At 33.7% G+C, this 57,671-nt stretch carries 59 protein-coding genes; 39 read left to right on the forward strand and 20 right to left on the reverse strand.

The window, feature by feature from the left end; genetic code table 11:
- Positions 1-261 precede the first annotated feature (261 nt).
- From metG to SOM12_RS11405, 10 genes are all read left to right on the forward strand, one after another.
- The gene (gene metG, locus SOM12_RS11360; RefSeq protein ID WP_320493495.1) at positions 262-2,397 is read left to right on the forward strand and encodes a methionine--tRNA ligase; all 2,136 of its coding nucleotides are present in this window, start codon (positions 262-264) and stop codon (positions 2,395-2,397) included.
- 240 nt (positions 2,398-2,637) lie between these two features.
- On the forward strand, positions 2,638-2,913 hold the full coding sequence (locus SOM12_RS11365; protein WP_320493496.1) for a hypothetical protein: 276 nt from the start codon (positions 2,638-2,640) through the stop codon (positions 2,911-2,913).
- A gap of 115 nt (positions 2,914-3,028) precedes the next feature.
- Entirely contained in the window at positions 3,029-3,913 is an 885-nt protein-coding gene (locus SOM12_RS11370; RefSeq protein ID WP_320493497.1) for a DMT family transporter, read from the forward strand.
- A gap of 189 nt (positions 3,914-4,102) precedes the next feature.
- Entirely contained in the window at positions 4,103-4,810 is a 708-nt protein-coding gene (locus SOM12_RS11375) for an HAD family hydrolase (RefSeq protein ID WP_095930280.1), read from the forward strand.
- Positions 4,810-5,439 (forward strand): chloramphenicol acetyltransferase, encoded by a 630-nt coding sequence (locus SOM12_RS11380; RefSeq protein ID WP_320493498.1) that lies wholly within the window; start codon positions 4,810-4,812, stop codon positions 5,437-5,439. Before SOM12_RS11375 ends, SOM12_RS11380 begins: the two co-directional genes overlap by 1 nt.
- Before the next feature lie 33 nt (positions 5,440-5,472).
- Complete coding sequence (locus tag SOM12_RS11385; protein ID WP_320493499.1) at positions 5,473-6,867, forward strand: hypothetical protein; 1,395 nt, start codon at positions 5,473-5,475, stop codon at positions 6,865-6,867.
- A 157-nt stretch (positions 6,868-7,024) separates the two neighbouring features.
- Entirely contained in the window at positions 7,025-8,161 is a 1,137-nt protein-coding gene (locus SOM12_RS11390; RefSeq protein ID WP_320493500.1) for an OmpA family protein, read from the forward strand.
- A 186-nt stretch (positions 8,162-8,347) separates the two neighbouring features.
- On the forward strand, positions 8,348-8,866 hold the full coding sequence (locus SOM12_RS11395; RefSeq protein WP_095930276.1) for a ferritin: 519 nt from the start codon (positions 8,348-8,350) through the stop codon (positions 8,864-8,866).
- 82 nt (positions 8,867-8,948) lie between these two features.
- Positions 8,949-9,134: a hypothetical protein gene (locus tag SOM12_RS11400; protein ID WP_029271150.1), complete on the forward strand. Its 186-nt coding sequence runs from the start codon at positions 8,949-8,951 to the stop codon at positions 9,132-9,134.
- Between the two features lie 83 nt (positions 9,135-9,217).
- Complete coding sequence (locus SOM12_RS11405) at positions 9,218-9,910, forward strand: DUF2461 domain-containing protein (protein ID WP_320493501.1); 693 nt, start codon at positions 9,218-9,220, stop codon at positions 9,908-9,910.
- Positions 9,911-9,981: 71 nt separating this feature from the next.
- Here SOM12_RS11405 and SOM12_RS11410 read toward each other — a convergent pair whose 3' ends face one another.
- Positions 9,982-10,314 carry a single-stranded DNA-binding protein gene (locus SOM12_RS11410; RefSeq protein ID WP_095930275.1) on the reverse strand — a complete coding sequence of 111 codons (333 nt, stop codon included), beginning with the start codon at positions 10,312-10,314 and terminating at the stop codon, positions 9,982-9,984.
- 177 nt (positions 10,315-10,491) lie between these two features.
- Here SOM12_RS11410 and SOM12_RS11415 point away from each other — a divergent pair, with 177 nt between their 5' ends.
- The 4 genes from SOM12_RS11415 to SOM12_RS11430 are packed head-to-tail and all read left to right on the forward strand — an operon-like array spanning position 10,492 to position 15,673.
- A complete protein-coding gene (locus SOM12_RS11415; RefSeq protein ID WP_320493502.1) occupies positions 10,492-12,021 on the forward strand; it encodes a bifunctional GNAT family N-acetyltransferase/carbon-nitrogen hydrolase family protein in 1,530 nt (509 codons plus the stop codon).
- Complete coding sequence (locus tag SOM12_RS11420; RefSeq protein ID WP_057115356.1) at positions 12,018-12,365, forward strand: hypothetical protein; 348 nt, start codon at positions 12,018-12,020, stop codon at positions 12,363-12,365. The genes SOM12_RS11415 and SOM12_RS11420 overlap by 4 nt, the downstream gene beginning before the upstream one ends.
- Before the next feature lie 15 nt (positions 12,366-12,380).
- A complete protein-coding gene (locus SOM12_RS11425) occupies positions 12,381-14,774 on the forward strand; it encodes a M28 family peptidase (protein WP_320493503.1) in 2,394 nt (797 codons plus the stop codon).
- A 29-nt stretch (positions 14,775-14,803) separates the two neighbouring features.
- Entirely contained in the window at positions 14,804-15,673 is an 870-nt protein-coding gene (locus SOM12_RS11430; RefSeq protein ID WP_320493504.1) for a tetratricopeptide repeat protein, read from the forward strand.
- Positions 15,674-15,727: 54 nt separating this feature from the next.
- Here the strand turns inward: SOM12_RS11430 and SOM12_RS11435 are convergent, their stop codons facing one another.
- Positions 15,728-16,123: a rhodanese-like domain-containing protein gene (locus SOM12_RS11435; protein WP_320493505.1), complete on the reverse strand. Its 396-nt coding sequence runs from the start codon at positions 16,121-16,123 to the stop codon at positions 15,728-15,730.
- 147 nt (positions 16,124-16,270) lie between these two features.
- Here SOM12_RS11435 and SOM12_RS11440 point away from each other — a divergent pair, with 147 nt between their 5' ends.
- The 10 genes from SOM12_RS11440 to SOM12_RS11485 all read left to right on the forward strand — a co-directional run bounded on the left by SOM12_RS11440 (position 16,271) and on the right by SOM12_RS11485 (position 26,224).
- Positions 16,271-17,173, forward strand: a complete 903-nt coding sequence (locus SOM12_RS11440; RefSeq protein WP_320493506.1) for a LysR family transcriptional regulator — start codon at positions 16,271-16,273, stop codon at positions 17,171-17,173.
- Positions 17,158-17,607, forward strand: a complete 450-nt coding sequence (locus SOM12_RS11445; protein WP_095930268.1) for a GNAT family N-acetyltransferase — start codon at positions 17,158-17,160, stop codon at positions 17,605-17,607. The genes SOM12_RS11440 and SOM12_RS11445 overlap by 16 nt, the downstream gene beginning before the upstream one ends.
- Before the next feature lie 107 nt (positions 17,608-17,714).
- A complete protein-coding gene (locus SOM12_RS11450) occupies positions 17,715-18,530 on the forward strand; it encodes an SDR family oxidoreductase (RefSeq protein WP_320493507.1) in 816 nt (271 codons plus the stop codon).
- Positions 18,531-18,660: 130 nt separating this feature from the next.
- Complete coding sequence (locus SOM12_RS11455) at positions 18,661-19,236, forward strand: hypothetical protein (RefSeq protein WP_320493508.1); 576 nt, start codon at positions 18,661-18,663, stop codon at positions 19,234-19,236.
- Between the two features lie 185 nt (positions 19,237-19,421).
- Positions 19,422-19,898 (forward strand): methylated-DNA--[protein]-cysteine S-methyltransferase, encoded by a 477-nt coding sequence (locus SOM12_RS11460; protein ID WP_320493509.1) that lies wholly within the window; start codon positions 19,422-19,424, stop codon positions 19,896-19,898.
- Between the two features lie 86 nt (positions 19,899-19,984).
- The gene (locus tag SOM12_RS11465; RefSeq protein ID WP_320493510.1) at positions 19,985-20,698 is read left to right on the forward strand and encodes a 3'-5' exonuclease; all 714 of its coding nucleotides are present in this window, start codon (positions 19,985-19,987) and stop codon (positions 20,696-20,698) included.
- A gap of 96 nt (positions 20,699-20,794) precedes the next feature.
- The gene (locus SOM12_RS11470; protein WP_320493511.1) at positions 20,795-21,865 is read left to right on the forward strand and encodes a winged helix DNA-binding domain-containing protein; all 1,071 of its coding nucleotides are present in this window, start codon (positions 20,795-20,797) and stop codon (positions 21,863-21,865) included.
- Positions 21,866-22,139: 274 nt separating this feature from the next.
- The gene (locus SOM12_RS11475) at positions 22,140-23,579 is read left to right on the forward strand and encodes a nucleoside recognition domain-containing protein (protein ID WP_320493512.1); all 1,440 of its coding nucleotides are present in this window, start codon (positions 22,140-22,142) and stop codon (positions 23,577-23,579) included.
- Positions 23,580-23,796: 217 nt separating this feature from the next.
- Entirely contained in the window at positions 23,797-24,543 is a 747-nt protein-coding gene (locus SOM12_RS11480) for a hypothetical protein (protein ID WP_095930261.1), read from the forward strand.
- Positions 24,544-24,619: 76 nt separating this feature from the next.
- Entirely contained in the window at positions 24,620-26,224 is a 1,605-nt protein-coding gene (locus SOM12_RS11485) for a fumarate hydratase (protein ID WP_095930260.1), read from the forward strand.
- Positions 26,225-26,352: 128 nt separating this feature from the next.
- Here SOM12_RS11485 and SOM12_RS11490 read toward each other — a convergent pair whose 3' ends face one another.
- Entirely contained in the window at positions 26,353-26,853 is a 501-nt protein-coding gene (locus tag SOM12_RS11490) for a PAS domain-containing protein (protein WP_095930259.1), read from the reverse strand.
- Between the two features lie 103 nt (positions 26,854-26,956).
- Positions 26,957-28,039, reverse strand: a complete 1,083-nt coding sequence (dinB, locus tag SOM12_RS11495; RefSeq protein WP_320493513.1) for a DNA polymerase IV — start codon at positions 28,037-28,039, stop codon at positions 26,957-26,959.
- Positions 28,040-28,179: 140 nt separating this feature from the next.
- On the opposite strand from dinB, the gene SOM12_RS11500 reads away from it, so the two are divergent.
- Both SOM12_RS11500 and SOM12_RS11505 read left to right on the forward strand, forming a co-directional pair.
- Positions 28,180-28,914: a metallophosphoesterase family protein gene (locus SOM12_RS11500; RefSeq protein WP_095930257.1), complete on the forward strand. Its 735-nt coding sequence runs from the start codon at positions 28,180-28,182 to the stop codon at positions 28,912-28,914.
- A gap of 49 nt (positions 28,915-28,963) precedes the next feature.
- Positions 28,964-29,491: a DUF6646 family protein gene (locus SOM12_RS11505; protein ID WP_250834747.1), complete on the forward strand. Its 528-nt coding sequence runs from the start codon at positions 28,964-28,966 to the stop codon at positions 29,489-29,491.
- Positions 29,492-29,568: 77 nt separating this feature from the next.
- Here SOM12_RS11505 and SOM12_RS11510 read toward each other — a convergent pair whose 3' ends face one another.
- From SOM12_RS11510 to SOM12_RS11540, 7 genes are all read right to left on the reverse strand, one after another.
- Complete coding sequence (locus SOM12_RS11510) at positions 29,569-32,352, reverse strand: M4 family metallopeptidase (protein ID WP_320493514.1); 2,784 nt, start codon at positions 32,350-32,352, stop codon at positions 29,569-29,571.
- Between the two features lie 369 nt (positions 32,353-32,721).
- Positions 32,722-33,381, reverse strand: coding sequence for a CoA transferase subunit B (locus SOM12_RS11515; protein ID WP_320493515.1), 660 nt, complete (start codon positions 33,379-33,381; stop codon positions 32,722-32,724).
- A gap of 99 nt (positions 33,382-33,480) precedes the next feature.
- Positions 33,481-34,362, reverse strand: a complete 882-nt coding sequence (gene bla / locus SOM12_RS11520) for a class A beta-lactamase, subclass A2 (protein ID WP_095930253.1) — start codon at positions 34,360-34,362, stop codon at positions 33,481-33,483.
- 98 nt (positions 34,363-34,460) lie between these two features.
- The gene (locus tag SOM12_RS11525) at positions 34,461-35,162 is read right to left on the reverse strand and encodes a CoA transferase subunit A (protein WP_320493516.1); all 702 of its coding nucleotides are present in this window, start codon (positions 35,160-35,162) and stop codon (positions 34,461-34,463) included.
- A 165-nt stretch (positions 35,163-35,327) separates the two neighbouring features.
- On the reverse strand, positions 35,328-37,634 hold the full coding sequence (locus tag SOM12_RS11530; protein WP_320493517.1) for a penicillin-binding protein 1A: 2,307 nt from the start codon (positions 37,632-37,634) through the stop codon (positions 35,328-35,330).
- Positions 37,635-37,644: 10 nt separating this feature from the next.
- On the reverse strand, positions 37,645-38,124 hold the full coding sequence (locus SOM12_RS11535; protein ID WP_095930250.1) for a gliding motility lipoprotein GldH: 480 nt from the start codon (positions 38,122-38,124) through the stop codon (positions 37,645-37,647).
- Positions 38,108-39,496 (reverse strand): regulatory iron-sulfur-containing complex subunit RicT, encoded by a 1,389-nt coding sequence (locus SOM12_RS11540; protein WP_320493518.1) that lies wholly within the window; start codon positions 39,494-39,496, stop codon positions 38,108-38,110. Before SOM12_RS11540 ends, SOM12_RS11535 begins: the two co-directional genes overlap by 17 nt.
- A 431-nt stretch (positions 39,497-39,927) precedes the next feature.
- On the opposite strand from SOM12_RS11540, the gene SOM12_RS11545 reads away from it, so the two are divergent.
- From SOM12_RS11545 to SOM12_RS24145, 7 genes are all read left to right on the forward strand, one after another.
- Positions 39,928-41,109 carry an ankyrin repeat domain-containing protein gene (locus SOM12_RS11545; RefSeq protein ID WP_320493519.1) on the forward strand — a complete coding sequence of 394 codons (1,182 nt, stop codon included), beginning with the start codon at positions 39,928-39,930 and terminating at the stop codon, positions 41,107-41,109.
- 24 nt (positions 41,110-41,133) lie between these two features.
- Positions 41,134-42,480, forward strand: a complete 1,347-nt coding sequence (locus SOM12_RS11550; protein WP_320493520.1) for an ankyrin repeat domain-containing protein — start codon at positions 41,134-41,136, stop codon at positions 42,478-42,480.
- 19 nt (positions 42,481-42,499) lie between these two features.
- Positions 42,500-43,042 carry a hypothetical protein gene (locus SOM12_RS11555; protein WP_095930245.1) on the forward strand — a complete coding sequence of 181 codons (543 nt, stop codon included), beginning with the start codon at positions 42,500-42,502 and terminating at the stop codon, positions 43,040-43,042.
- A gap of 43 nt (positions 43,043-43,085) precedes the next feature.
- Complete coding sequence (locus SOM12_RS11560; RefSeq protein ID WP_320493521.1) at positions 43,086-44,150, forward strand: ankyrin repeat domain-containing protein; 1,065 nt, start codon at positions 43,086-43,088, stop codon at positions 44,148-44,150.
- 60 nt (positions 44,151-44,210) lie between these two features.
- Positions 44,211-44,963, forward strand: coding sequence for a hypothetical protein (locus SOM12_RS11565; protein WP_320493522.1), 753 nt, complete (start codon positions 44,211-44,213; stop codon positions 44,961-44,963).
- 27 nt (positions 44,964-44,990) lie between these two features.
- Positions 44,991-46,034, forward strand: a complete 1,044-nt coding sequence (locus SOM12_RS11570; protein ID WP_320493523.1) for an XAC2610-related protein — start codon at positions 44,991-44,993, stop codon at positions 46,032-46,034.
- Positions 46,035-46,106: 72 nt separating this feature from the next.
- Positions 46,107-47,473, forward strand: a protein-coding gene (locus SOM12_RS24145; RefSeq protein WP_414655674.1) for an IS3 family transposase whose coding sequence is annotated in 2 segments (ribosomal slippage) — positions 46,107-46,575 and positions 46,575-47,473 — 1,368 coding nt in all. Because the reading frame shifts where the segments join, the coding sequence is not laid out codon by codon here.
- Positions 47,474-47,657: 184 nt separating this feature from the next.
- Here SOM12_RS24145 and SOM12_RS11585 read toward each other — a convergent pair.
- Positions 47,658-47,885: a hypothetical protein gene (locus SOM12_RS11585; RefSeq protein ID WP_095931209.1), complete on the reverse strand. Its 228-nt coding sequence runs from the start codon at positions 47,883-47,885 to the stop codon at positions 47,658-47,660.
- A gap of 154 nt (positions 47,886-48,039) precedes the next feature.
- On the opposite strand from SOM12_RS11585, the gene SOM12_RS11590 reads away from it, so the two are divergent.
- The gene (locus tag SOM12_RS11590) at positions 48,040-48,597 is read left to right on the forward strand and encodes a hypothetical protein (RefSeq protein WP_095931210.1); all 558 of its coding nucleotides are present in this window, start codon (positions 48,040-48,042) and stop codon (positions 48,595-48,597) included.
- A gap of 45 nt (positions 48,598-48,642) precedes the next feature.
- Here the strand turns inward: SOM12_RS11590 and SOM12_RS11595 are convergent, their stop codons facing one another.
- Genes SOM12_RS11595 through SOM12_RS11605 form a run of 3 tightly spaced genes read right to left on the reverse strand, consistent with a single transcriptional unit; the run spans position 48,643 to position 50,070 of the window.
- Complete coding sequence (locus SOM12_RS11595) at positions 48,643-49,323, reverse strand: DUF2268 domain-containing putative Zn-dependent protease (RefSeq protein ID WP_320493525.1); 681 nt, start codon at positions 49,321-49,323, stop codon at positions 48,643-48,645.
- Positions 49,317-49,571: a hypothetical protein gene (locus SOM12_RS11600; protein ID WP_320493526.1), complete on the reverse strand. Its 255-nt coding sequence runs from the start codon at positions 49,569-49,571 to the stop codon at positions 49,317-49,319. Before SOM12_RS11600 ends, SOM12_RS11595 begins: the two co-directional genes overlap by 7 nt.
- Positions 49,572-49,590: 19 nt before the next feature.
- Positions 49,591-50,070, reverse strand: a complete 480-nt coding sequence (locus tag SOM12_RS11605) for a hypothetical protein (protein ID WP_095931212.1) — start codon at positions 50,068-50,070, stop codon at positions 49,591-49,593.
- Positions 50,071-50,214: 144 nt separating this feature from the next.
- Between SOM12_RS11605 and SOM12_RS11610 the strand changes: the two genes are divergently transcribed.
- Positions 50,215-50,796, forward strand: a complete 582-nt coding sequence (locus SOM12_RS11610) for an HD domain-containing protein (RefSeq protein ID WP_320493527.1) — start codon at positions 50,215-50,217, stop codon at positions 50,794-50,796.
- 21 nt (positions 50,797-50,817) lie between these two features.
- Here SOM12_RS11610 and SOM12_RS11615 read toward each other — a convergent pair whose 3' ends face one another.
- From SOM12_RS11615 to SOM12_RS11635, 5 genes are all read right to left on the reverse strand, one after another.
- Positions 50,818-51,849 carry an alginate O-acetyltransferase AlgX-related protein gene (locus SOM12_RS11615; RefSeq protein ID WP_320493528.1) on the reverse strand — a complete coding sequence of 344 codons (1,032 nt, stop codon included), beginning with the start codon at positions 51,847-51,849 and terminating at the stop codon, positions 50,818-50,820.
- A 4-nt stretch (positions 51,850-51,853) separates the two neighbouring features.
- Positions 51,854-53,290, reverse strand: a complete 1,437-nt coding sequence (locus SOM12_RS11620) for an MBOAT family O-acyltransferase (protein WP_320493529.1) — start codon at positions 53,288-53,290, stop codon at positions 51,854-51,856.
- A gap of 93 nt (positions 53,291-53,383) precedes the next feature.
- Positions 53,384-53,920, reverse strand: coding sequence for an endonuclease V (locus SOM12_RS11625; RefSeq protein ID WP_320493530.1), 537 nt, complete (start codon positions 53,918-53,920; stop codon positions 53,384-53,386).
- A gap of 15 nt (positions 53,921-53,935) precedes the next feature.
- Positions 53,936-54,508, reverse strand: coding sequence for a hypothetical protein (locus SOM12_RS11630; RefSeq protein WP_320493531.1), 573 nt, complete (start codon positions 54,506-54,508; stop codon positions 53,936-53,938).
- Positions 54,509-54,522: 14 nt separating this feature from the next.
- A complete protein-coding gene (locus SOM12_RS11635) occupies positions 54,523-55,044 on the reverse strand; it encodes a hypothetical protein (protein WP_320493532.1) in 522 nt (173 codons plus the stop codon).
- A 216-nt stretch (positions 55,045-55,260) separates the two neighbouring features.
- On the opposite strand from SOM12_RS11635, the gene SOM12_RS11640 reads away from it, so the two are divergent.
- The 4 genes from SOM12_RS11640 to SOM12_RS11655 all read left to right on the forward strand — a co-directional run bounded on the left by SOM12_RS11640 (position 55,261) and on the right by SOM12_RS11655 (position 57,653).
- The gene (locus SOM12_RS11640) at positions 55,261-56,103 is read left to right on the forward strand and encodes a chromate resistance protein ChrB domain-containing protein (protein ID WP_320493533.1); all 843 of its coding nucleotides are present in this window, start codon (positions 55,261-55,263) and stop codon (positions 56,101-56,103) included.
- 83 nt (positions 56,104-56,186) lie between these two features.
- Entirely contained in the window at positions 56,187-56,684 is a 498-nt protein-coding gene (locus tag SOM12_RS11645; RefSeq protein ID WP_320493534.1) for a hypothetical protein, read from the forward strand.
- A gap of 75 nt (positions 56,685-56,759) precedes the next feature.
- Positions 56,760-57,155: a VOC family protein gene (locus SOM12_RS11650; RefSeq protein ID WP_320493535.1), complete on the forward strand. Its 396-nt coding sequence runs from the start codon at positions 56,760-56,762 to the stop codon at positions 57,153-57,155.
- A 39-nt stretch (positions 57,156-57,194) separates the two neighbouring features.
- Positions 57,195-57,653 (forward strand): GNAT family N-acetyltransferase, encoded by a 459-nt coding sequence (locus SOM12_RS11655; RefSeq protein ID WP_320493536.1) that lies wholly within the window; start codon positions 57,195-57,197, stop codon positions 57,651-57,653.
- Positions 57,654-57,671: the final 18 nt, after the last annotated feature.

Below are 57,671 nucleotides of genomic sequence, written 5' to 3' on the forward strand. Positions count from 1 at the left end.
GTGAGAAACAAAATAATCCATAGAGTTTTTGCAGTAATAAAAAACCAAACCTTTTATGAAAAAGATTTGGTTTTATCATAGAAATCGAAATGACAAACAATACTAACAATTTTGGCTTAAAAAAACTTTGCATCTCCGCGACTTTGCGAGAACTAAATTCAAAAAATCTCTGCGATTCTCTGCGCTTTTTCTTTGCGAATCTCTGTCTAATATTAAAATCTCAAATCTATTGCTTATTTTTGCACTCAATAAAATTGAATTATGATACAAGATCCAAAGAGATATACGATCACGGCGGCATTGCCTTACACCAACGGACCTATTCATATTGGTCACTTGGCGGGAGTTTATGTGCCTGCAGATATATATTCGAGATATTTAAGATTGCAAGGAAAAGATGTAGCATTTATTTGCGGAAGCGATGAACATGGAGTTGCAATCTCTATGAAAGCCAAAAAAGAAGGAATTACACCACAGCAAGTTATTGATAAATATGACGGGATTATCCGCAAATCGTTTGAAGATTTCGGGATTTCATTCAACAACTATTCAAGAACTTCGGCAAAAATTCATCATGATACGGCTTCGGAATTCTTTAGAACATTGTATGATAAAGGCGATTTTATTGAAGAAGTTACAGAACAATTATACGATGCAAAAGCAAATCAGTTTTTAGCAGATCGTTTTGTTGTGGGAACTTGTCCAAAATGTGGTAATGATGGAGCTTACGGAGATCAGTGTGAAAATTGCGGATCTACTTTAAACGCTACGGATTTAATTAATCCAAAATCGACCATTACTGGAGAAACTCCAATTCTTAAAGAAACAAAACACTGGTTTTTACCTTTAGACAGATATTCTGATTTTCTAACAGAATGGATTTTAGTCGGACATAAAAACGATTGGAAAACGAATGTTTACGGACAAGTAAAATCTTGGATCGACGCAGGATTAGAGCCTCGCGCCGTAACACGTGATTTAGATTGGGGAATTGATGTTCCTGTTGAAGGTGCCGAAGGCAAAAAATTATATGTTTGGTTTGATGCGCCAATTGGATACATTTCTTCTACAAAAGAATGGGCAGCGCGCGAAGGAAAAGATTGGCAACCGTATTGGAAAGATGAAGAAACGAAATTGGTTCACTTTATCGGAAAAGACAATATTGTTTTCCATTGTATCATTTTCCCAGCGATGTTAAAAGCTGAAGGAAGTTATATTTTACCAGACAATGTTCCTGCAAATGAGTTTTTGAATTTGGAAGGAAACAAACTTTCGACTTCTAAAAACTGGGCCGTTTGGTTGCACGAATATTTAGAAGAGTTTCCAGATAAGCAAGATGTTTTGCGTTACGCTTTAACATCAAACGCTCCTGAAACAAAAGATAACGACTTTACTTGGAAAGATTTCCAAGCTAGAAATAACAATGAATTAGTTGCCGTTTTCGGAAACTTCGTGAATCGTGTTGTAGTTTTAACTAATAAATACTACGATGGCGTTATTCCAACTCCAAACGAATTCTCAGAAGTTGATGAACAAACTTTAAACGAATTAAAAGCATATCCAGCTGTAATTGCAAGTTCGGTGGAACGTTACAGATTCCGTGAAGCTTTAGGCGAATTAATGAATGTGGCGCGTTTAGGAAATAAATACCTTGCAGACGAAGAGCCTTGGAAAGTAATGAAAGACAATCCAGAGCGTGTAAAAACTCAAATGTATGTGGCATTGCAAATTGCTGCTGCTTTAAGCGTTTTAGCTGAACCGTTTTTACCTTTTACTGCTGCGAAACTTTCTAAAATCTTGAATTTGGCTGACCTTAAAGAGCATTTTGCAGGTTTCAGTAAATTCTTAAAAGAGAAAGATCGCGATGCAAAAGACATCTTTATTGAGAAAACTTTAGGTTGGAATGACATTTCTGAAAATTCAGATTTAATTCCAGCAGGACATAAAATTGGCGAGGCAGAATTGCTTTTTGCTAAAATTGAAGACGAAGAAATACAAAAACAAGTAGATAAATTGGAAGCGACAAAAACCGCAAATATTGCTGAAAACAAACAAGCAGAACCACAAAAAGATTTAATTCAGTTTGATGATTTTGCGAAAATGGATATTCGTATCGGAACTATTTTGGAGGCTGAAAAAATGCCAAAAGCAAACAAACTTCTGGTTCTTAAAGTTGATACCGGAATCGATATTCGTACGATTGTTTCAGGAATTGCGGAGAGTTTTTCGCCAGAAGAAATCATCGGAAAACGTGTTTCTGTATTAGCAAACTTAGCGCCAAGAGCTTTACGCGGAGTTGAAAGTCAAGGAATGATCTTGATGACAACAAATGCAGAAGGAAAACTGGTTTTTGTAAATCCAGATGCTGATGCGCCGAACGGAGCTACGGTAAACTAAAAGTTCTTTTTAAGAATCGAAATATAAAACATGAGAAATTTCTCATGTTTTTTACTTTTATATAAGTTTATAATTGTAAGTTTGTTCTGCAAAAATACCAGAAGTAATTCTGAACTTTATTAAAAGTTAAAAATAAGCGAACCCTCGCCATGATGTCCCTATGGAAACTCGGGAAATCTATCCTTCTGGGTATTTTTGCACATCTAAAGCGAGGGTTTCGTGCGTCTAATATTTTCGATTATGCAAAGAGAAAATCAAAAACCGACACATCAAGATGTAATGCCATCGATGGCAAAATTCCTTTCAGACCTTTGGTTTGAAGGAGATTTTAGAGAACAGCCCAATTATCTGTCTGAAATTTTCAAGCGAATTCTTGAAACAGAATTGGGAGATGACAAAGAGCTAAGATCAAAAATGATGGAATGCATCAAAACCAGTGAAATGCTTGCCGAAACACTCGAACCGTTTTCGGATAAACAAATTCAGAAAGCTTGCAGTAAATTTTTAGCTGCTTAAAACAACAAAAAAGCGTGAATCAATTATTAATTTTAATCGATTCGCGCTTTTTCCTTTCAAAATACTCGCTTTCTAAGTTATCTTTGAAAAATAATACAAGAATAAAATACATCTAATGAAACTCACAAAACCAAGATTAGCCCTAATCTGCGGTATACTCTGCATATCTATTTTCCCGATATTGGTAAAATTACGTTTAACACCAGGATTAATTTCGGCTTTTTACCGAATGTTTTTTGCTGTGGTTCTGTTACTGCCTTATGTACTTTTTAGCGGAAACTTTAAACTTCCAAAACTAAAATTTGTACTTTTAGCAATACTTTGCGGTGTTTTATTTTCGTCTGATGTTGCCGTTTGGAATATCGCTATTCAGGAATCAAGCGCGACTCAGGCTTCACTTTTAACCAATTTATCTCCAGTTTGGGTTGGGGTTGGTTCTTTCTTTTTTCTGAAAGCAAAACCTGCAACAAATTTCTGGATCGGAACATTGGTCGCTTTATTCGGAATGGTCACTTTGGTCGGTTTTGAATTTTTTATCGATTTAAACTTCGATAAAGCATTTCTATTTGCCGTTTTATCTGGCATTCTATATTCCATTTACCTTTTGGTAAGCAAAAATGTCCTTTCAGAGGTCGATGTTCTTTCGTTTATGACGATTAGTTTAATGGCTTCAAGTATTTATTTGGGAATTTTATGTTATTCATTAAACGAACCTTTCACAGGATTCACAGATATGGGCTGGTTTGTTTTGGTTTTGCAAGCCGTAATTTGTCAATTGTGTGCTTGGCTTTCGATTAGTTATGCCACACAACACATGCGCGCGACAAGAGTTTCGTTAAGTTTATTGAGTCAAGCTGTAATTACCTCAATTTTAGCTTGGTTGTTTTTAGAAGAACAAATAACTTTACAGATGGTTTTGGGTGGAATCATTCTGCTTTTCGGAATCCGAATTACGTTTTACGATAAAACGATTTCTTTGAAAGGGCTTTTTTCTAAGTAAAGAACAGCTCACAGATTTCCACAGATTTAAAGAATTAACACAGATTATTAATTAATTTTAAAAAAATATCAAGCTCCCGATAGCCATCGGAATGGCAGATTAAGCAAATAAAAAATCATTTTAATCTTAATAATCCGTGGCAAAAAAACTTGAAACCTGAAACAAACAGAACTTGAAACAAAAAACATTATGTTACATAAAACTAAAATACCAAACTTAAAAGTAATCGCATTTGATGCCGATGATACTTTGTTTGTAAACGAACCTTATTTCGAGGAAACCGAACATAAATTTTGCGCTTTGATGGAAGATTACCTTTCACATCAAGGCATTTCGCAGGAATTATTCAAAATAGAAATTGCCAATCTGCCTTTGTATGGATATGGAATCAAAGGATACATTCTTTCGATGATTGAAGCTGCGATGAATATTTCTAACAATACCATTCCGATTGAAGTCATTGAAAAAATCATTCAATACGGAAAAGAATTACTGGAAAAACCAATCGAATTGCTAGACGGAATTGAAGAAACTCTTGAAGCTTTAAAAGGAAAATATAAATTGGTCGTTGCTACAAAAGGCGATCTAAAAGATCAGCACAGCAAATTGCATCGTTCTGGTTTGGGGCATTATTTTCATCATATCGAAGTAATGTCAGACAAACAAGAAATCGATTATCAGAAACTTTTAGGCCGTTTAGATATTGAGCCACACGAATTTTTGATGATTGGTAATTCATTAAAATCAGATGTTCTTCCTGTTTTAGGAATTGGCGGTTATGCTGTTCATATTCCATTTCATACTACTTGGGAACACGAAAAAATTAATCATACTATAGAACACGAGCATTTTAGTTCATTTGAAACTATTGCAGAAGTGGTTCCGAATTTATTATAATGAAAACACTTTTAGACCTAGAAAATTGGAATAGAAAAGAGCATTTTGCCCATTTCAAACAAATGGAAGAACCCTTTTTTGGAGTCACCGTAGAAATTGACTGCACCAAAGCGTATCAAACCGCAAAAAGTATAAACGCTTCTTTTTTCATTTTCTATTTGCATAAAACTTTGGCTGCAGTAAACGCCATTGATAATTTTAAATATCGAATTTCAGAAGACAAAATATACATTAACAATCAAATTGATGCATCGGCAACAATTGGTCGTGAAGATGGCACGTTCGGATTTTCTTTAATTGAATATCATCCTGATTTTAAAACATTCGAACAAATTGCATTAACCGAAATCGAGCGAATTCAAAACACAAACGGACTTTTTACCAGATCTTTTGATGATGATAATCTGATTCATTTTTCGGCAATTCCGTGGTTGAATTTTAGTTCGATAACTCATGCACGCAGTTTTACGTATCCAGACAGCTGTCCAAAAATTTCGTTTGGTAAAATGATGGTTTCCGAAACTGGAAAAAGAACTATGTCGATGGCCGTTTATGTTCATCATGGTTTAATGGACGGAATGCACGTTGGTCAGTTTGTAGATCTTTTTCAAGAGCTTATGAATCAGTAAAATAATCGGAATGATTTTTGCGCCCAAAAACATATGAAACGAATTTTTCTTTTTTTGTTTTTTATCTCTAGTTCTGTTTTGTTAAGTCAAACAGTACTAACTTCTTATGCAATAGATTTAAAAAACCAAATTGGCCAATCTGAAATTATGATTGGTGAAAATACCATTACTCATGATGTTTTTCTTTTTGCTGCCAGTGCAGATAGCCTTTCGATATTAAAGTACAATAGTGCTTTATTTCTTAGAGATAAATTTGTTACAAATCGTCAGTATACTCAAAACAGATCTTTAATGGGTTACAGTTTTAGCGAAGATGGAAATCCTACTTTATATTGGTTTTCGAAAGAAGACAAATCAATTATTTTAATTAAATATTATCTGGAAAACAAAACCTCTAGAGCATTAAAATTTCAGATTCCGCTTGAAGAGAATTCGCTAATAACAAATTATCAGAGAGACAACAACTTCTATTTGTTGATGAAAGATCGAACAAAAGAGGCTTTGATTGCTTTTATTTTTAAAAACGGAATGGCCGAACAAAAGTTTTTAGATTTTAGCGCTTTCAAATTTATAGATCAGAAAAACCAGCCTAAAACATTTCATCAAATTTTGTTTGAAAATCCAATAGAACTGATGGGATCTGGCGAATACAATCCGTTGTATAAGGTTACTGCCAAAAGTAAAATTTATACCCTTCCTAATCGCTTGATTCTAACTTTAGATCAAAACTTTAGAAAAACGCAATTGTTTGATATTGATTTAGAAAACCTAGAAATAAAAGAAAAGACATTTTTAAAACCGGTTGGAGATAAAAACCCAAAAACGTCTAATTCTTATTATCACGAGAATAAATTATATCAAATTAATTTTAATGCCGATGAGCTTTTGCTTGACATCAAAGATTATGGATCTGGTGAATCGATAAAGTCTTTTGCGGTTTCAAAAAAAGACACCATTCGTTTTAGTAATTCCCCATTACTATTGCAAATTGAAGATCGTGAGCCCAGAAAATTAAAGAATACAGCGAAATTTTTAAAAGCTTTATCTTCCCTTGATGCTGGAGTTTCGGTTTATAAAAACGAGAAAAATCTCTTTATCACACTAGGAGGAAGCGGAAGAGATTTCAATGCGGTATCTATTAATGGTTTTAATTTTAGCGATCCTTTTGGAGATTTTCCTTCAAACAATTATTACAATGTTGAGACCAATTATTCTGTTTTTTTTGAAAGTATATGGACCAAAAAACTAGAACCAACACAAGAAACACACGAGCCTTTTGCTACCGATAAAATCTTCTACTTTTTAGATTCTCATCGAGAAGCAGTTCTTCCTAATTCTGTTAAACTAAGTAATTACACCATTTTAACTTATTATGACATTGTTGCGAAACAGCTTGTTCTTCGCAAATTTACTGACGGATTTAATTAAACCCATTCGTTGATAAAACCTATTTGCTTTTATTTTCCTTATTTTTTATCACTTAGATTTTTGCCAATTACCCTATTTTAATACTTTTTTGGCTTTTAGAGAAAGTTTTTACTTACAATTTGTTGTTGTTTTGGACAATATTTAAAATTAAGAAACAATGAAAAAAATTGTAATGACTCTTGCATTTGCCCTGGCTTTAACAGGAGTACATGCGCAAACAGAAAACAATAGCAGCTATAATAAGTGGTCTGTAGAACTAGCTGGCGGACTAACTAAACCTCAACGCTCATTTTCAGCAGGTTACTCAACAAGTACTCCAAGTCCTTGGGTTGGCGAAGTAGGGGTTCGTTATATGTTCAACAACAAATTTGGTTTAAAGGCCGATTTTGGATACAACAGTTTTACTTCAAAAAGCAACTCTATCGATTTTGATTCAAAAAACTACAGAGTAGATTTACAGGCTGTTGCTAACTTAGGTCGTATCATGAATTTTGAAACATGGACAAACACTGTTGGTTTATTAGGACATGCTGGTTTTGGTTATGGTCAATTAAGAAGTGATAACTTTAAAGGAGCAGATGAAGTGGGTAACTTTATTGCCGGTGTAACTGGACAAATAAAATTATCAAACAGAGTTGCTTTAACTGGTGATTTCTCTACTATTTTGAATGCATCACAAGATCATACCTTTGATGGAGCTTATGTAGCTCAAAACAGAGGTTTCTCAGGTTTGATTTTTAATGGTACAATTGGTTTAAATGTGTACTTAGGAAAAAATGCAAAACATGCAGACTGGACTGTAACTTCAAGCGAAGGTAACAATGTGGATATTTCTGGTTTAGAAAGCAAAGTAGCAAATCTTGAAGCACAAATCAAGAAAATACCTGCTCAAAAAGAAGTAGTTGTTGAAAAACAAATAAACACTCCTCAGGCAACTGATAACGAATTAATCAGAAGAATGATTAATGACAAATATTACAGTGTTTATTTTGATTTCAATAAAACAACTCCAATCGAGAACTCAACAGCTGCGATTGACGTTGTGTTAAATTACTTAAGAAAAAACCCTTCTGCATCTCTAGACCTTGTTGGTTATGCTGATCAAGTTGGAAAAGCTGAGTATAATGAAAAATTATCTTATACTAGAGCTACTAACGTAAAAACAATTTTCGAAAAAGCTGGAATTGCTTCTTCTCGTTTAAATGTTGTTGCAAATGGTGCAGATACATCAATTCAAAAAGATTCTGACGAAGCTAGAAGATTAGCTAGACGAGTTACTTTTATTGTAAAATAATTTCTTTTTAATACTTGATTCGAAAGTCCTTAAGATTTTTTCTTAGGGGCTTTTTTTATGCTACACAACTAAAGCCTATCTTCTTACTATTATTCTACTTACAGTTAATCAAAGAGTCTAATGTTTTCGAGCTTTAGAAAAATGAAATGAATAATTTTGCTTAATTTTACAAAAAAGACACTTATTATGTTAGCAAAAAATATTGAATCAGCTTTAAACAAGCAAATCCGCATAGAAGCAGAATCTTCGCAAACTTATCTTTCTATGGCTTGTTGGGCTGAAGTACAAGGATTAGAGGGAATCGCTCAATTTATGTACACACAGTCAGATGAAGAGCGCGCACATATGCTTAAACTAGTTAAGTATGTAAACGAACGCGGAGGACACGCTCAGGTAACAGATCTTAAAGCGCCAAAAACAACTTATACTACTTTCAAAGAGATGTTTGAGGAGCTTTACAATCACGAACTTTTTGTTTCGCAATCTATCAACGAATTAGTGCACATTACTTTTGAAGAAAGAGATTATGCTACGCACAATTTCTTGCAATGGTACGTTTCTGAACAAATTGAAGAGGAAGCTACAGCTAAATCGATCTTAGATAAAATCAACTTAATTGGTGATGATAAAGGTGGACTTTATTTGTTTGATCGTGATATTCAGCAATTAACAGTTACGAGTTCAATCGCTATCAATCCTAAATAAAAAAGTTAAAGTTTATTTAGAACATTTAAAAATAACTTTTTTAGTTTATATTTGTCTCTGTTTTTAAAATTCAGAGGAAAAAGTGAGCAAGAAAGAAAAAGACAAGGACAAAAAAAAGGATAAAAAGAAAAAGAAAAACAAAGATATCCTTGATAAAATTAAGAAGATTGAAAACTGTAAATCTTCTTGTTGCGAGAAATATAAAAAGAGCGAAAAGAAACGCTGCTCACGCTGTCCTATGTTTGACTTATTCAAAAAAACTGCTTAATGCAATATAGAAAAACCCATCAGATTTCTCTGGTGGGTTTTTTAGTTTTAAATTGCAGTCACTTTCGATTTTTAAATTCAATTATGGAAAACACTGTTACAATTCCCAAATCTAGTCTTGACTTTTTAGTTGAACTGAAAAAGAACAACAATAAACCTTGGTTTGAAGAGCATAAACCACAATATTTAATAGAGCTCAATCATATTGAAAATTTTGCAGGCGCTTTACTGAAGGAACTTTCCAAAACTGATGTTTTAGAAAATGCTTCGGGCAAGAAAAGCGTTTACAGAATTTATCGAGACATTCGTTTTTCTAAAGATAAAACCCCTTTTAAGCATTATTGGGGAGGAAGTTACACACGAGCAACTGCAGCAAGACGTGGCGGTTATTATTTTCACCTGGAAAAAGGAAACAGCTTTTTTGCTGGTGGCTTCTGGGGACCAAATGCCGCAGATTTAAAACGAATAAGAAACGAATTTGCTCAAGATCCAGAAACCTTTCAAGAAATATTGAATTCAGATTCTTTCAAAAGCAATTTTGGCACTTTGCAAGGAGAACAGCTCAAAACAAAGCCAAAAGGTTTTGATGTTGATCATCCTGCCATTGATTTGCTTCGTTTCAAACAATTTTTGGTCATTAAGCGTTTTACAGATGAAGAAGTCTTGAGTCCGCAGTTTTTAGAACTGGCATTGGATGCTTTCAAAAACATGAGACCTTTTTTTGATTATATGAGCGAAGTTCTTACAACTGATGCTAATGGCGTTTCGATACTTTAATTCATTTATAAAAACAACAAACCCGACAGGTTTTGGATCCTGTCGGGTTTAACTATCTCGAAAAAAAAACGCTATTTACTCAACAGTAAAATTTCATTTATTACAACCTCGGTTATATAACGTTTCTCTCCGTTTTTATCATCATAGCTTCTGTGTGTCAGTTTTCCTTCAACAGCGATTTCTTTACCTTTTACAACATACTTTTCTATAAGTTCTGCGGTTTTCCCCCAAGCAGTTATTCGATGCCACTCTGTTTGTTCTACTTTCTCGCCTTTATCATTTCTATAAATCTCATTTGTTGCGATCGTAAGGTGTGCTAGTTTTCTACCGCTTTCTAATGTTTTAATTTCTGGATCATTCCCTACATTCCCGATTAATTGTACTTTGTTTCTAATTGCACTCATGGCGTATACTATTTTAATGTTACTATTAAATTGAATCGTTTATCAAATTCAACATGGCAAAGATGCGAAAGCTCAGACGAGACAGTCGGTTATTAACTATTTACTATCGACTGTAACTATTTGTAAGCGTTTGTAAATGGAAATTGTTTTTTGTATATTTGAGATAAATCTTACGATATGCAGGCAAAAATTAAAAAAGTAGAGTTACGAAATCTTGAAATAGAAGACTATAAACAATTAAAGAAATCGATGATCGAATCGTATCCAGAAATGGCCGATTCTTATTGGAGATCTGAGGATATAGAAAGACTTCTTTCTATTTTTCCAGAAGGACAGCTGGTAATTTTGGTTGATGGAAAAGTTGTTGGCTCTGCCCTATCTCTTATTGTTGACGAAAAATTAGTAGAAAAAAGACATAATTATCAGCAGATTAGTGGCGATTATACCTTTTCGACCCACAATCCGAATGCTGAAATTTTATACGGAATAGATGTTTTTATTCATCCAAATTATAGAGGCTTGCGTTTAGGACGTCGTTTGTACGATGCAAGAAAAGAACTTTGCGAACAATTGAACCTTAAGGCGATTGTTTTTGCAGGAAGAATTCCGAACTATAGAGAACATGCCAAAAAGATGTCTCCAAAAGCTTATATCGAAAAGGTGCGTACCAAAGAATTGTACGATCCGGTTCTTTCTTTTCAGTTAAGTAACGATTTTCACGTTTTGAGAGTCATCAAAAATTATTTGGAAGGAGATGAAGAATCGAAAGAATTTGCGGTTCTATTGGAATGGAATAATATTTACTATGATGATAGTCCGAAGCTGATTAATTTGAAGAAAAATATTATTCGCTTAGGATTAATTCAGTGGCAGATGCGTCCACTTAATAATGTTGAAGCGCTTTTTGAACAAGCCGAATTTTTTATTGACGCCGTTTCGGGTTATGGTTCTGATTTTGCTTTATTCCCAGAGTTGTTTATTGCGCCTTTAATGGCCGATTACAATCATTTGTCTGAAGCAGAAGCCATTCGTGAACTGGCTCGTCACTCTGATCCTATTAGAAAAAAGTTTCAGGAATTTGCCATTTCATACAATATCAACATTATTACTGGAAGTATGCCTTATCTCGAAGGCGGAAATCTCTATAATGTTGGTTTCTTATGCAAAAGAGATGGAACATCAGAAATGTATACCAAAATTCATATCACGCCAAACGAAGTTATCCATTGGGGAATGAAAGGCGGATCTCAGTTTAAAACCTTTGATACCGATTGCGGTAAAATCGGAATTTTAATCTGCTATGATGTTGAGTTTCCAGAACTTTCTAGACTTTTAGCAGATGAGGGAATGAATATTTTGTTTGTACCATTTTTAACAGATACTCAAAACGGGTACACTCGCGTAAAACATTGTTCGCAGGCACGCGCCATCGAAAATGAGTGTTATGTAGCCATAGCAGGTTGCGTTGGAAATCTTCCGAAAGTAAATAATATGGATATTCAATATGCGCAGTCTTCTGTATTTACGCCATCCGATTTTGCTTTTCCAAGTAACGGAATCAAAGCAGAAGCTACGCCAAATACAGAAATGACCCTAATTGTAGATGTTGATTTAAACTTACTAAAAGAACTTCATGAACATGGAAGCGTAAAAACATTAAAAGACAGAAGATCCGATCTTTATGAAATTAAAAAATTGAATTCATGAAAACATGCCTCGAATGCTCAGCCAAAATTGTTGGCAGAGAAGACAAGAAATTCTGCTCAGACAGTTGTCGAAATGCCTACAATAACAAAATAAATAAAGATAGTACGAATTTCATGCGAAATATAAACAACAAGTTACGCAAAAATTACCGTATTTTGGCAGAGTTAAATGTAGACGGAAAATCGAAAGCTTCGAGAGATAAATTACTAACAAAAGGTTTTGATTTTGAGTTCTTTACAAACATTTTACAGACCAAGACAGGAAATACATATTATTTCTTGTACGATCAAGGCTATCGTTCCTTGGACAATGATTATTTTATGCTTGTTAAAAAAGAAATATAGTTAGTATTTATTACCATGAGAAAAAACCCCACCTCAATTCTAGCCATAGTCTGCGTTTTAGCCTTACTTGGCATTATATACGCCACGATGATGCCGCAAGGAATCTCAAAAGATGACGAAGCTCTTGCAGAATTTTCGACCGAAAGAGCCTTAAATCAGGTCGAAATTATTGCACAGAAACCGCACTATGTAGGGTCAACCAATCACGAACTTGTGGCCAACTATTTAAAACTAGAATTAAACCGAATTGGTTTAGAAACGAGTGTCCAAGAAGGTTTTACTCTAAACGATAAAGGTCTTTTGGTAAAGTCAAAAAATATTTTGGCTCGAATTAAAGGAACTAACAATACAAAAGCACTTTTACTTCTTTCTCATTATGATAGTGCACCACACTCGTTCTCTAAAGGCGCAAGCGATGATGCTTCTGGAGTCGCTACCATTTTAGAAGGTGTTCGCGCCTTTTTGTACTCCAAACATCCTCAAAAAAACGATATTATCATATTATTCTCTGATGCAGAAGAATTAGGATTAAACGGCGCTGCTTTATTCGTAAACAAACATCCTTGGGCAAAAGACGTTGGTTTGGTTTTAAACTTTGAAGCAAGAGGAACTTCTGGACCAAGCTACATGCTGATGGAAACCAATAAAGGAAATCAAGCTCTGATTAAGGAATTTACAAAAGCAAAACCTTCTCATCCCGTTTCAAATTCGTTGATGTATAGTATTTACAAAATGCTTCCTAACGATACCGATTTAACTGTTTTTAGAGAACAAGGAAATATTCAAGGTTTTAATTTTGCATTTATCGATGGGCATTTTAACTATCATACGCAACAGGACGATGTTAAGCATCTAAACAAAAACACATTGGCGCATCAAGGCACTTACATCATGCCTTTGATAAAATACTTCTCTAATATTGATTTAAACCAAACCGAGTCTACAGAAGACAATGTTTATTTCAACGCTCCTTTTACTTTCATCAGTTATCCGTTTACTTGGGTAATGCCAATGACACTTATTGCTTTTGGCTTATTGGTTATTTTCATTTTCGTTGGAAAAGTAAAACGAATCATTACTTTCACAGAAATTTTTAAAGGTTTTGTTCCACTTCTTGGATCACTTATAATTGCAGGATTGGTAACGTTTTTAGGATGGAAACTTGTTCTTGAAATCTACCCGCAGTATTCTGATCTTCTAAACGGATTTACTTATAACGGTCATGCTTACATTGGCGCTTTTGTTACGTTAAGTATTGCAATCTGTTTTGCTTTTTACCATCATTTTTCTGAAGCAAAAACTACGATGAACCATTTTGTGGCGCCGTTACTAGTTTGGATCATCATCAATGCCTTTTTAGCAAATAGCTTAACAGGTGCAGGTTTCTTAATTATTCCGGTTTATTTCGGAATCTTATTGTTCGGAATCTTTGTGTTTACGCAACATTACAGTTTAGGAATGAATTTAATATTTTCTATTCCTGCCCTAGCAATTGTTGCGCCTTTCATTGTAATGTTCCCAGTTGGTTTAGGTCTTAAAATATTGTACGGAAGTGCTGTTCTAACCGTTCTTTTGTTCGGATTATTACTTCCGATATTTGGTGCATTTGCAAAAAAAGGAGCTTGGATCGTTGTTTTCTTCCTGTCTTCTATTGCATTTTTCATTTACGCGGGATACAATTCTGGTTACGAATATGGTAAAGCAAAATCGAATAGTTTATTATATGTTTACAATGCAGACAACAATTCGGCTGTTTGGACAACATACGATACTAATTTGGACGAATGGACGAAATCTTATCTAGGCGAAAGCAATCAGAAAGCAGTTGGATTAAATACGCTTCCACTGGCAAGCAAATACAATACAACATTTACCTATAGCGCTATTGCTCCGGTTGTTGAAGTTCCGAAACCAACAATTCAATTTTTAAGAGACAGTGTAATTGGAAATAATAGATATCTAAAAATCAAAATTACTCCAAACAGAAAAGTAAACCGTTATGACATTTATGCTAATCCGAAAATGACGTTCTTTAACTTTAAAGCAAACGGAGTGGCAACTTCTGGCGAAAAAGGAAATCGCCTGCAAAGAGAAGACAGCAAAATTTTATGTTATTATGTTGTAGGGAATGAACCCCTTGAAATGGAATTCTACATCAATAAATCGTCTATTTTTGATATGGATTTAATCGAAAGTTCATTCGATTTAATGAGCAATCCGCTATTGAATGTTAAACCAAGAAATGATTGGATGATGCCAACACCATTTGTTTTAAATGATGCCATTTTAATACAGCAGAAAATCAAAAGATATGTGCCGCCAGTAAAACCTATTGAGCCTGTTGTGCCAGTAGATAGTTTGGCAGTAAGTAAAGATACTTTGAAACCGGCAGTTGTTAAACCAGAATAAGAAAATCACTCTAACCTTAATCATTTAAAATGAAAAAAAACTTCTCGTTATTTTTAACTTTTAGCGGCTTTCTGGCACTGAATGCGCAAACCGTTGAAGAAAAAATCGCCACAAAAGCATGCGAGTGTTTAGAAAAAAGTTCAAAAGTTACTGAAGACGTTTATAGAGATTGTCTAACTAAACCAATGAGCGAAGTGATCTTGACAGATAAAGATCCTAAAGTTAGAGAATCAATAAACACAGTTGAAGGCATTCAGGGAATGATTCTGAAAGTTCAAGGTGTCATTTCAAAAAAATGTCCGAATCTGGTTCCTGAATTAATGGAAAACAAAGACGATGTTTTTTATAGTGAATCGAAGAACAAAAACGCGCAGAACTCTTATATAATTGCAAAAGATTTTATGCGCCAGAGCAACTATAAAATGGCTATCGAAAGTTTTCAGCTAGCTCTAAAAGAAGATCCAAATTTTGTTCTTGCTCTTGATGACATGGCAGTTTCTTACAGACAGTTAAGCGATTATGATAATGCCATTAAATATTATAAAAAATCGCTCGAAATTTATCCCGAAGGGAATTTTGCCTTAATGAATATTGGTGTTGTGTATACTTTTAAATCTGATTATAAAACTTCGATAAGTTATTATGAAAAACTAATCCAATATCATCCAGACAATGCTGAAGGCTATTTTGGTGCTGGAAAAAACTATTTCATGCTGAAAGATGATGAAAAAGCATTGGATAATCTTTTTTTGGCCCATATCATTTATACCAATGAAAATTCTGAATATGCAAAAGATTCGGAACAGCTTATTGGTGCTCTTTACCAGAAAATGAAATCGGAAAACAAAGAGGATGTATTCAAAAAAATTGCAGAGAAAAACAACATTAAAATTGAATAAAACTTAAATAAAAAAGGCAGACTTATAATTTTCTAAAGTCTGCCTTTTTCAGTTTTAGCAAGCGCATTCTATTTTCAAACCTTTCTTTTCGCCTTTTGTACCTTCGGTTGCATATCCGTCGATTTTCCACCATTCTAGTCCGCCAATTAGTTCTTTTACTTTAAAACCTAATTTCGTCATATTCAAAGCTCCTTTTGTCGAAGCGTTACAGCCAATTCCTGTGCAATATGTCACATACAGAATATCTTTATCTAAATGACTTGTAGTTTCTAAATTCATTTCGCGGTGCGGAATATTAACTGCATTCGGAATATGTTCTTCATCGTATCCAAAAGCTCTTCTGGCATCGATTACAATTATTTTCTCGCCATTGTTTAAAGCTTCAAATAAATCAGATGGATCCATTTCAAAAGCTAGTTTGTTTTCATAATGTTTAATTTGTGCTTCCATGTTGTTTGAGTTTTGATGTTTTACTTTTCCAAAAGTAGCGGAACATCAAACATCATAAAAACGAAAAGAATTCATCAAAAGCATTACTTTTTTTCATGCAAAAGCCAGTTTAAAATTTTGTTACTTTGCGTATTAATTCTTCAAAAAATGGAAATACGCCACTTAAAATTGATAAAAGCAATTGTCGAAGAAGGAAGCATCACAAAAGCGATCGACAAACTTCATTTGACACAATCGGCTTTGAGTCATCAGCTTAAAGAAGCCGAATATCAATTGGGAACAGCCATTTTTTTAAGAACAAATAAAAAACTAGTACTTACAAAAGCAGGCGAAAAAATCTACGAACTGGCCAATGAAATCCTGAACAAACTTGCCGAAGCCGAAACTCAAATCAAACAAATGGTCTTTGGCGAACATGGCGAAATCCGAATCAGTACTGAATGTTTCTCAAGTTACCATTGGCTTCCTTCCGTTTTAAAGCAATTTCATCTTTTATACCCAAATGTCGAATTGAAAATAGTAGCCGAAGCGACTCATATCCCGTTGCAAAAACTTCTAGAAAACACAATTGACATTGCCATTGTAAGTGATCAGATAAAAGACAGCAATATAAAATATCAAGAGCTTTTTCAGGACGAGGTGGTAATGGTAGTTTCTGAAAATCATGCTTGGGCAGATAAAAAATATGTCGTTGCAGAAGATTTTATTAACGAGCATTTTATAATTCATTCGCTTCCGTTAGAAACCGTTACTATTCATCAGTTTCTTTTGGCTCCAGCCAAAGTAAGTCCGAAGAAAATAACTCCGATGCCATTAACCGAAGCTTCTCTAGAAATGGTAAAAGCCGATATGGGAGTCATGTCGATGGCAAAATGGGCATTTACGCCATATTTAAAAACCACTTCGCTAAAAGCAGTAAAAGTTGGAAAAAATGGTTTAAAAAGAAAGCACTTCATTGCAACACGCGCCAATGAAAGTTATCCCGATTATTTTTATCATTTTATCAGCTTTTTACAAAACGAAATCAACTTGCAATGGAATATTCAATAAGAAACTGCGAAATCACAGACTTGCCTAAACTATTGGTTTTAATTCAGAAACATGCCGAATTTGAAAAAGCCGAATTTTCTCCTGAAGGAAAAGAAAAAGGTTTAAAAAATGCTTTATTTGGTCCAAACCCAAAACTATATTGTTTGGTTGTGGCTACAGAAGAAACCATTGTCGGTTATGCCTCTTACACTTTTGATTTTTCAACCTGGAATGCGCAAGACTTTCTTTATATGGATTGTTTGTTTTTGGAAGAAGAAACGAGAGGTTTTGGAATTGGCGAAATCTTAATCGAGAAATTAAAAGAAATCGGAAAACAAAACAATTGTGTCAACATACAATGGCAAACTCCAGAATTCAATACAAGAGCTATTAAATTTTATAACAGAATGGGCGCAAAAGGAAAAGACAAAGTCCGATTTACTTTAACTTTGTAACCAAAGAATCTCTCTGTGACTTTTAATCTTGCAAAGTCGCCAAGACGCTAAGTTTAATTTTCTTTGCAACTTTGTAACTTTGTAACTTTGCAACTTAAAAAGAAAAAATGACAAAAATTAGTATACTTGGTTGCGGTTGGCTAGGACTTCCTTTAGCAAAAACATTACTTGCAAAAGGAAATGCAGTAAACGGGTCAACAACTTCAGAAAATAAACTTTCAGTTTTAAAAGATGCAGGAATAAATTCGTTTTTAGTAACTGTTGAAAGCGAAAGTGTTTCTGAAAATACCACTAATTTTTTAGCGGAAAGCGAAATCTTAATCATAGACATTCCTCCAAAATTAAGAACCGTCGATCCTAATTCTGAGAAGAAAGCTTTTGTAGAAAAAATCAAGAATTTGATTCCGTTTATAGCAAAATCAACGGTTAAGAAAGTCCTTTTTGTAAGTTCAACATCGGTTTATGGAGATGAAAATGGTTTGGTAACAGAAGAAACGAGTCCAAATCCAGATAATGAAAGTGGTAAACAGTTAGTTTTAGCTGAAAAGCTTCTTCAAGAAAATCAAAACTTCGACACTACAATTTTGCGTTTCGGCGGATTAATTGGTGCAGATCGTCATCCTATAAAGTTTTTAGCTGGAAAAGCAAACCTAGACAATCCTGATGCTCCAATCAATTTAATTCATCAAAACGATTGTATTGGCATTATTGACGAAATCATAAATCAATCGAAATGGAATGAAGTTTTTAATGCAGTTGCGCCTTTTCATCCAACAAGAGAAGACTATTACACTCAAAAAGCGATTGAAATGAATTTGCCAGAACCAAAATTCAGTTCTGAAAAATCAAATATTAAAAAAGTGGTTTCTAGCGAAAAGATTGAAAACTATTTGAACTATAAATTCTGTTTAGATAATTATTAAACTCTAAGATATCCGGCTTGGTAAAGTTAAAATCCTTATTTAAACTTAAAGTGATACAAATACATCTTATTGAGGCTATTAAAAACACATCCATAAAACATTTTTGCAAAAAATTTTTAACGCGAAAATCATGTCAATGGAACACAAATCATTTTTGTTTAATACGTCAGCATTCACAAAAGAATTATCAGAAATCATTCTTACTGCTGGAGAAACAGATAACGAAAAATTGTTAATTTCTTTTATAAACCAAAATTTAAACGATTTAAAGTCACCTTATTCAGGAGAAGAACTTACATCTGAATGGATAGAAGAGTTAGAAACCGAAGATATTCAAGAACTAGCAGATTTTGCAATGACAAAATATTATAATCCTGATGAAGAATTAGGGTTATCTTATAGCTGGGAATTATTATTAGAATCATTTGATGAATTAGACCTTAAGTTTAATAATGAATATTATATACTTGGCAAATCATTAGATTCTGAAAACTTTACTTTAGACCCAGGCAGAATGGGACTTGGTTTTATTGACTCTCAGCAAATTTCTAGCATTCATAAAGAACTAATAACTTTAAAACAAAACTTCATAAGTATCTTCGAGACTGAAAGCTTAGACAAAGAAGTTATCCAAGCTTATGAAGAATTAATTGAGATTTACGAAGAAGCCAAAGAATCAAACTGTGGACTATTAATGACTTTTTAATTGATTCTTTATGTTTCTAGACTTAAAAAAGTCAGGGATATATTATTTTTCACAAGCCTTAAACTCACTCAGAGTGACAATCGTTTAAAGCGTTATACAAAAACTTAAATTACTTACATGATTTAAAAAAACTTTGCGAACTTTGCGATTGACCTTTGCTTCTATACGGTTATAACTCAAAAATCATGGAAACAGTTTTCATCAATTCGCCTCTCGGAATCACCAAAATCATTGGAGATGAAAGCGGTATTTCGGTAATTTCTGTTTCCGATGTTGGAACAAATGAAGTTTCTAAGAAAATTCCAGCCGTTTTGCAAGAAGCCGTTTCGCAATTGAATGAATATTTTGAAGGGAAAAGAACCGATTTTGATCTTAAACTAAATCCGCAAGGAACCGAATTCCAGCAGAAAGTCTGGAAATCTCTTTTAGAAATTCCTTACGGAAAAACGGTTAGTTATATGGACCAGACCAAGAAATTGGGCGATGTAAAAGCAATTCGCGCTGTAGCATCAGCAAATGGCAAAAATCCGCTTTGGATTGTGGTTCCCTGTCACCGCGTTATTGGAACAAATGGTTCTTTAACTGGATATGCTGGCGGATTGTCACGCAAAAAATGGCTTTTGGAACACGAATGTCCGTCTGCACAACAAAGTTTATTCTAACGATTTTTAAATAGTAAGAATTTTACGCATATTTGTAAAACATAAAAATACAAGTCTAATTATCTAATATCTAAGAAGTCTTAAAAATGATTGAAAAAATAAACCTCAATAACATTTTATTTCTTGATATAGAAACCGTTCCCGAAGAAGAAAGCTTCAATTCGCTTGATGCGGAAATGCAATCGCTTTGGGATTTGAAAACACAATATCAACGAAAAGAGGAGTTTACACCTGAAGAATTTTACGAACGTGCGGGAATTTGGGCCGAGTTCGGAAAGATAATCTGCATCTCTGTTGGCTTTTTTACCATCAAAGGAGATGTTCGTAATTTTAGGGTGACTTCGTTTTTTGGTGAAGAAAAGAAAATCTTAAAAGACTTTTCGAATCTGGTTAACAATCATTTTAATCAGCCTCAACATTTGCTCTGCGGACATAATTCAAAAGAATTTGACATTCCGTTTATTGCCCGAAGAATGATCATCAACCAAATGCCCATTCCCGACAAATTGAATTTGTTCGGTAAAAAACCTTGGGAAATTCCGCATCTCGATACTCTCGAATTATGGAAATTTGGCGATTATAAGCATTTTACTTCGCTAAAATTGCTAACCAAGATTTTGGGAGTTCCTTCGCCAAAAGGCGATATTGACGGAAGCCAGGTTGCTCACGTCTATTATGTCGAAAAAGACATTGATCGAATTATTACGTATTGCGAAAAAGACACCATTGCAGTTGCGCAGGTTTTTCTTCGCTTGCGCCGCGAAGATTTATTGATTGATGAAGAGATTATTCATGTATAGCTTCTTTTTAGATGCTAAGGTTCTGAGTTGATAAGATACTAAGGTCATTTTTATGTGAACTTGTATAACTTTTATGGTTTAAATTAATCGCTAAAAATGATTCATTCGGAAATTTCACATTATCGTATGGCTTCTCAGAAGCTTTATCAGGAAAATCAATGTTCTCCTCAAGAAATTGTAAAGCATTTCGGTGCTATGCAAGCTCAGGATTATGCTATGGCAAAATGGGCAATTGGTTCTCGTTGTAGTTCAAGCGAAAAAGAAATAGAAGAAGCCATAAATTCAGCTCAAATTATTCGAACTCATATTCTGCGTCCAACTTGGCATTTTGTTTCTCCTGATGATATTTATTGGATGCTCGAGCTTTCTTCGCCACAAGTAAAGCGCCTTTTTGCTACAATGGCTAAACAGCATGGTTTTGACGAAAAGAAATTCGATCAGGTCAATGCCGCCATAGAAAAACTTCTAGCAGGAAATAATCATTTAACACGAGAGGAAATCATGCAGGAACTTAACATTCAGAAAAAAACTGGAGATTTATCCCCTGTTATTGTAATGATGAATGCCGAATTGGATGGTTTAGTTTGCAATGGTAAAATGAAAGGCAAACAAATTACTTATACGCTGCTGGAAGAAAGAGTTTCTAAACCAAAAACCAAATTGTCAACAGAAGAAGCATTAGCCAAACTTGCCTTACGCTATTTTGAAAGTCATGGCCCAGCAACAGTGTATGATTTTTCATGGTGGTCAGGATTTCCTGCTACAATATGCAAGAAAACAATTAACGCAATAGAGTTGCGATTAGAAAATATTACTATTGATAATCAACAATATTGGTTTAAACAAGGGCTAAGAGACGAGGAAAATTTTCGCGAAAGCTTACATTTTCTTCCCGCTTTTGATGAAATTTTAATTTCGTATAAAACACGCGATGTTTCTTTTAATACCGAACATCAATCAAAAGTTTTTACCAATAATGGCATTTTTAAACCCATAATTTTAGAAAACGGAAAAGTAATTGGAATCTGGAAACGAACCATAAAAAAAGATCACGCTAAAATTGAAACGGAATTTTTTAATGAAACCGAAAGTTCGAAAAAGGAAATTTTGTTTGAAGGAATTAAAGCTTTTGAAACCTATTTGGAAACCAAAGTTGTGATTGAATAGTCCATTTAAAAAAATAGATAAATTAGATTTTGCCCCGCTGAGGCTTTTTAATTATTGTCTAATCGATTTCTATAAATATTTCGCTCTTCCAGAGCTATTTCACCTAACTAAAATTCAAAAAGAGCTCTGGAAGAGCGATATATTAATAGCGAATGAAATTTCCTATTTCAAAAAGCCCCAGCTGGGCGACATATAAACTCAAATTACCGTCTCATTACATAAAATCTTTATGCTTATTATTGCTAAATAATTACATTTACAAAAAATTACAATTATGGTATTAAGCAGATTTTGGTTAGCGATTTTTATTTCTTCGATTGTTTTTATTGTAGTCAGTTTGTTTACTGCCAACACGTATACCATTGATTCTATTTTGAATGGAAAGAAAGACGATCCAATTTTGGTTTCTGAAAAATACGTCGAAGAACTTCCTGCTTTCTTAAAAGACAGCATTAAAAAAGCGCCAGATCAGACCATGATTATCAATCGTGATACGCTTAATGCCGACACTACTTACGTTTACAAAAACAAAACCGTAAAAATTTACAGCGGACTTCAAAAATCTGATGGTTTATTGCCAACTTGTAAAAGCACTTTGGTCGATCTAATTTTGCCTCTTATTGCTTATTTAGCTTTTTTCTGTGGTTTGATGGAACTTTTAATCGTTTCTGGAGTTTCAGGAAAATTGGCCAAAGCTTTGAGTCCGGTTTTTGTGAAAGTTTTCCCGAGTATTCCTAAAAATCACCCTTCGATATCTTACATGACTTTGAATTTTGCTGCCAATTTCTTAGGATTAGATTCGGCCGCAACGCCATTCGGATTGAAAGCCATGGAAAGTTTACAAGAAATAAATCCCGAAAAAGACAAAGCCAGTGATGCGCAAATCATGTTTATGTGCCTTCATGCTTCTGGTTTGACTTTAATTGCAACTTCAATTATTGGTTACCGTGCTGCGGCAAACGCCAGTAATCCTGCCGATGTTATGCTGCCTTGTATTATAACATCTTTCATCGGAACCATTGCGGCTTTCCTGATTGTTGGAATCAAACAAAAAATCAATTTTAAAAGTGCTTCGCTTCTTATTGGTTTGATGGTTCTAATTGCTGCAATTGTAAGTTTGCTGATGTATGTGAATCATTTGGACTTAATCGGAAAAAACTATTTTACTTCTAACCTTTCTGGATTAATCTTAATTGCCATTATTGCATTTACTCTAATTTTCTCATTCATACATGAAAAAAAATTCAAAGAGGCAGAAACCACTGTTTTCGACACTTTTGTAGTTGGCGCCAATAACGGAGTTAAAACTGGAGTTACGATTTTTCCTTATGTTTTAGGAATGCTGGTTGCAATCTCACTATTCAGAAACAGCGGTTTATTCGAAATTATCAGCGATGCAATCGGATTTGTCTTTTCGAATTTAGGTGTAAGCAAAGAAATTACTAATGCGCTGCCAGTTGCGATGCTTCGTCCATTTAGTTCTGCAGGTTCAAGAGGTTTCCTAATTGATTCCATGAATACTTTTGGAGCCGATTCTTTAACTGCAAGACTAAGCAGTATTTTCCAATGCAGCGCCGAGAGTACTTTCTACGTAATTGCGGTTTATTTTGGATCTGTAAACATCAAAAACACTCGTTACGCTTTGGGTACAATGCTATTGGTAGATTTAATCTGTGTAATTACAGCCATTTTTGTAGCAACTTGGTTTTTTTAAAAAATTAAGAACATTTTTTTATCCTAAAAAAAACCACTCTAAATACCTTTATTACAAAGAATAAAGACTAATTAATTAAAGTTTTAAAAGAAGCCTTGAAAGTAATTAAACTTATTTTTCATGTGCTTCTTTTTCTTTTTTCTTCAAAAAAATCTCATAATTTTATACTTTAGAGGTTTCGCTAGAATTAAAAAAACAATTAAATATCTCCCCAAAGATGAAAATCCACACTCTATTTTTCTCCCTACTTATTTTTATCGGATGTCAAAAAACAAAACCTACAGATGCTGCGCCACCTATAGCAGAAATCATTGAACCGCAAGAGACATTAGAGGTTTCTGCTGATGAAAAGATTATTAAAACTGATACTGTAGCCATTTACACGGACGGAACAGAATCTTCTACAGATTTTATACTGGCGCATTTGGTAGATCAGCAAGCAGACAAGGACAGTATCGTTACGGTAAAATACCGATTAGACTTTTATCAGAATAAAACCAAAAGCGCCTCTTCTAAAGTTGCTATAAAAGGTTTTGAGAAAGATTCTGAGTGGACGGCTTCTTACGGATTAACATCTGAAACTTCTAAAAATTCGCCATTCATACAAATCACCGTTGGATTTCCTGCTTGTGGCTATGCGCATGACAACTACTTGTATTATCTAAAAAACAGCGGATTACAATTGGTACACCAATGGAGCTCTATGACCGACAGCGGCTGGGGAAGCTGGGTTGAAATTGTAAATACTTCTACTAAATCTGATCCAAAATCCTTTTATTGCAAAACTGTTGCGTTTATACCTGCGGACGAAGATGAAAACATGGACATGGGCATCCTTAAGCACTCAGACTCAATAGCTTTCGAATTAAAAGATAATAAATGGAAAAAAATGTTACTCTCTGCCAAAGACAAACCGTACTTTGAAAAAAAGATGACGTTTGATCAATTTAACGCTGCAGAGTAAAAAACATCTGCAGAAGAGTCCTAATTCAAATTCTTTCTTAGGTAAATAATTTCTAAATTTGTAAAAAAACAAAACAATGATCGATTTTATATACCAAGATCCTTATCCGATCTTAAAGGATGATACGCAGTATCGCAAAATCACTTCTGATTTTGTGAAAGTAGAACAATTTGGAGAACGTGAAGTTTTAACCGTTGATCCAAAAGGTTTAGAATTATTGGCTGAAGAAGCTTTGACAGATGTTTCGTTTATGCTACGAACAACGCATTTACAGAAACTAAGAAAAATTCTTGACGATCCAGAAGCAACAGACAATGATCGATTTGTAGCTTACAACTTGCTTCAAAATGCTTCTGTCGCTGCTGAAGGTCAGTTGCCAAGCTGTCAAGATACTGGAACTGCGATTGTAATGGCTAAAAAAGGCGAAAGCATTTTTACTGGTGTTGATGACGCAGAGTGGTTAAGCCGTGGTATTTTTAATACGTATCAAAAAAGAAATTTACGTTATTCTCAGATTGTTCCGATTTCGATGTTTGAAGAGAAAAATTCAGGATCAAATCTTCCGGCACAAATTGATATTTATGCTAAAAAAGGAACTTCTTACGACTTTTTGTTCATGGCAAAAGGTGGAGGATCTGCAAACAAAACATACTTATACCAACAAACAAAGTCTTTGTTGAATGAAAAATCATTAGATGAATTCATTCGCACAAAAATTAAAGATTTAGGAACTTCTGCTTGTCCTCCATACCATTTAGCTTTGGTAATTGGCGGAACTTCTGCTGAAGCAAACTTAAGCGCTGTTAAAAAAGCTTCTGCTGGATATTATGACCACCTTCCAACTTCTGGAAACATGGCGGGCCAAGCTTTCCGTGATTTTGAATGGGAAGAAAGAGTTCAGAAAATCTGCCAAGAAAGTGCTATTGGAGCGCAATTTGGAGGAAAATATTTCACGCACGATGTTCGTGTAATCCGTTTGCCTCGTCACGCAGCTTCTTGTCCGGTTGGATTGGGTGTTTCTTGCTCGGCAGATAGAAATATCAAAGGAAAAATCACTAAAGATGGAATCTTTGTTGAGCAGTTAGAAGTAAATCCAAAGCAATTTTTACCAGAAACAGCTCCGCATTTAGAAGCTCCTGTAGAAATTGATTTAGATCAACCTATGGCAGATATTTTGGCTAAATTATCTCAATATCCTGTTAAAACTCGTTTAAAACTAAACGGAACTGTAATTGTTGCCCGAGATATTGCTCACGCAAAAATTAAAGAATTGTTAGACGCTGGAAAACCAATGCCAGAGTATTTCAAAAATCACCCCGTGTATTACGCTGGTCCTGCAAAAACTCCAGACGGAATGGCTTCTGGAAGTTTCGGACCAACAACTGCGGGTCGTATGGATGTTTATGTGGATGAATTCCAGAAAAATGGCGGAAGTATGATTATGCTGGCAAAAGGAAACCGTACCAAACAAGTTACTGATGCCTGCAACAAATACGGCGGATTCTATTTGGGGTCTATCGGTGGGCCTGCTGCTATTTTGGCTCAAGATAATATCTTAAAAGTGGAAGTTGTTGATTTTGAAGAATTAGGAATGGAAGCTGTTCGTAAAATCACCGTCAAAGATTTCCCTGCGTTTATTATCACCGACGATAAAGGAAATGATTTCTTTGCTAATTTATAAAGATGTTTTGCCACAAAGGCACTAAGACGCAAAGTTTTTTATAAAAATAAAGCTATCCCTAACGGATAGCTTTATTTTTTTCTCTTTAAAAAACATCTTTGTGTCTTAGTGCCTTTGCGGCAAAATAACTAAGCGCTTATGTCTTGTTTTTCGAAGGCTATAAAATGAGATATCTCACCTTTCAGGTTATAAACTGGCGAGGCATCGATTTTACATTTATAGGTTTGACCGTTTTTTCTATAATTTTCGAGGGTTTTGGCAAAAGGAATCTTCTTTTTTACCGCATCTCTAATTTCCTTTAAATCTTTTTGTGAAGTTGCTGGGCCTTGAAACATCTTAGGGGTTTTTCCTAAGACTTCTTCTTCTTTGTAACCCGTCATTTTTTTTATTCCGCTTGACGCGAAAACTATTTTCAAATCTAAATCGGTTATTAAAACCACTTCATTTTTGATTCGTTCCTGAATATTGAGCGTTTTTTCATCCCAGATAAACTCATCTGAGATTTCGCTTACCCTTTTTAAATCAGTACTTAATGCTTTTAGCTCGTTTAGATATTCGTAATGAAAATCCCAAGAAAGAATTGGAACTGAATTTCGCTGTAACGGATCGTCGGAATTTCTATTTTTCATACAAAATCAATTCAGAAGACAGATATAATCTTTTTACTCAAAGATAGCAGAAAAATCTTGTTATTCATAACCTAGCCTTATTTTAAACTTTTCAAAATTGTTATTAAAAAGTAAATTTAAGCTGTACTACCACCGCTTTTTTTACCTCGTTATTTAAATTGCTCAACGAAATTCCGAGCAATCGTACTGAATCTTTCATTTTTTCCTGGTACAATAATTCCTCAACGTTTTCCATAATCAGACTTTTATCAGAAATAAAATAGGGAAGCGTTTTACTCCTCGTCTGCTGCGAAAAATCGCTGTATTTGATTTTGAGCGTAATCGTTTTTCCAGAAATGTTATGCCTTTGAAGACGTTTCTCTAGCGAAGTTGCAATACGCTCCAACTGTTGCATCATAAAAATCTCCGAAGACAAATTCACATCAAAAGTATGTTCTGCAGCAACAGATTTGGTAATTCGTGAAGATTTTACTTCGCTATTATGAATGCCTCGAACCACATGGTAATAAAATGTTCCCGATTTTCCGAAGTGCTTTTCTAAAAACTCTAGAGATTTGCTTTTCAAATCGGTTCCTGTAAAAATTCCGAGCTGATACATTTTTTCTGTAGTTACTTTTCCAACTCCGTAAAATTTACGAATGGGAAGATCCTCCAGAAAAGCTTCTACCTCGTCGGGATTTACCGTTTTTTGTCCGTTTGGTTTGTTATAATCGCTGGCAATTTTAGCCACAAATTTATTGATCGAAATTCCAGCCGAAGCCGTCAACCCTACTTCATTAAAAATTCTTTGCCTAATTTCCTGTGCCAAAAGACTTGCGCTAGGATTTCCTTTTTTGTTTTTGGTAACGTCCAAGTAAGCTTCGTCAAGCGAAAGAGGCTCGACTAAATCAGTATAATCATGAAAGATTTTATGAATCTTGGATGAAATTTCCTTGTAACGATCAAATCTGGGTCTGACGAAGATAATGTCCGGGCAGTATTTTTTTGCTAAAACCCCGCTGATGGCACTACGAACGCCAAACTTTCTGGCTTCGTAACTTGCAGCCGAAACTACACCTCGATTTTCAGAACCTCCAACTGCTACCGGTTTGCCTCTTAATTCCGGATTGTCCATCTGTTCTACCGATGCGTAAAATGCATCCATATCAATATGGATAATTTTGCGATATGTTGGTGTTTCAGACATTTTGCAAATTTACTGAGGAAAAATAATAAAAAAGTATTGTAAGTAGTTATAAATCATATCAATTTTTAAAGAATCTGAATTCAATGAGTTCAAACCAATTATTCTTTCTATTTTTGTTCTTCTACTCGAAAAATTAAATAATGCGAACATTTGTTATAGGTGACATTCATGGCGGATTACTTGCACTTGAACAAGTACTAGAGAGAGCCAACGTTACCACAGAAGATACTCTAATTTTTTTGGGCGATTATGTTGACGGCTGGAGTCAGTCTGTTGAAGTAATCGACTATTTGATTGATTTAAAAAGCAAACAAAACTGCATCTGCATACGAGGAAATCATGATCAGCTGGCTTTGGACTGGCTCGAAAACAGACATGATGATTTTGATGAAGAAATGTGGTACAAACATGGCGGAAAAGCTACGGTTGAAGGTTATGCTAAAATTTCTGAAGAGAAAAAGAAAGCGCATATCGAATTTCTAGAAAATCTTCAGGATTTTTATCTTGACGATCACAATCGTTTGTTTGTTCATGCAGGCTTCACTAATTTGAATGGTGTAAAATGGGAATATTTTTCTAAACTATTTTACTGGGATAGAACCCTTTGGGAAACAGCACTTTCATTAGACCCAAAATTAAAAGAAGACGATTTACACTATCCGAAAAGATTTACCGTTTATAAGGAAGTTTATATTGGTCACACACCCGTTACCCGAATTGGAGAAACGGTTCCTGTAAACAGAGCTTGTGTCTGGAATGTAGATACAGGCGCAGCATTTAGAGGTCCGCTTACGATTTTAGATGTTGATACTAAGGAATACTGGCAAAGTGAACCACTGAACGAACTCTATTTTAACGAAAAAGGTAGGAATTAATTTATTTAAATTTTACATTTGCTGCCCAAATAATTAATATTAAATTTTTATGAAAAAGGTTATTACACTTGTATTTTTAGTTACATTCGGATTTGTTAATGCTCAAGAAGCTTTTAAAGGAAAGGGAGATATTAAAGTAAACGTAGGAGCTAATTTACAAGATGGTGGTTCTGGAATTCAAGGTTCTGTTGATTTTGGTTTAGGAGAAAATTTCTCTTTTGGTTTTGTTGCTAACTACATACTAGGGTTTGATAATTTTAACGGTTTCTACCACGGCAGCACAAATCCTTACCGTGATGCTGAGCCAGATTTCTCAGATCGTTTTGATGCAAAAGCAAGAATCAATGCTAACTTATCTAGCGTAATTGGTGTAAAAGAATTGGACGTTTACCCTGGATTAAGCTTAGGTTTACATAATTTCGGCGGACACGTTGGTGGTCGATATTTCTTTACAGATGGATTTGGTGTTTTCACAGAAATCGGATTCCCAATTGCAAAATACGGTTCAAACAATGATCCTTTTTATCATTTGAATAATCAAGCTACTTTTAGTTTAGGAGCTTCATTTAATTTATAGTTTTTAAAGTTTCTAAGATTTTGAAAAAAGAAAAACCGCCCAAGTAGGCGGTTTTTTACTTTTTTATAGTTATTATTTTATTTTTTAGCGAATTTCTTAACGATTCTTTTTGTACCGTTGTTCAATTCTATAATGTAAACTCCTGTACTTAACAGACTTACATCTATAGGGCTTTCAGAAAGTTCACCTTTACTAATTTGTTGACCTAAAACATTTGTAATTCTAAATGTATATCCTTTATTATTTAAGAATGAGACATTTAGCTCATTTGCAACAGGATTTGGATATAATACAAATTCAGAATTTTCATTAGTCTCTATCAATCCCGCAACAAGTTCTTCATTCACAATTGCTCCTGAAGCTGTTATGTTTATCGAATAATCTTCAACTTGTCCATAAGAAAAACTTTCGCAAGATGTTGGAACTCCATTGTATTTCATAGAAACTCTAAGTCTTGTTGTCCCAAGAGTTGCCGTAGCCGGAATTGTAATAGTTCCAGATGCCGAAGTTGCTGTTGATGTCGCTTTTGTCCAAACCGTTTCACCAGAATCGGCAAAATCACCATCTTGATTATAATCTATAAATACAGCATATCCTTCACTGTAAACTGTAGATGTCCAGCTCGGTGTGAGCGTAATTGTATATGCAGTTCCTCTTGTTGCATTTGTCGAAATTGAGGTGTAATTTTCATAACCCGCTGTTCCTGTAGATGTATTATTGATTGTTCCAAATACAACTTTACCAATTCTCTCGTCTGCTGTACTATTACCCTGAGATGTACAATATGTTAGTGCCGCAGAAGTAGTTGTAACATTTACTGTATTACTCGCTGTCGAAACATTTCCTGCTGCATCTTTAGCTTTTACACTAAAACTATAAGCTGTTAATGCTGTTAAACCAGTTACGGTATAACTAGTTGTTGTAGACGAACCTTTTAATGTTGTTCCTTGGTAAATATCATACCCTGTAACAGCTACATTATCTGTTGAGGCTGTCCACGATAAATTAGTTGTTGTTCCCGTAGTACCCGAAGCTGCAAGACTTGTTGGAGCTGTAGGCGCAACAGTATCACTAGATCCTACATAAGCTGGGCCAATACCTACTGCATAAAAAGCATTGGTTGTTGCTATAACTTCAGCCGAACCTGCACCATACAAATCTATTGCAGATTGTATTCCTGATGTCCTTGCATTTGCATAAGTAGAATTTGCGGTTAAATACACACTTTCTAAACGATAGGCAATTTTTGCCGCTTTATCTATAGTTATACCTGTCACATTATAGGTGCTTCCAATATCATTTGTTCCTGATTTACCAACTGATAAAATATAAAACCAATGATTCAGAACTCCCGAATTGGTATGAACGCCACAATAATCATTACTACTAGTGGGTGTACAGCTTTGGCTCACCCAATTAGTTCCTCCATAAGTATCTGGTTGCCCTTCAGATTTTGGATTACTCATAGAACGCAAAGCAAGATGCCCTGATCTTCTTTCGATATCTTCTCCCACTAACCATGTCGATTTTGTTGGTGCAGCACGATATTCGATACAAGCTCCCCAAATATCAGAGAAACCCTCATTCATTGCCCCTGATTCTTTTTGATAAGCAAGATTTGCTGTATAAGTACAAACCGCATGTCCTATTTCATGTCCAGCAACATCTATTGACGTCAAGATATCAAATCCTCCAGTTCCTGTTCCGTCGCCATAAGTCATAACACTTCCGTTCCAGAATGCATTATTGTTATTTGGATATCCAGCAGCTACTAAATTGTAGTGAACATAACTTTTAATTTTTGCTCCAGCATTGTCATAACTGTTTCTTCCATGAACAGCAGACCAATAATCATATGTCATTTCAGCACCCCAATGTGCATCTAATGCTCCATTATCTTTATTTGTATTATTATACTCAGCAGCTGTCCAGTTATTGTCAGCATCGGTGAAATTGGTTGTTGGGTATGTCGCTGTTCTGGCAGAATTATAGGTTTGAATTCCATTTCCGCGAGTTCCATCAGATAAAATATAAGAAGATCCACTTAGAGTAGTCTGAATGACCTGAGTTCCGCTATAACGTGTCGCTGCATTTGCCGAAACAATTGCAGCTTTTGCATTAGATATTTCCTTTTGATTTGCTTTCGCAGATTCCAATTTCCCTCCGTGACTATATTCTCCAAGGTGTTTTATTGTAGCATTATAAAACAAAACTTTTCCGGTTTCAGCGTCGATATAGAGATCACCTCTGCTCAACGGATTCGTAGCATAGATATCAAACTTATAAGCCAATCGAACTTTGTCTGATTTTCTATCCTGCCCTTGTTCTTCCATATCTGGTAATAAAACCAACTCCCCTTTTGGTTTTTCATAATCCATTGCAGCAGCATCTTCGGGTTTTTCCCATAAGTATTCTTTTGCTCCCGTGTAAGCAATCGCTTTAGCAAATGCATCCTGACTTGATAATTTCGGAGTAGTTTTTACATTTTTAAAGGCATAAAACTCACCATTCATAGAAACTAATTTACCTTCTTTAGAATGTAATGTATAATTGGCAAATTCTACTTTAATTCCCTGTTCATACAACTGAAACTTTTCATGAGTAAACCCCTCTCTGTCTGATTCGGTTTTAACTTTCAAAAAAGATTGGTTATCCTTTAGTCCAAGTTGCTCTTTAAAAACAGTATTGTAATCTGTTCCCTTGTAAGTAGATTTATCACTAAAAGTGATTAGACTCGGTTGTCCATTTTCTGATAAATTTTTCTGATTTATCCGCTTGTCTGTATTCTGAGCAAATACAGTTGCTGAAAATGTAAGAATAATAACGGCTGACGCCATAATCTTAGGTAATTTTCTTTCCATAATAATGTGGTATTTAATTTTGGTTAAATGGATTACAAACAAAATATTTAATGTAGGTAAATACTTTATTTTTGTGTAAAAATATTTTATTTATGTTATATAATCGATTAAATATGTCTTTAATCGATTAAAAGCAACATTTTTTACATTAATTCCATTTTTATGTAACAAACCATATTGATTTCGTAAGAAAATAGCTCAAAAAACAATTATTTGACTGATTAGTAGTTGTTTATATTTAAAAATAAGTTTTGAATCTACTATAGTTTATTAAAATCAATAACTGTAAATCCTTTAATTAATTCCTACAAAAAAGGCCAGCTCTTTTAAAAGCTGGCCTTGATCGTTTTTTTAGAAAAAAAATTTTTTTTAGCTGATATCCATCTCAGGAATTTCTCCTTCAATAATCAAATCGGCTTCGGTTGAGGCGATGATGTGCTCGACTGAGACACCTGGCGCTCGTTCTAAGAGCTTAAAACCTTTTTCAGTTACTTCTAGAACCGCAAGCTCAGTTACAACCTTTTTAACGCATCCTACACCAGTTAATGGCAAAGTACATCTTTTTAAGATTTTTGACTCTCCTGCTTTGTTTACGTGCATCATGGCAACGATGATATTTTCGGCAGAAGCCACCAAATCCATTGCGCCTCCCATTCCTTTTACCATTTTACCTGGAATTTTCCAGTTTGCGATGTCTCCGTTTTCAGAAACCTCCATTGCTCCTAAGATTGTCAAATCTACTTTTTGGCTACGAATCATTCCAAAACTGAAAGCCGAATCAAAGAAACTTGCACCCGGAAGTGTTGTAATGGTTTGTTTTCCTGCATTGATCACATCCGCATCTTCTTCTCCTTCAAAAGGAAAAGGCCCCATTCCGAGAACTCCATTTTCACTTTGGAATTCAACCGCTATATCCTCTCGAACATAATTTGCGACCAAAGTCGGAATCCCAATTCCAAGATTTACAAAATAACGGTCTTTTACTTCTTTTGCAATTCGTTTTGCTATATCTTCTTTACTAAGTGCCATAGTTTTAATGTATCTTTTTAATGTGTCAATTAGTCAATTTGATAATAAGATAATTCTATACACAATCTAAATTAATTATCTAATTGACTCATTTTCTAATTATCTAATAAAATAATTCCAGACTGCTTTTGTGATATCTGCAACTATTTTTTCTGTGTCTTCTTTCTTTTCTGTAATATCTTTTAAATAAACAGAAACAATAAGATGTTTTCCATTTGGAAGTTTTACAATTCCAATGTCATTCATTGCTACTCTCAAATTAGCATCATTCGTTCCAGAGATTCCAGTTCGATGTGCCAATTCTGTTCCTTCAGGAAGTCCAGCTTTCATCCAAGTAAGACCTCTTGAAGTTTCTACCATTATCTGATATAGATACTTCGTGGTTTCTTCTTTTAGAACTTTACCTTTAAAAAACTTCTCCAGCAATTCTGTAGTTGCTAACGGAGTGGTGGTGTTGATATACAGATTTTTCCAAGTCTTCATTTGATCTTCGTTCACTTTAATAACGAAATCCTTGATTCCCTGTTCGTTTATAAACTTCTGAATGTATTTTGTGCCTCCAACTAATTTGATCAAAATGTCGCATCCGTTATTATCACTATGCGAAACCGTATATCGAAGTATTTTATCCAAAGTCAAGTTTACATTTCCTTCTGGATAATCTTCTTTCATCGGGCTCCACGTATCTTCCTTTAAGTCTTTCTTTTTTACGAAAATTTCCTGCGTAAGATTGAACTCGCCTTCATCAACTTTATGCAAAACTGCCAAAGCAATATGAAATTTAAACACGCTCATCATTGGCATTTTTAAATTTCCGTTAATACTCAAAGTGTCTTTGTCTTCAATGTTTTTTATTGAAACTCCGACCGTCGCATTTTTACTTGAAATGATTTGCTGCAATTGATTTCTAAGTTCATTGGTGCCTTGAGAAAAAACCTGAAACGATACGAACGAAAAAAGAGCTATACTAAATCTAGTCATATTTTTAATGTGTCAATTTGATAATTTGATAATTTGATAATTTGATAATTCTATACGCAATCTAAATTAATTATCTAATTACCTCATTTTCTAATTATCTAATTTCTAGCTCTTACAGTTCGTTGTTCAATTCTCTTTTCAAATTTTTCTCCTTGAAAGATACGCTGTACCATAATTCCAGGAATATGAATTTGATTTGGATCTAATGTACCAACAGGAACCAACTCTTCTACTTCTGCAATTGTGATCTTTCCTGCACCCGCCATACAAGCATTGAAGTTTCTGGCTGTTCCTTTGAAAATCAGATTTCCGGCTTCATCGCCTTTCCAAGCTTTTACAATAGAAAAATCGGCTTTGAAAGCTTCTTCCATAATATGCATTTTTCCATTAAACTCGCGTGCTTCTTTTCCTTCAGCAACTTCAGTTCCGTATCCTGCTGGTGTAAAGAAAGCAGGAATTCCAGCCTGAGCCGCACGACAGCGTTCTGCCAAAGTTCCTTGAGGCGTCAATTCAACTTCTAATTCTCCCGAAAGCATCTGACGTTCGAATTCGGCGTTTTCTCCCACATAAGAAGAAATCATTTTTTTAATCTGCTTTTTCTGCAACAACAATCCCAAACCAAAATCGTCTACACCAGCATTGTTGGAAATACAGGTTAAATCTGAAATGGATGTATTTACCAAAGCTGCAATTATATTTTCAGGAATACCACATAAACCGAAACCACCAAACATAATGGTCATACCGCTATCGATTCCTTCAATAGCTTCATGAACGCTATTTACTTTTTTTGTTATCATAACAAACTATCTTTATTGCTGAATATTTTTGATAAAAATAAGATTTTTAGGTGAAATTATAACGATTTCGTAAAAATAAAACGAAAAGAAAAATCCCTTTACAAATCTTCTACAAGACTGGTAAAGGGATTGATATATAATTAGATAAGGTTTATTGCAACAATATTACAATTCAAATTCATCTGTATTTTGTTCGGTCTGTGTGGTATCTTTCACTATAACTGGCCTAGCGTAACAGTCTACTTTTATAGAAAGGTTTGCCGGACGTTCAAACTCGCCTTTAGAAACCTGAAGGCTTTTATCAGCATAACACTTTTTCATGTAATACCCCCAAACAGGCAAAGCTGCAGTTGCTCCTTGTCCGTAAGTCAAACTTTTGAAACGTGCTGAACGATCTTCACATCCAACCCAAACTCCAGTTACCAAGTTCGGAACCATTCCCATAAACCAACCATCAGACTGGTTTTGCGTTGTTCCTGTTTTACCTGCAATTGGGTTTGTAAACATGTATGGATATCCTGTCCAACGATTATCTCCACTTCCGCCGCCCTGAGTACGTAAACGCACACCAGAACCACTTTCTGTAACCCCTTGAAGCAATTTGATTACCGCAAAGGCAATATCTTTATTTAAAACGTCGTGAGACTCTGGAATTGGTTCGTAAATAACCTCTCCGCTTTTGTTTTCAATTCTGCTTAAAAACTGTGGTTTTACATAAACTCCTTGGTTCGCAAATGTACTATACGCCGCAACCATATCTTCAACTGTAATATCTACCGCACCTAGTGCAATTGAAGGCTGAACTGGAATTTCTGTTTTTACTCCTAATTTTTTAGTTAATTCTACAACTGCTTCTGGACTTGTTCTATCAATTAATTTAGCCGAAACTGTATTGATAGAAGCTGCCAAGGCTTGTTTTAAAGTTACCATTCCGCGGTATCTGTAATCTGAGTTTCTTGGTTCCCAGTCTTCTGTTACGTGGTGACGTCCTTTATGGATCATGAAAGGTCCATCAAGAATAGAATCACATGGCGACATATTTAATTCTTCGATTGCCGTTGCATAAACAAAAGGCTTGAAAGTAGAACCTACCTGTCTTGCTCCCTGCCCTACGTGATCGTATTGGAAATATTTGTAATTGATTCCTCCAACCCAAGCTTTAATTGCTCCTGTTTGAGGTTCCATAGACATTAAACCAGATTGCAAAAAGTGCTTGTAGTAACGAATAGAATCCAGTGGTGTCATAGTGGTATCTCTTTCACCTTTCCAAGTAAAGACACGCATTTTAGTTTTTACTTTGAATGATGCAATGATATCTTCCTCGCTTTTATCCATATCTTTCATCTGAGCCCAACGAACAGAATTTTTCATGGCTTGCATGATGATTCTATCTGTCTCAGCTTGTGTAATATTTACGAAAGGAGCATTTTTATTGTTTTTTTGATCAATAAAAAACTGCTGTTGAAGGTTTTGCATGTGCGCAGCAACCGCTTCTTCAGCGTAGGTTTGCATTCTAGAATCTATAGTAGTATAAATCTTAAGACCATCTTTGTAAATATCGTAATCAGATCCATCAGGCTTTTTGTTTTCAGCAACCCATTTTTTCATGTAATCACGAAGATATTCTCTAAAGTAAGTTGCAATACCTTCACGGTGGCTTTCCAATTTAAATTTCAGCGTAATTGGAAGAGCTTGAAGTCTTTCTTTTTCAGCTTCCGAAATCATTTTTGCTTTTGCCATTTGCGATAAAACCACATTACGACGGTTTTTTACGCCCTGCGGATTTCTTACCGGATTGTACAAACCTGAATTTTTGAACATTCCGACCAAAATAGCAGATTCGTCAATTGTCAAGTCTTTTGGCTCTTTTGAGAAATAAGTCTGAGCGGCAGAACTTACTCCAACAGAATAATTTCCGAAATCATAAACGTTGCAATACATCGCTAAGATTTCGTTCTTTGTATATTGTCTTTCCAGACGAATGGCAATAATCCATTCTTTTATTTTTTGTACAACTCTAAAAGGCAAAAATTTCGATCCTTCACCATGAAACAACTGTTTTGCAAGCTGTTGTGTCAATGTACTCGCACCCCCATTTGTTCCTAAACTAAAAACAGCTCTTAAAGTTCCACGCCCATCAATTCCTGAGTGGTCGTAAAAACGTGCATCTTCAGTTGCAACAAGTGCTTCAACTAAATTTTTAGGCAAATCAGAATATTTAAGTTGCGATCTATTGGTTTTGAAATATTTACCAATCACAACTCCATCAGAAGAGATAATTTCGGTAGCAAGGTTTGAATCTGGATTTTCTAAATCTTCAAATGAAGGCATAGAACCAAATAAACCCCAAGAAGCAAATAAGAAGAAGGCTAGAACTCCTAATAAAGAGTAGGCAAAAACCTGCCAAAATTTCTTTTTGTAATAATTAATATCCTTAACGCTTTTGGATTGATTGTTTTTTTTAGCAGCCATAACTATTTATCTAATCTTTTTGTTCTATTCTAAAACCAACGTCTGTAATTCCTTGCAAAGCTTCAACACCTGGTATTTTACCCGATTGTCTAACCGCTTGTTTGATGTGAACTTTGTATTTCCCTGTAAACTTCACATCTTCTTTGTAATAAAGCTTACTTTCTTTTATGTCAGAAAATCCATTTCCTAACAACGTTCCATCTGGCTCTGCCATTTGGTATTCTAATGTATCCACTTTTGTAAAACCGCTTGGTGTTTCAAGAGCAACAATTAAAAATAAATTATTAAAAGGATAATTATTATTGTCTCGTATGTTTACAAAGAGATTGAACTTTTTTGTAGAATCTAAAACTGGCAGATCAAAGCTTACAATACTGTCTTTGTGCCAAGCACTTCCAACAGATTTATACTGATCAAATACTCTTTTTTTATCACAAGAAAAAAGAAGTATAGCTACCAAAAGAAGAATTCCGCTATTTTTTATTCTCATTTTTAGTATTCGTTATTGGTTTTCTAGGTTCAGCAGGTTTGTTTTCATTAGAATTTTGCTTATTCGGATTGTTCTTATTCGAATTATGCTTTTTCTTATGATTTTGCTTATTTGGATTGTTTTGATTGTTTGGTTTGTTTGCATTACCATTGTTCGGATTAGTATTTCCTGCTGGTTTAGCGTGGTTTACATTTTTCTCCTGCTGTGGTTTTGCTGGAGTTGCAACGATAGCCGCCTCTGCATTTTGCTTGCGTTTGCGATTTGGTTTTTTCTTTCTTTTTGGCTGATCGAAACGAGTTAAACTTTCTTGACCCATTGCATTATTGAAATCTTTTTCTGGCTCTGCAACTACTTCAACAGCAAAATCTTCTAAAGAAGAAACTTTGTTTTTCTGTTTATTTTCTGCAATGATTTCTTTTACCTGATCAATTTTTAAAACATGCCAGTTTGCGAAGTTGTTTGTATACGCAAACCACATTAATCCTTTAAAAATATCTTGTTTTTGGCAAACAGCATCTCCTTTTTCTGTGATTAGTTTGGTATCGTAATCCGGAAAATCTTTTAATGCGTCCATGTAAGTGTCTAACTCATAGTTCAGACAGCATTTTAATTTACCGCATTGTCCCGCTAATTTTTGTGGATTCAACGATAATTGCTGATAACGAGCCGCAGAAGTATTCACACTTCTGAAATCGGTTAACCAAGTCGAACAGCAAAGTTCGCGTCCGCAAGATCCAACTCCTCCTAAACGAGCCGCTTCCTGACGGAAACCAACTTGTTTCATCTCCACTCTAGTGCTGAATTCTTTAGCAAAATCCTTAATCAGCATTCTAAAATCGACACGATCGTTTGCTGTGTAGTAAAAAGTCGCTTTTGATCCGTCGCCTTGAAATTCAATATCCGAAATTTTCATTTCCAGTTTGTGCTGAATCGCCAATTCACGTGCACGAACCTTCATTGGTTCCTCACGATCACGCGCTACAGACCAGATATCGATATCTTTTTGAGATGCTTTTCTATAAATTTTTGGAACCTCATTACTTTCGTAATTCACTCCTTTTTTCTTCATTTGAATCTTTACCAATTCTCCTGTAAGAGTCACAATTCCAATATCATGTCCTGGCGAAGCAACAGTTGCTACAATATCGCCAATACTTAAAGTTAATTTCTCTGAATTTCTAAAAAATTCCTTACGTCCGTTTTTAAAACGAACCTCAACACAATCAAAAATCGCCTCTCCATTAGACGGACTCATGTTCGAAAGCCAGTCAAAAACCGTCAATTTATTGCAGCTATCGGTGCCGCAAGTCCCATTATTTTTACAACCTTTTGGTGCGCCACCATCTGAGGTTGAACAACTTGTACATGCCATAATTATATATGTAGTGCTGCCAGAATGCAGCTTAAGTTCATAAACGTTTGATCGGTAAAGATAGTATTTTTTTTATTTGGCTATTTATAGATTAGTTCTAAAGGGTTGTTAAATAAAAAATGACCCTATTTTTTAAAATAATCCTTTTAAAATTCTCTGCTCAAAATATTTTATTCTTCTCTAAATAAAAGACTTATTGTGTTTGTTTTATGATTTATTAAGCTCGTTTTCACTTTCTTGAAAAAATCAGAAGAAAAAAAAGCTTAAAATCTCTATTTGGTCCATTTCTTAACATAAAAAGCCTTTTTTAATTTTTATCCTGAAATATATTTCTCATTTTTATGTTTTATCTTACAGCAATGTTTGTGAAGCCACTAATTACAAGCCAAAATTGTGAGTAAAACTTATAATCATTTTTAAATATATTTCGAATGCAAACACAAAACCAGATTGAAAATTTCCTTTTTCAGGGAAAATTTGACGAGGCCAGAGAATGCCTAAATAACGGAGAAAACTTTAACGATCAGTATCTTAAAAACAATTTCTCTCAAATAGCTGCCAAAATTATTGAAGCCAAAGAAATTGATTTCATCGAACGGCTAATAAAAGCCAACTTTATTGAAACCGATATTTACGAATTGGACAGTTTTGACAAATCGATATTCAACCCACTTTCTCGAAATATAAAAAATGACGAAGAATCTCTTTCTTTCTTCAAAGAGATAATGTCAAAAGTCGACAATTTTAATGACGAAATCAGCGATCAGACCTTATTGGGATATTTTATAGAAAAAGAAGCGGTTCCAGAAGTCATTAAAATCTTAATAGAAGATTTTGGATGCAATGCGCAATACCAAAACAACGCTCAGGAAAACCTAATTCACAAAATCGTGAACAATTATTCTTTAAACGCTGAAAAAGGCAAAGAATATATTAAAATACTTCTTGAAAATGGGGTTGATATCAACGAGAAAAATGTCGTTGGTACAACACCACTGATGTACGCTGTAAAAAGAAACAAAAAAGAATACATTCCGACCTTATTAGAAAACGGAGCAGATCCTAACGAAAAAGACAATCAGGAAAACAGTTCTTTTTATTATGCTGTTGGTGAGCAGTTTTCTATTCCGATGTACGAACTTTTAGCCGAATCCTCTTCAGCAGATTTCAGCAGCATCAATAAAGACGGAAGAACTTTACTGACTGAGTTTATCCGAATGATGTCTGATTCGGAGAATGATCTCAATTCTTTCCAAAGGTTATTATCTGATGGTGCCGACTTAAATCACTGCGCTCAATATTATGGAAATCCGAAATCCGGCATCGATTATATAGCGGAGAAAAAATCGGGTATTTTAAAATCAGCACTAGACAGCGGAGCAATTGATGTTAACGAACAAGACAATCAAGGCAATACCATTTTGCATAAAGTCTGTGCCTATAATGTGAATTATGATGCCGAAGCGGCAAAAGAAATTTACAGGAAAGTAAAATTGCTTCTTGAAAATGGCGCAGATAAAGAGATTACAAACGATAAAGACGAAACTGCTCTTGCGCTTGCTTCTACAGACAATTTGAAAGTTAAAACTGTTGAGCTTTTAATGAAAGCCTAAATTTAAAATCACAATTCTATGTCAATGTCATTTATAATTGCCTGTGAAAACGGCAATCGAAAAATAGCTGAATTACTGCTTCAAAATAAAGAAGTAGAGGTAAAATATACCGACGAAAAAGGAAGAACAGCCTTGCATTATGCCGCACACAGAGGATATCTGGATATTGTGAAGCTATTAGTTGAAGATGGAGCCGATATCGATTATGAAGATCATGCAGGAGAAACGCCTTTATTCTTTGCTTGTCTGCAAAAGCAAAAACAGACCGCTTTGTTTTTGTTGGAGAATGGCGCCAAAATTGAAATCAACGATAAAAACGGTAACAGCTTGTTACACTTGACCGTACAAACTGCTCAGGTCGATATCGCAACAAAGTTGCTTGAAGCAGGAATTGATGTTAATTTATTGAATAACAATGGAGAAACTCCACTATTATTGGCTTCTGCAAAACTAAACCGTGAGATTATCCAATTGCTTTTAGATAAAGGTGCCGACATTAATGTGACCGATAAACAAGGTAATACGCCATTACTTTACGCATGTTATAGAAAGTCATTGCCAATAGTAACTTTACTCTTGGACAATGGCGCGGCTATCAATCATACGAATCATTCTGGGGAAAATGCGCTATTAATTGCATGCTACGAAACCAATAGAATGTTGGCTAAATTATTGATTGAAAGAGGATCAGACGTATTTACTTCAAGTAATAATGGACACTCTCCTATTTGGTACGCTTGCGCGAATAATCAAAAGGAGATTGTCGCATTGTTTTTAGAAAATGGCGTCGATGTGAATTACAGCAAACCAGTCACCAGTGATACTTCTTCAATGAATGATTATCTAGATTGGATTGTCAGTGCAACCAATATTTCTAACGAATCTAGTTTCACCTTAAATAACTCTTATACTTACGGAGGAGAAAGTCTTCTACATGTTGCAACCAAAAAAGGCAATCTGAGTATGGTAAAACTATTAATTGAAGCAGGGGCAAATATCAATATTCAAGACGAATCCGGAAATACGCCCCTTCACTACAGCGCTGCAAACGGAAAGAAAGATGTTGTAAAGTATCTATTGGACAACAAAGCCGATGCTTCCATCGTAAATGTAAAAGAGCAAAAAGCAATTGACTATTCGAATGTAAAAGGTTTCAATGAAATTACGGAGTTGATTTTGAAATATGCTCCTTCTGGAACTACTGTAAATCCAATAAACACTGCACCGCAGACCGAAGCTCCAAAAGCGGATACTTCAAATTCGATGGAAACAAAGAAAAAAGCATTATTAGACTTAAAAGAACTTTTAGATGCTGGAATTTTAACTTCGGAAGAATTTGATATTGAAAAAAGTAAAATTTTAAAAGGATAAATAATAAATAAACTCACAAATGAAAAAAATCTTAAATGCCACGACTCTATTTTTAGTATTAATTGCCTCGAGCATAGTTTCTACATCTTGCACCAACCTTTCGCCAGAAAAAACCTTTGAAATTGCTGCTTTAAATTCGAATTTATTGTCTCGTTTTGGAAGCAAAGAAATCAATGAAAAACTGCAATCGGAAGCACAAGTTTATGATGAGAGTCAAAAAAAGATGGTTCCTTCTTCTTACTACGATGCTTTTAAATATGATATTACCAATCTAGAAATACGTTTTCAAACTATTAAAGATATTGCTGAAGACGATGATAACAAAGAACTTCTTCAGGCTTCAAAAGATTTATTTTCTTATGCAATCGCCAAACAAAAAGAAGGTTATTTGCCGATTGCTAAACTAAAAGACGAAAAAGCTTCGCCAGAGCAAATACAAAAAGCAATCTCAGATTTTGACACCTCAACTCAAAGTGAAATTGATGCAAAATTTACAAAACTGATGAATGCAGCAAAAGCATATGTTGAAAAGCATAACATTAATGCTAAAATTGGGGTCTGAAATCAAATCTCTTGACAAATGATTTTAAAAAGGAACAAAAAGAATGGGAAAGAAAAAGAAAACGCTTCCGAAAAATTTTAATGAATTAATCGAGAAGAAAGACATTGAAGGTTTGAAAGCTGTATTTGACACCTGCGAATTGGACGCAAGAGGCGGTTACGGAAAAACAACCGCGTTAAGCTTTTGGGGTATTCCCGATGAGCTTATAGTCTGGCTAGTAGAAAATGGCGCAGATATAGAAGCGGTTGATACTTATAACCGTACTGCATTGCATCAAAACGCGATGATACGAACTGGTAAGGTTTCAACTTTATTAGCACTCGGTGCCAATATACATGCAAGAGATAATTATGGAGATACGCCTTTGCATTTTGCAAGTGGAAGTGGCTTTAATGTTGATGCTGTCCAAAAACTGATAGCATCTGGAGCAGATACCAATGCATTGAATACCTACAAACAAACTCCTTTGGAACGTGCTTTGGTTAGAGCAAATAACATCGACCTTAAAAACTTGGCCGAAATATCAAAAATACTTTTAAAATCTGATGTCGAAATAACTCAAACCATGAAAGATGCTGTTGTTCGAAGGGGAGAAGATTTTGAATTTCATAGGGAAAATTTCAACAAAGATTATTTGGAAGAGACAGACCATGCATTAAAGCAACTTTATGAAATGTATAATGTTCCGCCTGTAAAAAGACGTATTCTACACGACGGTGTCTCTCCTATTTCTGTAACTGGTACAACCTGGGAAAAGCAATTCGAAGAACTATGGGAACTTTTAATACCGTCAAAGGGCAGTTCAAAAACCATACAAGGCGAAGTCGTGCGCATTTCAGGAAAAGTACGCGATGAAATATATAGAAATGGCGGTGGAAATTGGAATATCGATTTTAAAAAAATGTTAGATGCCTTTTTTATCCATTTGTCCTCAAATAATTCATTGTCTGATAACGAATTGGCAAAAGTAGCTTTAATTATAAAAGATGTTCGCAAAAATGGAGACGCAGAAATCGATGAGCTTAATTTTTTATGCGAACTCGCAACTAAATGGGTTCTTGCCAATACGACACCGATTTTGCTAAGCGAACCAAATTACAAAAGATAAGATTACAAAACATTTTGAACGATACAAGAGTGTTTTTTTTATGAAATCTAAAAAACTATTATGATTAGAAATTTACTTATTACAGTCCTTATTTTACTATTTACTGGATTTTCAAGTTGCAACAAAACCAAAGAAAAAACAGCATCTTCTCAGGTTACAGAAATTCCAACTGTTCCAGAAGTTTTTGAAAAAGATACAGCTTCAATCGAAATAAAGAAAAAACCTGAAGATTTTATTCCGAAAGGATATGTTCCTTTTGATACCATTAAAGGAGATTTTAATAAAGACGGACTGGAAGATTATATTCTGATCATTAAAGGAACTGATAAAAGTAAAATCATTCAGCACGAATATCGTGGAGAACTAGACCGAAACCGCAGAGGAATTATTGCTCTATTAAACAAAAATAATGGCTACGTACTGGCTGCTAAAAACTATGACTGCTTTTCTTCTGAAAATGAAGAAGGCGGTGTTTATTATGCTCCCGAACTTGACTTTGAAATAAAAGACGGAAAATTATACATAAACTATGCTCATGGAAGATACGGTTATTGGCAGTATACTTTTAGATATCAAAATTCAGATTTTGAACTAATTGGTTATGATGCCAGCAGTAATCGAGGACCAATTGTTCTTACAGAAACCAGCATCAATTTTCTGACTCGAAAAAAGATTGTAAATCATAACATCAATGAAAACACCTATGATGATGATGAAATTTTTGAAAAAAGCGAAAGTAAAATTAAAAGAACAAAACTTCTTAAATTATCTGAAATTAAAGATTTTGATGAACTTCATCTTTTTGATGAATAATTTCACGAACCTTATTCTGAATACAATATGAAAATAAAGTTTTACTTCGTCTTTTTTCTACTTGCGCAAACCTATATTTTAAATGCTCAAAAAGCTTATGTCGTTAATGATTTCTTGAAAGGCCATACTTTGTATTTTGCCAAACAAACTAAGAATTCGAAAACAGAAGAATATTATCGGCTTACAGAGAATCAAACAAAGAAAACGGTACTCGAATATGGTTCTAAGCAACTTTCTAAATCGGAACTAAGCAAAACAGCCAAAATCACGACATTCAAAAGTATTCCTGAATGTAATATTCGCGTTTTAGGAGATGTCAACTTTGACGGACGTACCGACGTTATCCTTTTTAACAACGAGAAAAATGACGACGAAGGTTGTTATACACCGCAAGCAACAGCGTATATATTTATTAATATGTCAAATTCTTTTGTGTTAAGCAATAGTATTAGCGACTTGTATTACAATTCCTTTTGTGTAAGAGGTGGAGGATTTGAAATTGATGCTAAAAACAAACGTCTTATAACCTCAAGCAGCGGCGGTGCAGCCCTTCATGTTTGTTCCTATTATAGCGTTTCTGGTTTGGAAGCTAAAGAAGAATGCACTTTTGAGGAAGATGGATATTCTTTTCCGTTTCTAAAAATAACTGGCAAAAAGCGAAAAGGTGGTGATTTCATCTCTTTTTCTACTTTATCTGTATACGAGCCTAACCTAGAGAAAGTAGTTTCTTTTGATACTAAAAATGGTAAGGGGCGCATAATTTTATTTAAACATAACGGTATTTTGTATTACGCATTTCGCCAAAATGATGAATATAAATTTGTTTCGTTTGCCCACCCATCAACTCCTGAAAAAGCAGATAAAGCAGGGTTTAAACTTCGAAAACAAAATACAGTTTACGAATTGGAATTTAATAGTGGGAATATAAAATATATAATTTATGAAAGAGCCACAGACATTGGAATCAAAATTTACGTAAACGGAAAACTATCTGATTGGCAGGGAACTTCTAAAGAAGGAAGCTTGTCTGTCTTATCAAACAGTACTTTCAAAAATATGGTTAAAGAATAAAATTGCTTTAATAAAAAAGAGCTGCGTTTTGAACTGCCCCCAAAAAGTTAGACACTATTTGGGGGCATTTTTATGGAAAGAAAAGTCAAGTACAATTGTGAATTTAAACTTCGTTGTGTAGAAGAAGTTATGAAAAGGCATAACTCGGTTAAAGGCACAGCTAGAGCAAACAAGATAGCTGAAAGCAACCTTACATGCTGGATTAGCCGCTATAATGAATTTGGAATTGAAGGTCTTTTACCAAGGCAGAAAAATAAAGTTTATACTGTAGACTTTAAATTAAAAGTGATACAAACCATTCAAAATAAGTCATTATCTTTGGATGAAGCCTGCTTGATTTTCAAAATTCCAGCGCAGTCAACCATAATAAGCTGGCAAAGAAAATATGCAAAAGATGATTTGGCAGGCTTAGAACTTAAATCACGTGGCAGACCAGCAGTTATGAATTTTAAGAGAAAGCAACGAAAAACAGACAAACCTTTAACCAGGGAAGAGGAACTCTTAAAGGAGTTAGAGTACCTGCGCGCTGAGAACGAAATTCTAAAAAAGTTCAACGCCTTAGTTCAAGCCGAGCAAGCCAATCAAAACAAAAAGCTCAAACCATAATGGAATTAAGGCATAAGTATGATTTAGATCTTTTACTAAATTGTATGAACATGGTTAGAAGCACGTATTATTACTATGAAAAGAAAGGTCAGGTAATCGATAAATATCAAGAGATAAAAGATTTAATTAAACAGATTTACAATTATCATAAGGGCAGATTAGGATATAGACGTATTACTCTATTACTCAAAAAAGAGGGGATTTTAATTAATCACAAAACAGTGCTTCGATTGATGAAATTTTTAGGATTAAAAAGTCTAATCAGAATCAAGAAGTACAGATCGTATAAAGGAGAGCAGGGAAAGATAGCCCCTAATCTGCTACAGCGCAATTTTAAGGCTGATATACCTAACCAGAAATGGGCAACCGATGTCACTGAATTTAATGTTTCTGGCAATAAATTATACTTATCGCCGATAATCGATCTGTTTAATGGAGAGATAATCAGCTATGACTTATCGCAAAGACCAGTGTTTAATCAAGTTTTAAATATGCTTGAAAAAGCATTTAAAAAAATACCGGACAATACTAATCTGACTCTGCATTCTGACCAAGGATGGCAGTATCAAATGACACAATATCAGCATTTATTAAAGAAAAAAGGAATTATGCAAAGCATGTCCAGAAAAGGTAATTGTCTTGATAATGCAATAATTGAAAACTTCTTTGGAATATTAAAATCAGAGTTGTTTTATCTTAAAAAATACACTTCCATTAATCAATTGAAAAAAGAGATTATCGAGTATATAAATTATTATAATAATGACAGAATTAAACTTAATCTAAAAGGAATGAGCCCGATACAATATCGAGCTCATTATTATAAAACTTAATTATTAATTTGTCTAAACTTTTGGGTGCAGTCTAAAAGTCTCTTTTTTGTTTTTTTTAATCATTAACCTTATAATTTCTAGTCCGAAATTATAAATCCGTACTCCTGCATTATAAGCTCAGACCGATTTAAATCTTACTCCATATAATTTTGAGAAACATTTTTAAATCAATAAAATCAAAAGCTTATGAAGAAAATCTTTTTTGCAATCCTAATGCTGTCGGAATCAATTCTCCGTTGTCTATATAGCTATTAATTTTAGTTGCGATAGCATGATCACTCTTTAAGAAATCATTTTTAATTCGGTCTCCTGAAATAATATTTAACTCTTTTTCAGAATGTAGAATTTCCTCGACAGAAGGATATACAACTTCAGATATATTAAAACGAAAAATTATTTTTACTTCAGTCATTTTACTTTTACTTTCATCTTAGCGAAAATAGGAATTATAATGTTGATTTTTACAAATCGTCAATTATAGAATAGTTCCTATATTAGCAACAAAATGATTTACATTTATCTCACTTTTCAACTTAAATCTCAGATATAAATTTTAAACTTAAAAATTGGCGAAAAAATCAAACCGAGATTGGTATTTTATATTTATAGGAATTCTGATGTTGTATTTTGGGTTATCTAATAATGTGACATCCAAAAGAACAGAATTGCAAAAAATTACGGTAGAACTGGAAAACGACATCGCCAGTGCAAAGGGTAGAAGCACTGCCGATTATAAATTTTGGACAAAAACCTTTAAGAATCGATTTAATATTTTAAATGCAAGTGTTTCCAAAGACAAACAGGATGCTGTAGCAAATTTAAAAAAGGGCCAAAAGGTCAATTTATTAATCAAATCATCAGATTTTCAAAGTCTCTCTGAAGGCAAGAATGAAATTACGGTAATCGGCCTTAGTTTAAACGGAAATTCTTTAATGACACCAGATGAATTTTACCATAATCGAGAGTGGTATAAAATTCGACAAGGCCTATTTGCGCTCTTTTTAGGTTTTATGCTACTATTAAATGGTTTGGCAAAAATTCCCCAGAAGATCAATTATATTCTTATTGGAATTTTTATTGCAGCCATAGCCATTATGCGATTTTTTGAGATAGGTATATATTAATTTGTTTAAGTTTTAAGAGAAGAAATGGTTCTTTACCTAAGTGCGTTATTTAAAAAACGCATCAAAACTTTCTTTTTTAGATTTTTGATACTTTTCGATATAAGTATCTAGAAAACCGCTTTGCTGCAAGAATAGCAATGGATCTTTTATATTCAGAATTTCGTCAATTGCTTTCTGTTTGTCTTTTTGTTTATTGAAATAAGATTCTATTATTTTATAACCCATCCAATATCCCAAGTCATTTGGTCTATCATCTTTTTTGGTAGTTCCATACAGCCAATCTAGATAGTCTGTATTTTTTAACCTTGATACAAATTCTTCGCATAATTTACCTTTATGCTGCGCTCCATATTTATAAGAAAACGAATTAATTGATTCTCCTGAAATAAGTTCACCAATAAAATCTGCGCCACCTTCCATCAGGCACCATTTCAAAAGCATATCTTTACCAGTTATATTTTGCTGATAATGTATGAGTTCGTGAGCAATTAAGCCAGAAATTCCATCTAGATTTTGAAGCATTTCGGTTCCAACAATAACTCCCTCTGGAGCAGAAGTTCCACCTGAATTAAATCTTCCGTAAACAAAAAAAATAGGAGGGAATTTTGCCTTTGGATACCAATATTTCAATGCACTATAAATAGCTCTTACACGCTTTTCTTTAGAAGAAAGATCGTTTAAAACATTTCTTGTAAGTTCATACTCTGCTTTTCTTTTTTTTACCACTCTAAAAGAGAATCGGCATTGATTATTCTGTTTTCAGTAAAAGCTTTAACACCAGGAGAACCTTTCTGCATATATTCAACAAATGGATTTTCTTTTGATTTGTCCATTTTGTCGAAAGCGATCCAGAAATTTTCTGAATCTCTTGTTTCAAAAACAGCATCTAAAGGATTGTCTGAAAAGTTATTTTGTCCAAAAACGGGATTTTGGATATAAATCAAAGCAAATAGAAGAATAAACTTTAGTTTCATATGTTTCTTTAAGATTGGTTTATATTTTTCTAAAATTAAACACTTTAGAATAATATTCTTTCTTTTTATCTTCTACAATCAGCAAGCTATTAAAATATGTTATTTCAAATCGGCTGCTTTCTAAAAATAAATGTTTAAGTCTATAATTGTAGTTCAGTTCTTTTTTAATGACATTAATTATATTCAGAAATTCTTCTTTTTCAATTTTAAAGCATTCATCAATATCAATTGGTTTTCCTATGCTATAAATCACTTCAATACTATTATTTTGTCTTTTGAACAAATCCAAACAAAACTGATAAACAGCTACTTTTGGTATTAAAATGGTTTTTTCGTCGAAACGAAAATTATACGTAATTCTAAAATTGGCTTCATCTTCAAGCTGAACTCTAATTTTATTCATTTCATTTACCAAAATGACTGAATTTGCAAAAGTGTCAAATTTGTATTTGAAATTCTCCGATAAAATTTTTAAGTTTTCTATAATAGTTTCAGCCATTAAAACAGATTTAATTTTTCTTAATTTTCAATGCTAATATATAAATAAAACCTCGTTAATTTAATTTTAAACTTTAAACGATTGCAGATCTTTAGAAAAAGCAATACATTACAATAATATAAAAACCTATAATAGACAATAAAAATGAAAGAGCAAAAAGACTGGTCAATAGATGAAATTCAGAATGTTTGGAAGCTGGTTTCAAAACTTCATAACGGACAAAAATATGGCGGATTTAATGAGGATGAACAAGTTGAATATCTGAATCATATCGGCGGTGTTGTTTTTGAGATTATAAATGCTGCGCGATTTACAGAAAACATGAATGTTGATCTGGCAATTAAATGCGCGATGCTTCATGATACCATAGAAGATACCGAAATGAAATATGAAAAAGTGATCGACTTATTTGGCAGTCAGGTTGCATCTGGAGTTCTTGCTTTAACCAAAGATGATAAAATCAAAGATTCTTCAGAAAAAATGATGGATAGTTTAAGAAGAATCAAACAACAGCCCATAGAAGTTTGGGCAGTTAAAATGGCTGATAGAATTTCAAATCTATACGAACCACCTTTTTATTGGAATGATGATAAAAAACTAAAATACATTGCCGAAGCAGAAACTTTATACAATGAACTGAAAGACGGAAACGAATATTTAGCGAACCGATTGAAACTTAAAATAAATGAATATCATCGGTTTCTGAGTTCAAATCAATTCGTATAATAGAAAAACTCCGCAATTTCTTTATTGCGTATTAATTCTTTTCTTTATTTCATCTGCAATTAATTTTGCCGCTACAGGTGACCAATGGGTGTCAGCGAAATAATATATATCTTTTTTGCTTTCCATATTTTTTAACAATAGCTCTTTTGAATCTATATAAATATAATTCTTACTAAGTTTATTTAAGTTTTCAAAGAAAATCGGTTTTTCAAAATTCGTCTTATCTGCAATGTACGAATAATACATGTCGTATTTATCGGGCGCTGGCAATACAATTAATTTTACATTTCTCTGTTCAAGTTGTTTTGCTAAAAAATTCAATTTATTATTAAGACTTTCAACCTTTGCCATTGTATTATTTCTTTCTAGTGCATAAAGATCTCTATTGTAAAAAAGCAATTTACTCGAATTATTACTAAATAAATTATTGTTATTAAGTTCAAGATTAAATACTTCATTATTTGATAAATAATTCTTTTTAAAGAAAAACTTCGGAAATGTAAACGGAAAATTTAAAGTTGTTTTAGAAAATAATTCATAACGATAGCTTTCATGTTTTGAATGGTGATTCTTAATTAAACTATCAATTTCACTAACATATATTTTTTGCTCAATATCAGTATTTTCTGCGTTATAGATAATATTTCGCTCTATATTTTGAAGTATGACATAATCTATTTTATAGGTTGAAAAAAAATCTCCATTTATTAATTTTACGATGGTTTGAAATTGATTCTCAGCCCTAAAAGTATCAGCATTTAATACGCTGAAATGGTCTGCAAGCATATTGTTGTACCCAATAGATCCTCTATTGGAAAATGAATCTCCAATAGTTAAAATTTTAAACTCTTTATTTTGGGTTTCAGACAATAATTCAAATTTTACTTTACGATTAGAATCAAGAGCTTTCATATAACCTTTGTCGATATTGGGTATGTAACCTACACGTAATAGATCCGGATTTTCTGCATCAGAATAAAATGAAAATGTAACTATATATAAAACAAAAAAAGGCAGGGTAAATGGCAATGTTTTTAGAATAAACTTTTTCATAAACTTAAAATTGAAAATATATGAATTCTGATTCCTTTCCTCCAAACCAAAAAACTAAAATGATTAATATGTAATAGAAAGCATATCTAAAAACCGGTTTCCATTTTAACCCTAGAGAGGCAATAGCATATTCTTTTTCCCTTCCAAGCCATTCTATTAAAATGAATATTGTAAGTAAAATCAAGAGGTTCGTTGGTCTAATTGTTGGAATTGAGAAGACAGATCTTGAAAATATTTGGGAAACATACTGAAATGCGTGTCTCAAACTTTCTGCTCTAAAAAAGATCCATGCAAATACGGTTAAGCTAAATGTAATTGCAATAGATAGAAAATCCTTAAAACTTGGAAAAAGTCTTCCTTTTGCAACAATTTCTATATTATTCCTATTGGTATTAAACAATATTGAAGGCATAATAAACAAGGCGTTTAATAAACCCCAGAAAATAAAGGTCCAATTAGCTCCATGCCAAAATCCGCTTACGATAAAAATAATAAAGGTATTTCTAACTTTTATTAATGTGCTTACTTTACTTCCGCCTAACGGAATATAAAGATAATCACGAAACCAACTTGAAAGAGAAATATGCCAACGTCTCCAAAATTCAGCTATATCTCTTGAGAAATAAGGAAAGGCAAAATTCTTTAAAAGATCTATTCCGAAAAGACGAGCAGTTCCTAGGGCTATATCTGAATAACCTGAGAAGTCTCCATAAATTTGAAATGTAAAAAAGATTGCACCAAGTACATGATCACTTCCTGAATGACTTAACGAATTGTTGAAAATTTCATTTGCATATTTTGCGCATTGATCAGCGATTACTATCTTCTTAAATAATCCCCATAAAATTTGTCTTAAACCATCAACAGCATTATTGTAATTAAAAAAACGCTCTTTTTTTATTTGAGGAAGAAGATGAGTTGCACGTTCAATTGGCCCTGCTACCAATAATGGAAAGAAACTAACAAATAAAGAATAATCAATAAAATTCTTTTCTGCTTTAATGCGACCTTTATAAATGTCTATCACATAAGATAGTCCATGAAATGTATAAAAAGAAATACCAACTGGCAGAATAATTTTAAGCGTCCATAGATTGATTTCTAATCCTGTGTTTTTTAAAGCGTCGGCTAAAGACTCTACAAAGAAATTATAGTATTTAAATATCCCTAGAAAACCTAAATTGATTGATATGCTTAACCAGAACCAAAACTTTTTCCAATTCTGATTATCTGTATCAGCCATTTTAATTCCAGTAAAGTAATCTAGTAATGTTGAAAAAATAAGAAGAAATAGAAATCTATAATCCCAACAAGCATAAAAAAAATAACTCGAAACAAGTAAAAGAATATTTTGAAGCTTTAAACTTTTCTTGGCAAAACACCAATATAAAAGAAAGACAATCGGTAAAAAAATGGCAAAGTTTATAGAGTTAAAAAGCATGTGGTATTATAGATGTTTAATACATTTATTAATCAAAAAATGTTTTTAAAATATTTTTTTTGGCGAATATAGAAACTAACTTTTAAAATTACCTTAATGAGATTCTGTTTTTTTATTCAAGATTAAAACATTCTCCTTACTCAGTCTATCCAATTCTTTCAGCAAAGTTGGAAATCTAAACTCGCCGGCCATGCTTTCCACTTTTTTGTAGGCTTCATCCAAATTAATTCCGATAGAAGTTATGTATAGTGGTTTCTTGCTATCGCCTCTGAATAGGGCCTTTTTATTCTTTTCTATAGAAGCAAAATTGGTTTTGGCAACACCAATAATTGGAATTTCTTTATTCAGTTTTTCGTATAAATAACCGCCTAAACCGTATTTGTTTTCATCGTTTAAATAAACAAAACCATCAACTACTATAACCTCTATAGTTGACAAATCTATTTGTTTTAATAAGCTCAGAATACAAGGCAATTCTCTTTTGTAAAACTCTCCGGGTATATATTCTTCTACGTTATCTATTATTTCTGAATGAATTTTGAAGTTTTTGTCTTCGTTCCATTCGGCAAATTCAAGACAGATTGTTTTTGCTTTTTGGTCAAAATAATAGGTGTCAAAGGCTAAGATCATATGGGTATGGTATGTTTATTTTGAATTAATTTTCTGCAATTCGGCGTACATTTCATTTAAAAAAGACTGCTGTCTGGAATCGTCTTTAAAATAACGCTGATAAATAACACTGCAATTCTCTACATCAGCTATATTTTCTTTATTAAAAGACCAATCATCAGCATTTTTAATTGTTATTCCTAAATCATCATCGCAACTTTGCCAAAGTTCTGAGAATTTAGTTTTTTGATCCTCTCTCAATTTGCTGAAATCGGCAGTAACAGTGTAACCGCGCATTTCTGAATTAAAGAACTTATAAATCGATTTTATAGGAACACCGCCCCAAATTAGTTCTTTTCCTTCAGGAAATTCTATTGTAGTCAGTTTTTCTTCTTTTAGTTTATGATCTTGCTTTCCTTCTTTAAAAAACTGCTCTTCGTAAACCAATTTCGTTCCTGTTGGAACTGGAACTTTTTTTACAATTAAAGGTTCAGTAGTAATGAAATAGGGATAATCTGTAGCTGAGTTTCCACCTGTCGGGCTCATATTCATAACGCATCCTGTAACGATCAAAGCAAATAATGAGCTAAATGGTCTTAAGAATTTCATATTCAATAATTTTACTAGTGCCCTAAATAAGGAGCGGCCATCATTTCGGTCTTAATATATTTTTCAGAAACAGTATCTGTATCTATAGGTTTCATTTCACTTTTAACCTCTTTTAACCAGCCCTTTTTATCTGGAACATAACTTTCAGTTAATGCGCCACCATGATAGGGATCGTAATAGTTAACCGTAAGAATTAAAGTGTCTCCTTTTACTTTATAAAATCCCTCTCTCGCAATCTTACCTTTTATGGTAGCATATTTTTGAATATTTGCTACAGTAGATTTAGTATTCCCGAATGTAAAATCGTATTCAATCAATACATCATTTGGAGTTTGTTCGGACATTAAAGTATTCATGTTATTTTGGTAAACATCATAGACATGTCCTTTCAGTTTTATTTTTGCTATTCGCTGGCTTTCTTTAACGGTATTACTATAAGAAACAGGAACCGTTACCGTTTTTTTAATTTTCTTTTGTTGAGAATGTCCACTAAAAGCACCTAAAATCAAGGCAAATACAAGAAATATACTTTTCATGTTTTATAATAAATCGATTGACTGAAATCCTTTCTCTTTTAATTTAAAAAGATTTTTTTGAAGCTAATATAGGAAAAATCATCACTTAGCGATTGAAATAAATTACTTAACTTAAATAAACGATCTATTAAATTTAAAATCAGGTTTTTGAAAAATCCTAAAATATAATGTAGTTTAGCTAAAATTTAAAAAACATTCTTCAAATAGTATTTCAAAATGAAATGGATTACCAGAGAAAGGCCCAAAATAGATCGAATTGCCTGTCCGTGGCTGATTCGAAAATTTGTCGATCTTGAATCTGAATTTATTTATGTTCCTTTTAATGACGTTATAACCAAGGCAAAGGAACTTGGCGCCATTCCGTTTGATATTCCAGATGTTGAGTTTACTCATTATAATGAAGAAAGCACTTTTGATTATATAGTCAAAAAATATGAAATTAAAGATCCAGCAATTAAGATTATTGCAGGAATTGTACGCGGAGCTAATACCGATAGACATGAAATTGCTAAAGAATCTGCGGGACTTTGGGCCATTTCTGCTGGATTGGCTTATAATATTACCGATGATTACGAGCTATTAGAAAAAGGAATGCTTTTGTATGATGCCTTATACAGTTGGGCAACACATTTACATCAGCAAAATCATTTGCAGAATAGTCCATTTGAAAAACTATTGCATGAAGTGTATAATAAGTTTTTGAATGACAAAAAAACATTGGGCAAGACGCCATCTTGGGTAAAGGATTTAAAAAATATAATTCAAGATCAGATTGATACTCAGTTTACCTTTGATTTAAAGAAAATTTCGAGCGAATTAGATTTGAATCCGTCGTATTTGTCCAGAGAATTTTCAAAGCATTTTGAAGATTTGAATTTTGGCGAATATGTTAGAAAACTTCGTATTGAAAAAGCAATTCATCTCATCGAAAATTCCTCGAGTACTTTAACAGAAATAGCTTATATAACGGGCTTTTCAGATCAAAGTCATTTTACGAGAATTTTCAAACTTCACACAGGAAAAAATCCTTCTTCCTATAGAAAAAAAACAAAAAAGTAAACCAGATACAAAAGGTAAATTGGGTTCTATTTTTTGAAAACGAATGCTTCTAGCTTTGTTTATCGAATCAAAAACTAGAAACAATGTCATTTAAGCATATTTTATTTTTTACAGTACTACTTACAGGTTTTACGTCTTTTTCTCAAACTACATATCCTAAAATAGTGGGATATTTTGGTATTATGCATCCAATAGTTACGATTAATGAAGATGAAACTACTGTAAATTTTAGAGATTATTACGCTGTTGGTTTTCCTACTGGAATAAATATCTGGAAAAACGAAAAAATCGGATTCTCATTTGAAATCGTTCCCAACATAAAAGAGGATCAAGGAACGAGCAAAGTAACCAATTTGCTATTTCATCCAGGTGTTTTGGTCGCTTTAGGAAAAGGCTACACATTTGCTGGAAGAGCCGCTTTTGAAAGTGGTGGCAGATATGGTTTTACACCGGTTTTTAATAAAACAATTATAAAAAATACAAGCTGCAGTTACTACGTTGCTGTGCCATTGCCCGTTCGTTTTGGAAATGATCATCCTGCGAGTTTTACGGTAGGTTTTCAGTTTGGAATTGCTTTTTAAGGTTTTTAAGTAGAATTAAACCAAGTGTTTGCCAAATTAATTGATTAATTTAGTTATCAATAAAAACTTAAGCTTATGAAAACTAAAATGATATGGGCCAACTTGGTTTCGAGCGATATACAGAAAACAATTCAATTTTATTCTGCTCTTGGTTTTAAGCAAAACGGAGAAGAAACAAAAGAATTAGTTAGTTTTGTTTTTGGAGAAAATGATTTTGTTATCAATTTTTTCGCGCCAAAAAGATTAGAAAATGCTATAAAAGGAAAACTATCCAACACGGCTGTAGATAATGAAATTATATTTTCTTTGTCTGCAAATAGTGTAGAAGAAGTGGATCTTTGGCATCAGAAAATAAAAGAAATAAAGGGAACTGTTTTTTCTGAGCCTGAAAATTTTGAGGTCGGTTATACTTTTGGTTTTTCAGATCCAGACGGGCATAAATTTAATTTTCTATATTGGCCAGGAATGTAAATTTTAATCAAAAAACATCTTAATTCTAGAAACAAAATAATGCAAATAATAGAATACACATTTGGAGAATTTCTTATAACAACAGACAAATCTAAACTCGACATTACTGCAATACATGATTTTTTGTCTAAAGATTCTGGATGGAGCGATAATATTCCGTTAGAAAAAGTAAAAGTTTCAATGGACAATTCGCTGAATTTTGGGCTTTTTCATGGAGAAAAACAAATTGGTTTTGCTAGAATTATATCCGATTTTTCGACTATAGCGTATTTAGGAGATGTTTATGTTTTGGATGATTATCGCGGAAAAGGACTTTCTAAAGAAATGATGGACTGCATTATGTCACATCCTAATTTACAAGGCTTGAGACGATGGATTTTACTGACTTCTACTGCTGAATGGCTTTATAAAAAATATGGTTTTCAGAATGTTCCTAACCCAGAAGTTTACATGGAACTTTACAATCCAAATGTTTATAAGAACACTCAGAAAGTTTAATTCTTTTTGCCATATGGC

The sequence above is a fragment of the Flavobacterium sp. CFBP9031 genome (assembly GCF_034044945.1).
In the GTDB taxonomy this organism is placed as follows: domain Bacteria; phylum Bacteroidota; class Bacteroidia; order Flavobacteriales; family Flavobacteriaceae; genus Flavobacterium.

Bases quoted from the DNA above. Each gene is read 5' to 3' on its own strand.
- metG (WP_320493495.1), top strand. From the start codon at position 262: ATGATACAAGATCCAAAGAGATATACGATCACGGCGGCATTGCCTTAC.
- SOM12_RS11365 (WP_320493496.1), top strand. From the start codon at position 2,638: ATGCAAAGAGAAAATCAAAAACCGACACATCAAGATGTAATGCCATCG.
- SOM12_RS11370 (WP_320493497.1), top strand. From the start codon at position 3,029: ATGAAACTCACAAAACCAAGATTAGCCCTAATCTGCGGTATACTCTGC.
- SOM12_RS11375 (WP_095930280.1), top strand. From the start codon at position 4,103: ATGTTACATAAAACTAAAATACCAAACTTAAAAGTAATCGCATTTGAT.
- SOM12_RS11380 (WP_320493498.1), top strand. From the start codon at position 4,810: ATGAAAACACTTTTAGACCTAGAAAATTGGAATAGAAAAGAGCATTTT.
- SOM12_RS11385 (WP_320493499.1), top strand. From the start codon at position 5,473: ATGAAACGAATTTTTCTTTTTTTGTTTTTTATCTCTAGTTCTGTTTTG.
- SOM12_RS11390 (WP_320493500.1), top strand. From the start codon at position 7,025: ATGAAAAAAATTGTAATGACTCTTGCATTTGCCCTGGCTTTAACAGGA.
- SOM12_RS11395 (WP_095930276.1), top strand. From the start codon at position 8,348: ATGTTAGCAAAAAATATTGAATCAGCTTTAAACAAGCAAATCCGCATA.
- SOM12_RS11405 (WP_320493501.1), top strand. From the start codon at position 9,218: ATGGAAAACACTGTTACAATTCCCAAATCTAGTCTTGACTTTTTAGTT.
- SOM12_RS11410 (WP_095930275.1), bottom strand. From the start codon at position 10,314: ATGAGTGCAATTAGAAACAAAGTACAATTAATCGGGAATGTAGGGAAT.
- SOM12_RS11415 (WP_320493502.1), top strand. From the start codon at position 10,492: ATGCAGGCAAAAATTAAAAAAGTAGAGTTACGAAATCTTGAAATAGAA.
- SOM12_RS11420 (WP_057115356.1), top strand. From the start codon at position 12,018: ATGAAAACATGCCTCGAATGCTCAGCCAAAATTGTTGGCAGAGAAGAC.
- SOM12_RS11425 (WP_320493503.1), top strand. From the start codon at position 12,381: ATGAGAAAAAACCCCACCTCAATTCTAGCCATAGTCTGCGTTTTAGCC.
- SOM12_RS11430 (WP_320493504.1), top strand. From the start codon at position 14,804: ATGAAAAAAAACTTCTCGTTATTTTTAACTTTTAGCGGCTTTCTGGCA.
- SOM12_RS11435 (WP_320493505.1), bottom strand. From the start codon at position 16,123: ATGGAAGCACAAATTAAACATTATGAAAACAAACTAGCTTTTGAAATG.
- SOM12_RS11440 (WP_320493506.1), top strand. From the start codon at position 16,271: ATGGAAATACGCCACTTAAAATTGATAAAAGCAATTGTCGAAGAAGGA.
- SOM12_RS11445 (WP_095930268.1), top strand. From the start codon at position 17,158: ATGGAATATTCAATAAGAAACTGCGAAATCACAGACTTGCCTAAACTA.
- SOM12_RS11450 (WP_320493507.1), top strand. From the start codon at position 17,715: ATGACAAAAATTAGTATACTTGGTTGCGGTTGGCTAGGACTTCCTTTA.
- SOM12_RS11455 (WP_320493508.1), top strand. From the start codon at position 18,661: ATGTCAATGGAACACAAATCATTTTTGTTTAATACGTCAGCATTCACA.
- SOM12_RS11460 (WP_320493509.1), top strand. From the start codon at position 19,422: ATGGAAACAGTTTTCATCAATTCGCCTCTCGGAATCACCAAAATCATT.
- SOM12_RS11465 (WP_320493510.1), top strand. From the start codon at position 19,985: ATGATTGAAAAAATAAACCTCAATAACATTTTATTTCTTGATATAGAA.
- SOM12_RS11470 (WP_320493511.1), top strand. From the start codon at position 20,795: ATGATTCATTCGGAAATTTCACATTATCGTATGGCTTCTCAGAAGCTT.
- SOM12_RS11475 (WP_320493512.1), top strand. From the start codon at position 22,140: ATGGTATTAAGCAGATTTTGGTTAGCGATTTTTATTTCTTCGATTGTT.
- SOM12_RS11480 (WP_095930261.1), top strand. From the start codon at position 23,797: ATGAAAATCCACACTCTATTTTTCTCCCTACTTATTTTTATCGGATGT.
- SOM12_RS11485 (WP_095930260.1), top strand. From the start codon at position 24,620: ATGATCGATTTTATATACCAAGATCCTTATCCGATCTTAAAGGATGAT.
- SOM12_RS11490 (WP_095930259.1), bottom strand. From the start codon at position 26,853: ATGAAAAATAGAAATTCCGACGATCCGTTACAGCGAAATTCAGTTCCA.
- dinB (WP_320493513.1), bottom strand. From the start codon at position 28,039: ATGTCTGAAACACCAACATATCGCAAAATTATCCATATTGATATGGAT.
- SOM12_RS11500 (WP_095930257.1), top strand. From the start codon at position 28,180: ATGCGAACATTTGTTATAGGTGACATTCATGGCGGATTACTTGCACTT.
- SOM12_RS11505 (WP_250834747.1), top strand. From the start codon at position 28,964: ATGAAAAAGGTTATTACACTTGTATTTTTAGTTACATTCGGATTTGTT.
- SOM12_RS11510 (WP_320493514.1), bottom strand. From the start codon at position 32,352: ATGGAAAGAAAATTACCTAAGATTATGGCGTCAGCCGTTATTATTCTT.
- SOM12_RS11515 (WP_320493515.1), bottom strand. From the start codon at position 33,381: ATGGCACTTAGTAAAGAAGATATAGCAAAACGAATTGCAAAAGAAGTA.
- bla (WP_095930253.1), bottom strand. From the start codon at position 34,362: ATGACTAGATTTAGTATAGCTCTTTTTTCGTTCGTATCGTTTCAGGTT.
- SOM12_RS11525 (WP_320493516.1), bottom strand. From the start codon at position 35,162: ATGATAACAAAAAAAGTAAATAGCGTTCATGAAGCTATTGAAGGAATC.
- SOM12_RS11530 (WP_320493517.1), bottom strand. From the start codon at position 37,634: ATGGCTGCTAAAAAAAACAATCAATCCAAAAGCGTTAAGGATATTAAT.
- SOM12_RS11535 (WP_095930250.1), bottom strand. From the start codon at position 38,124: ATGAGAATAAAAAATAGCGGAATTCTTCTTTTGGTAGCTATACTTCTT.
- SOM12_RS11540 (WP_320493518.1), bottom strand. From the start codon at position 39,496: ATGGCATGTACAAGTTGTTCAACCTCAGATGGTGGCGCACCAAAAGGT.
- SOM12_RS11545 (WP_320493519.1), top strand. From the start codon at position 39,928: ATGCAAACACAAAACCAGATTGAAAATTTCCTTTTTCAGGGAAAATTT.
- SOM12_RS11550 (WP_320493520.1), top strand. From the start codon at position 41,134: ATGTCATTTATAATTGCCTGTGAAAACGGCAATCGAAAAATAGCTGAA.
- SOM12_RS11555 (WP_095930245.1), top strand. From the start codon at position 42,500: ATGAAAAAAATCTTAAATGCCACGACTCTATTTTTAGTATTAATTGCC.
- SOM12_RS11560 (WP_320493521.1), top strand. From the start codon at position 43,086: ATGGGAAAGAAAAAGAAAACGCTTCCGAAAAATTTTAATGAATTAATC.
- SOM12_RS11565 (WP_320493522.1), top strand. From the start codon at position 44,211: ATGATTAGAAATTTACTTATTACAGTCCTTATTTTACTATTTACTGGA.
- SOM12_RS11570 (WP_320493523.1), top strand. From the start codon at position 44,991: ATGAAAATAAAGTTTTACTTCGTCTTTTTTCTACTTGCGCAAACCTAT.
- SOM12_RS11585 (WP_095931209.1), bottom strand. From the start codon at position 47,885: ATGACTGAAGTAAAAATAATTTTTCGTTTTAATATATCTGAAGTTGTA.
- SOM12_RS11600 (WP_320493526.1), bottom strand. From the start codon at position 49,571: ATGAAACTAAAGTTTATTCTTCTATTTGCTTTGATTTATATCCAAAAT.
- SOM12_RS11605 (WP_095931212.1), bottom strand. From the start codon at position 50,070: ATGGCTGAAACTATTATAGAAAACTTAAAAATTTTATCGGAGAATTTC.
- SOM12_RS11610 (WP_320493527.1), top strand. From the start codon at position 50,215: ATGAAAGAGCAAAAAGACTGGTCAATAGATGAAATTCAGAATGTTTGG.
- SOM12_RS11615 (WP_320493528.1), bottom strand. From the start codon at position 51,849: ATGAAAAAGTTTATTCTAAAAACATTGCCATTTACCCTGCCTTTTTTT.
- SOM12_RS11620 (WP_320493529.1), bottom strand. From the start codon at position 53,290: ATGCTTTTTAACTCTATAAACTTTGCCATTTTTTTACCGATTGTCTTT.
- SOM12_RS11625 (WP_320493530.1), bottom strand. From the start codon at position 53,920: ATGATCTTAGCCTTTGACACCTATTATTTTGACCAAAAAGCAAAAACA.
- SOM12_RS11630 (WP_320493531.1), bottom strand. From the start codon at position 54,508: ATGAAATTCTTAAGACCATTTAGCTCATTATTTGCTTTGATCGTTACA.
- SOM12_RS11635 (WP_320493532.1), bottom strand. From the start codon at position 55,044: ATGAAAAGTATATTTCTTGTATTTGCCTTGATTTTAGGTGCTTTTAGT.
- SOM12_RS11640 (WP_320493533.1), top strand. From the start codon at position 55,261: ATGAAATGGATTACCAGAGAAAGGCCCAAAATAGATCGAATTGCCTGT.
- SOM12_RS11645 (WP_320493534.1), top strand. From the start codon at position 56,187: ATGTCATTTAAGCATATTTTATTTTTTACAGTACTACTTACAGGTTTT.
- SOM12_RS11650 (WP_320493535.1), top strand. From the start codon at position 56,760: ATGAAAACTAAAATGATATGGGCCAACTTGGTTTCGAGCGATATACAG.
- SOM12_RS11655 (WP_320493536.1), top strand. From the start codon at position 57,195: ATGCAAATAATAGAATACACATTTGGAGAATTTCTTATAACAACAGAC.